We start from the raw sequence: 42,702 nt of genomic DNA, 5'->3' as shown, positions 1-42,702 counted from the left end.
TGGTACTGCAGGGGGGACCCTGTGGGAGAGTAGGACGCCGCCGAACAATCATTCACAAAGAACCCCCGTCCGGGATCCGGACGGGGGTTCTTTGCATTTCCGGGACTCGGTCGCGCGCTTTCCCCGACCGTGATATCAAATCTCCGTGCAGTCATTCATGGATGGTGATGCGGCCACGTGGGCGGACGAGGTGCTGGAAGGCCCCCAGTGGTCCGTGCCCGGGCTGGAGGTGTCGCGGCGCGGCCGCTTTCCCCTCGCCGTCGAGCGGTACACGACCAACATGGTCAGCCGACTCGTGCCCGGCGTCACGACGGTGACCCCGCACGCGCGGTACTACGCCCTGCACGCGCTGGTCGCCGATGAGATCGCCCGTCGGCGGCTGTCGGTCCGCGAGGCGCAGCAACTGCTGCGCCGCTGCGAGGTCGTCCTGGCGGCGGTCTCGTCCCGTCATCGGCACGAGACCGCCGGAATCGGGCTGGCACACGGCGAGCAGGCCCTCGGTGCCCGCGCCCTGCTGCGCGGGGGATCGGTCGACATCGCCGCCGCCGCGGAGCGCGGCGTCTACACCCCGAGTGCCTGGGGGTTCTGGGGCCCGTACTCCGGACCCGCGCGCGAGCTGGGGATCATGGCCGCCGGGTCGCGGCTGCCCTCGGTTGGGGCACGCTGCGACATGGCCGCGATCCGTGCCGGACTCGAACCCGTGCTGGAACTCGCCGGCGAGGACGAGGTCGCATGGGAGCGGCTGGAAGGACAGGCCGACGTTCTGTGCCCCTGCCGGGGCGGGCAGCAGCCGGACGGCCGGTGGCTGGCGCGTCTGCTGTGCGCCCCGACCGCGGAGGACGGGCCGGACGGGCCCGACAGCACGCGCCGCGAGACGATCCGGCTGCTCGCCCAGGTGATGACCGATCACCGGATCAAGTCCGTGGAACGGGACCTCCCGGCGGTCCTGACCTTCGGGCCGTACCTGGAGGAGCATCCCCGGCTCGCGGATCTCGGCGTCACGCCCGCCTGGCGGGGACTGGTGCTGCGCACCTACTCGGTCGGTGCGTGGCGGCGGCTGTGGTCCTGGCTGGTGGGCGAGGTCCGCGGTCTGATGCCGGAGGGTGACCTGCGCGACCGGGTCGCCGAGGCGGTCGGTGACCGGGGCGGCCTGACGGTCCGGGAGTTCCGTGCGGCGCTGCCCCCGACCCTCGACGCATCCGGGTTCCCGGCCCCGGCGGAGACGCAGTGGCGCGGCCTCGGTCTCCCGGTGCTGCTGAGGGAGCTGGGTGTCCTCGCCATCGGCGGGCGCAGGGCGGAGGAGCTCACGGGCCGCCAGGCCAGGGCGTTCCACGGGCCGGACCGGGAGAGCCGCCGCGAACTGTATCCGCTGTGGTTCGCCCGCTACCTCGACGACCGCGGCGACCAGCGGCTGGACCGCTTCGCCCCCGACCTCGCGTCCCTCCTGCTGCGGCGGGCCCGGCGGGTGGCCCTGGACAAGGCGCGGCGAGGGGAGGACGGGACGCTCTGGATCCCGTCGAAGCTGCAGGAACGGGACGGGCTCCTCTTCAAGGTCGGCGAGGAGGGCGACAGCGACGTGGGCCTGAGGCTGAACCGCCTCACCACGGTGCTCGCCGGGTGCGGGGTGCTGACGACGGACGACGCGGGCCTGTGGAGCGTCACGGACGAAGGGAAGGCGCTCTGTGCCTGACACCTCGGAACAGGGCGGGGTGATCGCTCGGACGTTCGCCTCCCCGCTCCAGCTCTTCGTGGAGGAGCTTCGGCACACGGGGCAGCAGGCCGAGGAGGCACTGCTGCTCAGCTACACCGCCGACCTCGGGTTCCTGGAGCGCTTCGCGCTGGGACCCGTCCAGGCGGCCGGAGCGCGACTCACGGTCGTCGGCGACGCCCACCAGTCGCATCCGGATCCGCGAGCCGTCCTCAGCGCGGGGATCCGGTACACCCACGGACTGGCCGCGTGCGCCGGTGCCTTCCACCCGAAGCTGGTCGTCCTGGCCGGGCCGGAGCGCGCGACGGTGGCGATCGGCTCCGGCAACGCGACGCTCGCCGGCTGGCAGTCCAACAGCGAGCTGTGGACGGTGCTGAGGGCGGACGGGACACGCACCCCCGCGCTGTTCGGCGGACTCGCGGGCTGGCTGCGCCGCCTGCCCGCGGTCGTGGGGGTCGGACGCGGCGCGGCTGACGGCCTGGAGCGCACGGCCGACCTCCTGGAACAGCACGTCCGCACGGGCGCTCCCGCCGCCGTCGACGCGACGTTCGTCTCCGGCCTGGAGACGCCGATCCTCGAACAACTGCCGCACGGTCCGGTCGACGAGCTCATCGTCTCCGCGCCGTTCCACGACGGTGGCGCCCGTGCGCTGACCCGGCTCGTGAAGCGACTCGACCCCGGGAGGCTCGTGGTCTGCTACCAGCCCGGTCACACCGTGCTGGACGGCCCCGCGGTGGAGAGCGTCCTGCGGCGCACGGGCGGCGAACTGCGCATCGACGACGAACGCGAACGCCACCGGCACGGCAAGCTCGTCGAATGGGCGGTCGACGGCCGGCGCTGGGCGCTCACCGGCAGCCCGAACCTGACGCATGCGGCCATGCTGCTCACGACCGGCGGGGGCGGCAACTGCGAGATCGGCGTCGTCGCTCCGCTCACCGGGACGCTCGCTCCCAGCGGCGTCCCGGGAGACACCGCCGTCATTCGCGACGTCCGGCCGCCACGGTCGGACAGCGGCACCCGACGGCCGGCTCCGGTGCTGCTCGGCGCGGTACTCGCACCGGAAGGGCTCGCCGTCCAGCTGAGCCGCAAGGCGGAGTCGGCCGTGACGCTGGAACTCTCGTACCGTGACAGCGACCCGGACGAGCTGAGCGCCTGGAAGCCCTTGGGGCAGGTGCCGGCCGGCGCCCAGGAGCACCTGTTCGGCGGGGACGGCACGGCGGCGGAGGGCGGCAGCCGTGTCCGTGCGGTGGGTCCTGACGGTCCGGGTGGCGTGGTGTTCGTCACGGACCCCGTCCGGACCAGGCGCAGGCCCGGCGGGTCGGTCAAGCGGGCGCCCACGACCACGCCGGACGAGCTGTTCACCGATCCGCAGCTCGCGGAGCAGTTCGCACGCTCCCTCGTCGACCTGCGGACATCGGGCGCGTCGATCCCCGCCGCGGCGACGGGCCGCGCAGGCTCGGCCGTGGTCGCCCTCGCCACCCCGGTGCACACCGGATGGCAGGCCTACCTGGACAGCGAGCAGGCCCGCCTCGGCCTGCCCCTCGTGAACTTCGCGCTGGGGCTGCCGCTTCCGGAGGCCGGGCGTGCCGACGAGTCAGCGGGGCCGGTCCCGGTCCCGGCCTGGTACGAGGACTACTCCGGCACGGAGGAGGCGGGCCTGGACGACGACACGGTGGAGGCCGTCGACGGCGGGGAGGCGCCGCCGGACTGGTCGGTGCCGGACCTCTCGGAACAGCGCCAACGCACGCGGCGGCGCTACCAGCTCTGGGCGGACCGGCTGGTGAAGGGGACTCCCCGGCCGGAGGACCCGGTCAGGCGGCTCGCCGTACTGCGCCTGGTGATCTGCGCGGTGGGCGGTCGGGCGTGGCCCGCGCGCGACCGGTCGTGGATCCCCCTGCTCGCCGGTGCCGTCGGCGAGTTCGCCGGAAAGGAGTTCCCGGAGGAGGCGTCGGCGGCGGCGGGCAGCCTGGCCGCGGTCGCGCTGTCGGTGCTCCACTCCGAGGTCGCGGGCGGCGAGCACGACGAGGAGACGCTGACCTACCGGCGGGTGAGCCGGGAGGCCAGCCACCTGCTGGTCGACGCGGAGCCCGAGCGCATCGCGGAGTACACCCGTCCGATCGCCAGGGCCTTCGCCGGGGCGGTGCACCCGGAGACGGTGCTCGACCTGTGCGACCGTCTCGTCCAGGGGGACACCGCGGCGGACGCGGTGGACCGGCTGACGGCCCGGGGACGCCAGGCCCACCGGCGTACCGCGGACCTGGTGGAGGTCCGGGGCAGGTTCGGCAACCCCTCGAACATCGCACTCGAAGCGGTGCGCCTCGCCGACACCGACGGCCCGTTCGGGGCGTGGGCGATCGACGCCGGGGGCCGGTGGGCGTTCGTCGTGTGGCACGCGCCGGACCTCGCCGAGATCTCCTGCGCGGGGGTGGACAAGCCACTGCGCTGGCGGCACTTCCGGTTGACGGGCATCGCGACACCCGGCTCGCTGCTGGCCGAGGGAGGGCTGTCGAACCGCTACCGGGTCGACCACGGGCCGCAGAACCGGCCGTTCCCGCTCGCCGGGGAGTTGCTGTCGCGGCTCGGTCTGGACGAGCCGCACCCGTAGCCGCTCCGCCGCTTCCGCCGCCGTGACCGAACCGCTCGCCCCGGCCGAACCGCTCGCCCCGGTCTCGACGGCCGCGGGCCCCGTACCGGGGGGTGGCCGGTGCGGGGCCGACGCGGCCCCCCGGGGCGCCGGGGGATCAGGCGTAGATGTGGGCGTAGAGGTCCTGGATCTGGGCGGTGGTGGGGACGGCGGGGTTGTTGGCGGGGGAGCCGGACGCCAGGGCCTGCTCGGCCATGAGGGGTGTCAGGCGGGTCCAGGCGTCCCGGTCGATGCCGTAGGTGCGGGGCGTGGGGACGTCCAGGTCGTGGCAGAGGCCGCGGAGTGCGTCGACGAGCTTGTCGGCGGCCGCGTCGTCGGGGTCCTGGTCGGTCGCGGCGCCCAGGGCGCGGGCGCAGTCGGCGTACCGGCCGGGTGCCGCGTGCACGGAGAAGGCGGTCACCGCGGGGAACAGCATCGCGTTCGACAGGCCGTGGGCGACGTGGAAGTGGGCGCCGATCGGGCGGCTCATGCCGTGCACGAGGGCGACGCTGGAGTTCGAGAAGGCGATGCCGGCCTGGGTCGCGGCGAGCATCATGGCCTCGCGGGCCGCGGTGTCGGAGCCGTCCGCGTAGGCGCGGCGCAGGTGGCGGCCGATGGTGCCGATCGCGGTGAGGGCGAGGCCGTCGGAGAAGGGGTTGGCCTTGCGGCTCACGTACGCCTCGACGGCGTGGGTGAGTGCGTCGATGCCGGTGTCGGCGGTCAGCCGGGGCGGCATCGACAGGGTCAGGTCGACGTCGACCACGGCGGCGAGCGGCAGGAACGCCGGGCCCAGGCAGAGCATCTTCTCGTCCGTGCCGCTGTCGGTGATGACGGTGAACTGGGTCGCCTCCGACCCGCTGCCGGCGGTGGTGGGGACCGCGATCACCGGCAGCGCCGGTCCGAGGTTGACCCGCGGCGCCTTGTAGTCGCGCATGTGACCGCCCTGCACGCCCAGGAGGGCGAGGGCCTTGGCGCTGTCCATCGGGCTGCCGCCGCCGAACCCGATGACCGAGTCCGCCCCGTGGTCGTGCAGCGCCCGCAGGCCCGGGGCCAGCGAGTCGGTCGTCGGGTCGGGCACGGTGTCGGAGAACAGCCGCGGGTGCAGCCCGGCCTTGAGCAGCGTCGCCGTCAGGCGTTCCGCCGCGCCGCTGCCGACCAGGTACGCGTCCGTGACGAGGAGCGGGCGGCTCAGCCCCAGCCCCTTGATGACGTCGCCCAACTCGTCGGCGGCGCCGGGGCCGACGCGCATGATCCGCGGCAGGGACAGGCTGGCAACCATGGGGGAACCTCTCGACGGTGGGAGGAACGGTGGCCAGGTGCGCCGGCCGGGAAGGTTCGACTCTGACGCCCGCGGGGGCGTGCGTTCAAGCGCCAATCGTGCAGACGGGGTGTGCGGGAATGCAGATACGCTGCTCCCGTGCGCTCCCGTTCCCGCCCGGCCGGCGACGATCCGGCTCCGGCCTCGGTTCCGGCTCGGGCTCAGGTTCCGGCTCCGGCCTCGGCTCGGGCTCAGGTGCCGGCTCCGTGGGCGGACCGCGGCGGCCTCGATCCGCGCAGGCTCCGCGCGGACGATCTGCGCTACCTGCTCGCGGTCGCCCGCACGGGGCGGCTGGTGACGGCCGCCGACGCGCTCGGCGTGGACCACACCACGGTGTCCCGCCGCATCGGCGCGCTGGAGAAGAGCCTCGGTGTGCGGCTGATGGAACGCGGCACCGAGGGCTGGGCCCTGACGGAGGCCGGGAAGGCCGTCTGCGAGAGCGCCCACGCGATCGAGGACGCGCTCGTCCGCGTCGTCGACGCGGTGTCCGGGCAGGACGCGCCGTCCCTCCACGGCACCGTCCGGGTGAGTGCTCCGGACGGGTTCGGCACCGTCTTCGCCACACCGGCGCTGGCCCGGGTGCGCCGGCGCCACCCCCGGCTGCACGTGGAACTCATCACGGCGACACGTCAGTTGAACCTGCGTCCGGCGGGCTTCGACCTCGCCCTGACCATCGGGAGGCCGCCGAGGAGCCGACTGGTGACCGAGCACCTCACCGACTACGCGCTGGGGCTGTACGCCGGCGACGAGTACCTCGCGCGGTGCGGGCCGCCCGGCACGGTCGCCGACCTGCGGGAGCATCCGCTGGTCTTCTACATCGAGTCGATGCTCCAGGTCGGCGACCTCGACATCGAGCGCCATCTGCCGGGCATCACACCCGCGTTCTCCTCCACGAACGTCTTCGCCCAGCTAGAAGCCACCCGGCTGGGGGCGGGTGTCGGCGTGCTGCCGGCCTTCCTCGCGGATCGGGCCGGGTTGCGGCGGCTGCTGGCCGAGGAGGTGGACATCCGGCTGCCGATCACGCTGGCCGTGCGGCGGGAGGCGGTGACCCATCCCGCCGTACGGGCCGTGCGCGACGCCCTGCACCACGAAGTCGCCGAGCGCACCGCCGAGCTGCTCCCGGGGGAGCGGGCGTCCGGCCTCGGCGGTGCGCGCGTGCCGCCGTCGTGAGAGGGCGCGTCTGACGGGTGGCCGGCCCGCCCCCGGGCGGCGGCGGGCCGCCCGGCTCAGGCGCCGACGGCCGCCCTGGCCACCAGCAGGTCGGCGAGGCCGCCGACGGTGGGGTGGTCGAAGAGGTCGCGGACGGTGATCCGGACCGGCGCCCCGCGGTTGATCCGGGCGACCACCCGCGCGGCGAGCAGCGAGTGGCCGCCCACGGTGAAGAAGCTCTCGTCGTCGCCGAACTCCTCGTGCCCGAGGGCCTGGCTCCAGACGCCGCGGACGTTCCCGTGCTGCTCGTGCCAGAGGGCGCCCTTCGCCGACGCGCCGTCCCCGGCGCCCTGTTCGTCCGGAACGCCCTGCTCATCCGGCTGGTGCTGGTTCATTCTCGTGTGCCCCCTGATCCTTCTGTGGTGTACGCCACAATCCCCAGAGCCACCTCAACGTGACATCTGATGTGTGACATTTTATAGCTCTGGAGGTGGCCGATGCATGCCACGCAAGGCGTCGGGATTCCCCTGACGCAACAGCAGGAGACGGTCTGGAAGGCGCAGTTGATGGCGCCCACGGGCGACTCGTACCACATCCCGCTGGCCTTCCGGCTGACCGGACCGATCGATCCCCAGGCCCTCGACCAGGCACTTCTGCACGTGGTCGGGCGCCACCCGGTCCTGCGGACCACCATCGCCGAAGGGGGCGCCGAAGGGGGTGGCGAAGGTCGGGACGATGGGCCGCTCCAGTTCGTCCAGCCGCCGCCGGCCACGGTGCTGACCGTCCATCGGACGGCCGCGGACCGGGCGCCCGGGCTGCTCGCCGAGACCGCGGCCCTGCCGTTCGACCCGGCCGCGCCGCTGCGCCTGGCCGCCCACCTGTACCGCTGGGCACCCGACGAGGCCCTGCTGCTGCTGGTCTTCGACCACGTCGCGGTGGACGCGCCCTCGGTGGCCATGCTGCTGACCGAGCTCTCCCGCTTCTGCGCCGGGCCCCCGACGGGCACCGAACAGCGGCCGGAGGAGGACTACTTCGCCTACGCGCTGGAGCAGCGCGAGCGCTTCGCCGACCCCGACGCCGAGACCGCCGCCGGGGCCGCGTTCTGGGCGTCGCGGGCCACCGGACTGGACACCGGCACCCCGCCCCGGACCGGCGCCGAGGCCGACGGACCGGCCGGCGAGCTGGCGTTCGACCTGCCCGACGACCTCGCACCGGCGCTGACGGCCACCGGCGGCTCCCTCTTCACCGTGCTGATGGCCGCCTACTGCCTGACGCTGCGCCACCTCTCCACGGACGCAGACGTGTTGGTCGCCTACCCGGCCATCGACCCGTGGCGCGAGGAGTACGAGGACGCGATCGGCCTCTTCACCGACATGCTGCTGCTGCGCGCCCCCGCCCCGGACGCGCACAGCCTCTCCGGCTACGCCGCCGAGGTCCGCGAGGAACTGCTGGCCGGCCTGGAGCACCAAGGGGCGCCGCTGGCCGGGATGCACCAGGCGCTGCGGACGGCGGGCGCCGCCGTCCGGGCGATGCTGTCCGTTCACGACGTGGGCGCCGAGCAGCTCGCCCTGCCCGGGATCGCCGTGGAACGGGTGCCGATCCACCCCCGGACGGGCAAGATCGACCTCCTGCTGGCCGTCGAGGTGGCCGGCGAGCGGGCGAGGGCCCGCCTCCAGTACCGCAGGGACCGCCACACCGACGAGCAGGCGCGGACCGTCGCGGCGGCCTTCCGGCTGGTCCTCGGGGCGCTGACCGGGATCGCGGCCGGCGTGGACCCGCCCGCCGCCGCGGTGGAACTGCTGCCGGAGGCCGAGCGGGAGCGGGTGCTCGCGCTGGCCCACGGCGCGCCGGCCGCCCCGTTCGTCCCGGTGACCAGGTCGTTCCTGGAGCACGCCCGCAACTCGCCGCTGAGCCCCGCCGTCCTGGCCGGCGGTGAACTGCTCGACTACGGGACCCTCGAACGCGCTTCGGCCGGGATCGCCGCCCGACTGCGGGCGCTCGGGCTGCCGCGCGGCAGCACCGTCGCGCTCTGCGTGCCCCGCTCCGCCGGGTACGTCACGGCCGCCCTCGGAGTGCTGCGCAGCGGGCACGCCTTCCTGCCGGTCGACCCCGAACTGCCCCGTACCAGGCTGGGGTTCGTCCTCACCGACGCCGAGGCCGTGGCCGTGGTGGTGCCGACGGCGAAGGACGCCGAGCCGGCCGGTGGGCGGCTGCCGGTGCTGGCCCTCGACGAGCCCGGCGACGGCGTGGAGCCCACCGGCGGTGCGGTGCCGACCGGCGATGCCGAACGGCCGGGCGGTGTCCGGGAGTCGGACGGCGGCGGCGAGTCGGACGGTGCCGCGGAGTGGGGCGGCACCGAGGAACCGGGCCCCGACGACGCCGCGTACGTGATCACCACCTCGGGCAGCACCGGCCTGCCCAAGTCCGTCCGGGTGCCGCACCGCGCGCTGGCCAACAACCTGCGCTGGAAGGCGGACGAGTTCGGGTTCACGGCCGCCGACCGGTTCCACTTCAAGACCCCGCCGGTCTTCGACGCCTCGGTGTGGGAGTACCTCGCCCCGCTGACCGTCGGCGCCTCGATGGTCGTCGCCCCGGCGTGGGCGCACCGCGATCCGGCCGCGCTCGCCGCCGAACTCACCGAGGAGGCCGTCACCGTCGTCCAGTTCGTCCCGACCCTGCTCAAGGCGCTGCTCGCGGAGACCGCTCCGGCGGCCGGCGAGAGCCGGGTGCGGTGGGTGTTCAGCGGCGGCGAGGCCCTGGACTCGGGGGTCGCCGAGCGGGCGGCCCGCTGGTTCGGCGCGCCGGTGGTCAACCTCTACGGGCCGGCCGAGACCGCCATCGACGTCACCTCGTACGCCGTCGCCGGCCCGCAGAACGGGGCCTCGCAGAACGCCGGCTCGCGGAACGCCGGCTCGCAGAACGCGGCTTCGCAGGACGACGGCTCGCACGCCGTCGCCGCCGACGGGCCCGCCGGACGGGTCCCGATCGGTCGGCCCGCCGCCGGCGCGCAGGTCCACGTCCTCGGCCGGGGCGGCCAGTTGCTGCCCGCCGGGGTGCCGGGGGAGCTGTGGATCGGCGGCGTGCCGCTGTCGCTCGGCTATGTGAACCGCCGCGAGCTCACCGAGGAGCGCTTCCGCCCGCACCCCTTCGACCCCGACCCGCGGGCTCGGCTCTACCGCACCGGCGACCTCGGCGTCCGGCGTCCGGACGGCACCCTGGAGTTCCTCGGCCGGGTCGACGGACAGGTCAAGCTGCGCGGCATCCGGCTGGAGCTGGACGAGATCCGCGCGGTGGCGCTCGCCCACCCGGAGGTCAGGGACGCGGTGGCCCGGCTGGTCGCGACCGGCCGGGAGGAGGTGCTGGCGCTCTACTTCCTCGGCGAGCGGCCCGACACCCGCGAGCGCCTGCGCGCCCACCTCGCCGAGCGGCTGCCCGCCGCGCTGCGCCCGGGCCCGCTGATCCCGCTGGACGCGTTCCCGCTCACCGGCAGCGGCAAGGTCGACGTCCGGGCGCTGCCCGCCCCGCCGCCGACCGCCCCGCCGGGCCCGGCCGACCTGCCGCGTTCCGAGACCGAACGCCGGATCGCCGCCCGCTGGGCCGAGGCGCTCGGCACCGGCCGGGAGCAGGTGCCCAGGGACGTCAGTCTGTTCGAGATGGGCGGCACCTCGCTCACCCTCATCCGGTTCCACCGCCTGCTCCGCACGGAGTTCGGCACCGCACTGCCGATCACCGATCTGTTCTCCTCCCCCACCGTCGCCGCCGTCGCCCAGGCGCTGAAGACCGCCGGCCAGCACGAAGGAGCGTCATGACCGAGCACGCGAACGGCCGGCCACAGCCCGGCACCGACCACGACCCCGGCCGGGGCCCCGACCAGGCGGTGGCGATCGTCGGCCTGGCCTGCCGCTTCCCCGGTGCCCGCGACCTGGAGGAGTACCGGGAGCTGCTGCTGCGCGACGCCGGCGCCGTCCGCCGGTTCGGCGGGGACGCCGAGAAGGCCCGGCAGGACGCCGACCCCCGGTACGTCCCGGTCGGCGGCGAACTCGCGGACGTCGACCTCTTCGACGCGGAGTACTTCGGCATCGCGCCCGCCGAGGCCGCCGCGCTGGACCCGCAGCAGCGGCTGCTGCTCCAGGAGTCGGTGCACGCCCTGGAGCACGCGGGGCGCGGCGGCGGTACGGGCCTCGGCCGGGTCGGCGTGTTCGCCGGCAGCGGCGACAACCGCTACGGCACGCTGCTCGACGCCGCCGGCGTGGAGCCCACCCCGGGCAGCGGCGCCGCCGCGCTGCCGCTCCGGGTCTCCTACCACCTCGGGCTGACCGGGCCCAGCGTGTTCGTCGCCAGCCTCTGCTCCACCGCGCTCACCGCCCTCCACCTGGCCCGGCGCAGCCTGCTGGCCGGCGACTGCGACGCGGCGCTGGTCGGCGCGGTCACCGTGGCGCTGCCGCACGAGCGCGGCTACCTGGCGGTCGACGGCGGGGTGCTGTCGCCCAGCGGCGCCTGCCGTCCCTTCGACCGGCGGGCCGACGGCACGGTGCCCGGGAGCGGTGTCGGCGTGGTGGTGCTCAAGCGGCTGGCCGACGCCCTGCGCGACGGCGACACCGTGCACGCCGTGCTGCGCGGCTCCGCGCTCAACAACGACGGCGCCGCCCGGCTCAGCTTCGCCGCGCCCAGCGTGGACGGGCAGCGGGACGTCCTGCTGGCCGCCTGGGCGGAGTCCGGGGTGGACCCCGCGACGATCGGCTACCTGGAGGCGCACGGCACGGGCACCCCGCTCGGCGACCCGGTCGAGCTCGCCGCCCTGCTGGCCGCGCGCCGCCGGCTCGGCGTCACCGCTCCCTGCTCGGTGGGCAGCGCCAAGGCCGCGTTCGGCCACCTGGACGCGGCGGCCGGCATGGCCGGGCTGATCCGGGCGGTCCTCGCGGTCCGTGACGCGGTGGTGCCGGGCACCGCCGGGCACGGCGAGACCACCACGGCCGTCGACCTCGCGGGCAGCGGCCTGCACGTCCCGTCCACCGCTGCGCCCTGGCCCGCCGCGGACGGGCCGCGCCGGGCCGCGGTGACCGCGCTCGGCGTGGGCGGCACCAACGCCCACGTCGTGCTGGAGCAGCCGCCCGCCGTCGCGGCCGGACCGGCCGGTGACGGGCCGCAGATCCTGCCGCTCTCCGCCCGTTCGCTCTGGTCCTTCGAGCAGTCGTACGCCGATGTGCGGGCCCTGCTCGCCGAGGGCGGCGCCGACCCGGCCGCGCTGGCCCGGTCCCTCCAGGACGGCCGGGCCCCCGGCCCGCTGCGCCGCGCCTGGACCGCAGCCGGGCCGGCAGGGCTGTCCGCGGCTCTGGCCGACGGCCCCGCCACTCCCGCCGACGGCGCCCTGGTCCTCGGCCTGGCCGACGACGCGCCGGGCGAGGACGCGCCGGGCATCGACGTGCCGGCCAAGGCCGCGCCGGCCGTCGACGTACCGGCCGAGGCCGCACCTTCCGGCAGCGCCCCGGCCGGTGCCCTGCCGGCTGCCCCGCTGTCTGCCCCGCTCGACGCCTCGCTCGACGCCCGCGCCGGTGACGACCCGGCGGCCGACGGCTTCGCCTGGCGGCTCGCCGCACTGCGGGCGCTCGCCGCCCTCGGCGTCGAGCCCGCCGCCCTGGCCGCCTCCGGCGTGGGCGAGTTCGCCGCCCTGGCCTTCGGCGGGGTGCTCGACCCGGACGTCGCCCGGCGCTGCGCCGGGCACCACGCCAGGGCGGTGGCCGCCGCCCGCCCGGGCGGCGACCTCAGCGCCTGCGAGCGGGCGATGGCCGCGCTGGAGTCGGAGCTGTCCGGCGTCGAGCCGGGCCTGCTCCGGGTCGAGGTCCGCTCGGCCCTGGGCATCGTGCTGCCGGCCGGTACGGCGCCGTCGCCGACGCACCTGCTGGAGGTCACCGCCTCGGCCGTCCTCGGCGGGGAGCCGGTCCCGTTGCCGTCCGAGGCCCGCGTGGTGGTCCCGGCCGACGCCGGGGAACCGTGGCTGCGGCTGGTCGCGGACTGCTGGGAGCGCGGCGCGGAGCTCCGCTGGGAGCTGCTGCGCGGCGCCGGCGGCGGGCGCACGGCCGCGCCGCCGTACCCGTTCCGGCCGGTGCGGCACTGGCACCCGGCGGTTCCGGACGGCCGGGTGGAGCGCCCGCCGGTGGCGGAGGCCGCCGCCGGCACCGCGGAGGCGCAGCCGGGGGTGAGCACCCTGGAGGCCGTCCGGGCCATCTGGTGCGAGGTGCTGGGCCTGCCCGAGGTCGCCCCGGAGGACGACTTCTTCGTGCTCGGCGGCCACTCCATCCTGGCCGCCCAGGTGCTGGCCCGGATCCGGCAGTCGTACGGCGTGCGGATCCCGCTGGGCGACCTGCTGGACGCGGAGACGGCCGCGGGGACGGCGGCGCTGATCGACGCCGAGCTGGCGTCCGCGCGCCTGTACCGGACGCTGGTCGGCGTCGCGTCGGACGGGGGCCCGGACGGGCGCGCCCCGGAGAACGGTTTCACGGACGAGTGGGAAGAGGTCGAGCTGTGACGGTGCAGGACGTCCTGGAGGAACTCGCCGGACGCGGGGCCAGGCTGGCCCTCGCCGAGGACCGGCTGGCGCTGTCCGCCCCGGAGGGCGCGCTGGACCCGGAGCTCACCGCCCGGGTGCGTCAGCACCGTGAGGCGATCGTGCAGTTCCTGCGCGAGCGCGCCGAGGAGGAGGCGCGCCGGCAGGTGCGGTTCGGCCGGGCGGACCGCACCGCCGAGCTGCCCGCCACCTACGCGCAGCAGCGGCTCTGGCTGGTCGAGCAGCTCGGCACCGAGGTGCCGGTCTACAACATGTACTTCGCGACGGAGCTGACCGGAACGCTCGACGAGGCGGCGCTGCGCTGGGCCGTCGACCGCCTGATGGAGCGGCACGAGGTGCTGCGCACCGCCCTGCGGGAGAGCCCGGCCGGGCTGCTGCAGGACGTCGCGGCGCAGTGCCCGACGCCGTTCACCGTCTTCGAGGCGAACGGCGCCGAGGAGGAGGAGCGGCTGATCCGGGAGGTCACCGAGACCAGGTTCGACCTGGCCGCGGCGCCCCTGATCCGCTTCGACCTGATCCGCTGCGAGGCCGGCCGGTGGATCCTGGTGATCACCCAGCACCACGTGATCTCCGACGGCTGGTCCACCGGCGTGATCCGCTCCGAGCTCTCGGAGCTGTACGCGGCCCGGATCGCCGGCCACGCCGCCGACCTGCCCGAAACCACCGTGCAGTACGCCGACTTCGCGGTCTGGGAGCGCGAGTGGCTGGGGACCGAACTGGCCGAGCGCCAGCGCCGGTTCTGGCGCGAACGGCTGGCGGACCTGCCGCCGCTGGTCGACCTCGCGCCGGCCCGCACCCGGGAGGCCGTGCAGAGCTTCCGGGGCGACTCGCTGGACTTCCGGCTGGGCCCCGAGGCGAACGCCGCGCTGGAGCTGCTCTGCTCCTCGGCCGCCGCGACGCCGTACAGCGTCTTCATGGGCGTGTTCACCGTGCTCCTGGCGCGGGTCTCCCGCTCGGGCGACATCGCGGTGGGGAGCCCGCTGGCGAACCGGCCGTACCCCGCGCTGGAGCGCACCCTCGGGCTGTTCTTCAACTCGATCACCGTCCGAACGGTGATCGACGAGACCCGGAGCGTGCGGGACTTCCTGGCCGGGGTGCGGCGTGAGGCCTTCGACGCCTTCGCCCACCAGGACCTGCCGTTCGACCAGGTCGTCCAGGCGGTGGCGCCGGAACGCAGCAGCTCGCACTCGCCGGTGTTCCAGTCGATCTTCATCTACCAGAGCTACCCGGACACCGACCTCGACCTGCCCGGCGTGCGCTCCGGCACCGCCCCCGAACCGGTGTACGCGGCCCAGTACGACCTGATGCTGAAGCTGCGCCAGGAGGGCGAGGGCTTCCTCGGCCAGCTCATCTACAGCACCACGCTGTTCGAGGAGGCCCAGGCCCGCCGGCTGGTCGTCTGGTTCGAGCGCCTGCTGGTCGCCATGGCCGGCGACCTCGACCGACCGGTCGGCGAGCTGTCGCTGGTCGGCCCGGAGGACGTCGCCCGGCAGGCCGGCCAGGACGCCGCGGCGGAGCTGCCGGTGGCGGCCGTGCCCGTGCACCGGCTGGTGCTGGAGCGGCTGGCCGAGCTGGCGGACACGCCGGTGGTGTCGTTCCGGGACGAGGCGCTCACCGGGGCCGCACTCGCCGAGCGGGCCGCCGCGGTGGCGGCCGGGCTGCGGGCGGCCGGGCTGCGGCCCGGCGACCGGGTCGGCCTGCTCGTCCCGCGTTCCCCCGCACTGGTTGCGGTGCTGCTCGGGGTGCTGTCCGAGGGCCTGGTCTACGTGCCGCTGAACGGCTCGGACCCGGGCGCCCGGCTGGAGGGCATGCTGGCCGACGCCGGCTGCGCGGCGCTGCTCACCGACGGCCCGTACACCGGGCTGTGCCCGGAGTTCACCGGACTGCGGCTGCCGCTCGCCGAGCTGACGGGCCGCACGCCGGAGCAGGCCGCGCCGGCCCGGACGTCCACGCCCGAGGACTCCGCCTACGTCATCTTCACGTCCGGTTCGACCGGCCGCCCCAAGGGCGTCGAGGTCTCCCACGGCGCCCTGGCCAACCTGTTCGCCTCGCTCGACCGGGCCGTCCCCGTCGAGCCGGGCACCCGCTGGCTGTCCGTCACCTCGGTGACCTTCGACATCGCCGTCCTGGAACTGCTGTGGACGCTCTCGCGCGGCGTCCCGGTGGTCCTGGCCGAGAACGCGGAGACGCTGGCCACGGCCCCCGGCGACGCGCGCGCCGAGACCCTGCCGGAGCTCGTCGAGCGCAGCGGCGCGACCGCCCTCCAGGCGACGCCGACCCTGCTGCGAAGCGTGCTGCGGCTGCCCGGCGGCGAGCGCGCGCTGGCCCGGCTGCGGCTGCTGCTCTGCGGCGGCGAGCCGCTGGACCGGGCGCTGGCGGCCCGGCTGAAGGAGCTGGGCATCCCCCTGGTGCTCAACATGTACGGGCCGACCGAGACCACCGTCTGGTCGACCTGCTGGGAGGTGCCGCCAGACCCGGAGGCGGTGCTGGTCGGCCGGCCGCTGGCCAACACCAGGGTGCGGATCCTGGACGCGGCGCTGCGCCCGCAGCCGGACGGCCTGTTCGGCGAGCTGGCGATCGCCGGCGCCGGCCTGGCCAAGGGGTACCTCGGCGACGCCGGGCTCACCGCGCGCCGCTTCGTCGACGGGCCGGACGGCGAGCGGCTGTACCGCACCGGGGACCTCGCCCGGCGGCTGCCGGACGGCACCCTGGAGCTGGCCGGACGGCTGGACCACCAGGTCAAGGTGAACGGCTACCGGATCGAGCTCCCCGAGGTGGAGCGGGCGATCGGCGCGCTGCCCGGCATCGCCGCCTGCGCGGTGGTGGTGCAGTACACCGGCGCCGAGGCGGCGCTGGTCGCCCACTACGTCACCCGGGACGGCCTGGACCGGACCGCGGGGGAGCTGCGCGCGGCCCTCGCCGACGCCCTCCCCGACCCGTACCTGCCCGCGGCCTTCCACCGCCTCCCGGCGCTGCCGACGACGGCGGGCGGCAAGACCGACCGGGCGGCGCTGCCGACGGTCGTCCTCGCCGGAGCCGCTCCGGCCGGGGCGGACGATCCGGCGGTGCGGCCCCGGGACGTGCTGGAGGAGCGGCTGCTGGCGGCCTGGCGCACCGTGCTGGACCGGCCGCTGGCCACCGTGGCGGACGACTTCTTCCGGCTCGGCGGCAACTCCATCCTGGTCGCCCGGCTGCTCACCGAGATCCGCGCGAACGTCAGCGCGGAGGCCCGGATCGTCGACCTCTTCCGCCACCCGACCGTCCGGGCGTACGCCGACCACCTGCGCCGTCCCGCCGCCGAGGCCGACCGGGCCGTCCCCGGGGCGCCGGCCGCCGAGCGGACGGTCGGCGACCGCCGGCGCGAGCAGGTGCTGCGCAAGCGCCGCGCACGCGCCGCCGCCGCCCCCGCCACCGCCCGACCCGCGAGCGAGGAGTGACCGCCGTGCCCGCATCTTCACCCGCGTCCCCGTCCGCCCTCCCGTCCGCCGACCCGTCCGACGACGGGCGGCTGTACGAGGACGGGCAGCAACCGTACGAGGACCAGCTCGACGACCAGCTTCCCGCGATCGCCGTGACCGGCATGGCCTGCCGCTTCCCCGGCGCCGACTCCACGGCGGCGTTCTGGTCGCTGCTGCGCGCGGGGACCGAGGTCCGCGAGGAGGTCCCGGAGCAGGAGCTGCGCCGGGCCGGGGTGGCCGCACCCGCCCCCGGCGGCCCGGTCCACGTGCCGGTCCGCCGGCCCTTCGGCGACCCCGCGCTGTTCGACGCCGCCGCGTTCGGGATGACCCCCGCCGAGGCCGCGCTCACCGACCCCCAGCAGCGGATCCTGCTGGAGCTCGCGGTGCACGCCCTGGAGGACGCGGGCATCGACCACGAGGCCTTCCCCGGTGCGATCGGCACCGTGGTCGGCCTCAACCACTCCGACTACCTGCTGCACCACGTGCTCGCCCACCCCGAGGTGGTCGGGACGCACGGCTGGCACCGGGTCCTGATGGGCAACGACCGGGGGTTCACCGCCACCCAGATCGCCTACCGGCTGGGCCTGACCGGCCCGGCCTTCGCCGTGGACTGCGGCTGCTCCGCCGCTCTGGTGGCGGTGCACCAGGCGGCCCGGATGCTGGTGGACTACGAGGCCGACGCCGTGCTGGCGGGCGGCGCCGCGATCAACCCGCAGGACGTCGGCTACGAGTACACTCCCGGCGGCATCGTCTCGCCGGACGGCCGCTGCCGGCCGTTCTCCGCCGAGGCCTCCGGCACGGCCTTCGCCAGCGGGGCCGGACTGGTGGTGCTGCGCCGGCTGGAGGACGCGCTCGCGGACGGCGACCGGGTCCTCGCGGTGATCCGGGCCGGAGCGGTGAACAACGACGGGCGCCGCAAGAGCGGGTACACCGCGCCCAGCGTGGCGGGCCAGGCCGAACTGGTGGCCCGGGTGCACCGGCTGGCCGGCGTCGGTGCGGACCGGATCGGCCACCTGGAGGCGCACGGCACCGCCACCCTGCTCGGCGACCCGATCGAGGTCGCCGCACTGACCGAGGCCTTCCGGCGGACCACCTCGGCGACCGGCCACTGCGTGCTCGGCTCGGTCAAGGCCAACGTCGGGCACCTGGACTCGGCGGCCGGCATCGCCGGGCTGATCAAGACGGTGCTGATGCTGCGGCACCGGGAGTTCGTGCCCACGCCGGGCTGCGGGTCGACGAACCCGCACATCGACTTCGCCGCCTCGCCGTTCCGGATCGCGGGGGAGCCGCAGCCCTGGGAGTCCGAGCTGCCGAGGATGGCCGGCGTGAGCGCGTTCGGCGTGGGCGGCACCAATGCGCACCTGCTGCTGGAGGAGGGGCCGGTACGGCTCCCCGAGGGCGACCCGCCGCGCCGGGAGTTCGACCGCCGCCGCCACTGGCTGGACCCGCGCCCGACCGGGGCGGCCGCCGACGGGCCCGCCCGGCCCGAGCCCCGGGCCGCGGAGCCGGGCGCCCCGGAGCCGGGAAGCCCGGAGTCGAACGCCCAGGAGTCGAACGCCCAGGCGCCGGGCGTTCCTGGACCCGAGGCCGTGGAGTCGGGCGCCCTGGAGATCTTCCGCACCGCGCTCGGGACGGACGGGATCGGCCCCGAGGACGACCTCTTCGTGCTCGACGGCGACTCGCTGACCGCCCAGCGGATCGCCGCCCTGGCCGGGGCCCGCTGGGGGGTCAGGATCCCCCTCGGGACCTTCCTGGACGAACCGACGCCCGCCCGCCTGGCCGCCCTGTCCCTCGCGGCCCTGGCCGCCCTCGCGGCCGAGACGCCCGCCCCGCCCGCCCCGGTGGCCGGGCCGCCGGCCGGAGCCGGGTCCGCCGGCCCCGCCGGGCCCGGGCTGCTGCCGGTGCCCGCCCTGCTGGAACGGTTCCTCTTCCTGGACGAAGTCCCGGGCGCGGCCGAGTCCTACCACGTGCCGGTCCTCGCCGAACTGGCCGGGCCGCTGGATCCGGCCGCCCTGGCCGGAGCGCTCCAGGACGTGGTGGACCGTCACGACGGCCTGCGGCTGCGCTTCCACCGCAGCGAGCACGGCCCGCAGTTCGAGATCCTGCCGCAGGCCGGCGTCGAACTCCCGGTGGTCGACGTCCCCGACGAGGACGCCCTCCACCGGGCCGTGAACGACCTCCTCACCACGGCGATCCCGCTGGACCCGGCCCCCGCCCTGGTCGCCCGGCTGTTCCGGCGCTCCGCCGACCGCCACGTGCTGGCCGTCGTGGTGCACCACATCTGCGCGGACGCCCACTCCACCGGGGTGCTGCTGCGCGACCTCTACGCCTGCTACGCCCGCCGCACCGGCGCCCCGACGACCCGACTGCCCGCCCTGGAGGGGCTGTTCGCCGAGTACGCCCGGGCCACCGACGACTGGGCCCGGTCGGCCGAGGCCGACCGGCAGGCCGCGTTCTGGAGCGCCGAGCTGGCGGACCCGCCCGAGCGGCTGCGGCTGCCGGGCCGCGCTCGCCCCGCCGAGCGCCGCTACCGGGGCGAGCTGCTGGAGTTCGAGCTCCCCGCGCGGGTCGCCGACCAGGTCCGGGCCCTGGCCGAACGGCGCAGGGTGACCCCGTTCACCGTGGTGCTCGCCGCCTTCGCCGTCCTGCTCGGGCGGCTCGGCACCAGCTCCGACCTCGTCGTCGGCACCCCGGTGGCCGGCCGGCAGGACCCGCGCACCCGCGACCTGATCGGCAACTTCGTCAACACCCTGCCGCTGCGCCTGCGGCTCGACCCCGCCGACGACTTCACCGCGCTGGTCGACCGGGCCGCCGGCCGGCTGCGCGCCGCGCTGGACCACCAGGAGCTGCCGTACGAGCTCCTCGTCCACCGGCTCGGGCGCACCGCGGACCAGCGCGAGGCGCCGCTCTTCGACGTGCTGTTCAACATGCTCGGCGGCGAGTCGGGCCCGCCGCCCGCGCCGCCCGGTCTGACCGCCCACCCGGTGCCGTTCGACCGGGGCGGCAGCCCGTACGAGCTATCGCTCGACTGGTGGTTCGACCCGGACGGGCAGCTGGGCGGGCGGTTCCGCTACGACGTCGACCGCTTCGACCGGGCCGGCGTCGAGCAGTGGCGGGACTGCTTCGCCCACCTCCTCGACCGGCTGACCGCCGAGCCCGGGGCGCCCGTCGCCGACTGGCCGGCCGAGCCGCCGGCGCTCGCCCGGCGGACGGCGCAGGCCCTGCGCGGGCCGGTCACCGAGGTGCCGGAGCAGCCCGTCCACGAGGTCTTCGAGGACTGGGCCCGGCGGGAGCCGCAGCGGCTCGCGCTGGCCGGCGGCGGTGCGGAGCTGACGTACGGGCGGCTCGCCGAGGTCTCGGCCGCCGTCGCCGCCCTGCTGGCCGGGCACGGGGTGCGCCCCGGCGACCGGGTCGGCCTCGCCCTCCCGAAGGGCGTGCCGGCGGTGGCCGCGCTGCTCGGCGTGGTCCGGGCCGGTGCGGTGGCCGTCCCGTTCGACCCGGGACTGCCGCCCGCCCGGCTGACCCTGATGGCCGAGGACTGCTCGCCGTCGGTGGTGCTCTGCGAGCGCCCGCAGGCGGCGGAGTTCGCGCCGCGGGCCGTCCCCGTCGTGCTGCCCCCGCTCGCCGGACTCACCGCGCCGGACGGGTGGACCGGCCCGTCCGTCGGCGGGTCCGACCTCGTCTACCTGACCTACACCAGCGGCAGCACCGGCCGGCCCAAGGGCATCGCCTTCCCGCACCGGGCGCTGACCAACCTCGTCCACTGGGAGACCGACGGGTACCGGCGGGGGCTGCGCTGGCTGCAGTTCGCGCCGCTCGGCTTCGACGCCGCCTTCCACGAGGTCTTCGGCGCGCTCTGCGGCGGCGGCTCACTGCACGTGGTCGACGAGGAGACCCGGTACGACCACGAGCTGCTCGCCGCCTTCATCGCCGGGCAGGGGGTGCAGAAGGCCATCTGGCCGGTCTCGCTGCTCAACTCGGTGGCGGCCGTGTTCGAGGACGACACCGAGCAGTTCGCCTCGCTGCGGGAGATCGCCGCGACCGGCGAGCAACTGCGCCTGGGCGCGGCCTCGCTCGCCTTCTTCGCCGCGCTGCCCGACTGCCTGCTGATCGACAACTACGGCCCCGCCGAGACCCACGTCGTGACCTCCTACCGCTTCCAGGGAGCGCCCGCCGACTGGCCGCGGTACGCGCCGATCGGCCGGCCGCTGCCCAACACGGTGCTGCGGCTGACCGACCCGGCGGGCCGGGACGTGCCGTACGGGGCGGTGGGCGAGCTGCGGATCGGCGGGGTGTGCGTGGCGGAGGGCTACCTCGGGCTGCCCGCGCAGACCGCCGAGCGCTTCGAGCGGTCCGAGGGGATCGCGTGGTACCGCACCGGCGACCGGGCCAGGCTGCTGCCCGGCGGCGAGCTGGAGTTCCTCGGCCGCGAGGACGGCCAGGTCAAGATCCGCGGCCACCGGGTGGAGCTCGCCGAGGTGGACCTGGCGATCCGCCGGGTGCCGGGCGTCCGGGACGTGGCGGTGGTGGTGGCCGGCGCGGACGGCGAACGGCGGCTGGACGCCTACCTGGTGACCGCCGTCCCGGTGGAGCGGGTGCGCGAGCGGCTGCTGGCGGAGCTGCCCCCGGCGCTGGTCCCGGCCACCTTCACGGTGCTGGACGCGCTGCCCGTCAACGTCAACGGCAAGGTCGTCCCGGCCCTGCTGCCCTCCCCGGGCCGCCCGGCGTCGGCTCAGGCACCGGCGTCGGCTCAGGCACCGGCACCGGCTCCGGCGGCAGGAGCCGCCACCGGCCAGGACGGACCGGCGGGCGAGGTGCTGGGGCTGTTCCGCCGGATCCTGGAGCGCCCCGACCTCGCGGCCGACGACGACTTCTTCGCCGTCGGCGGGCACTCCCTGCTGGCCATCCGGGTCCTGTACGGGCTGCGCGAGCGCTTCCCGGCCGCGCAAGACCTCTCCGTGGCGGAGTTCTACCGCTGCCGCACCGCCGAGCAGGTGACCCGCCGGCTGGCACCGCGCCCCGCGGGCCCGGCCGCCGCACCCGGCGGGCCCCGGCCGCAGACCCTCCTGCCGGACACCGGCCCGCCCGCCGCGCTGCCCGCCGGACTGCGCGCGGCGGCGCGCCCCGAGGCCGCCGCCGACGGCAAGAGCTTCGTCCTGGAGCTCGGCCCGCGACCGGACCCGCAGGCGCTGCGCCTGGCCTACCGGGCGCTGCTGCGGCGCCACCCCGCCCTGCGGCTCACGGTCGAGCCGGACGGCGGCGGGCTGAGGGTCCGTCCGGTCGAGGACCTGGACGACACCGTGCCGGTGCTGGAGCCGGATCCCGCCGCCGACCTGCCCGGCCAGGTGTACCGGGCCGCCCGGGCCGGCGCCCCCGACCCGCGCCGGGACCCCCTGCTGCGGCTGCTGCTCGCCACCCCGCCCGACGGGCCGGCACTGCTCGGCCTGAGCCTGCACCCGCTGGCCCTCGACGGGCTCGGCCTGCTCACCCTGGTCGGGGAGCTGGCCACCGCGTACCGGGATCCGGCGGCGCTGGGCCCCGAGGACCGCGGCTTCCTGCGCCAGCTGGCCTGGCGGGAGCAGCTGGCGGACGGCCGGGAGGCGAAGGACGCCGCCGGGCTCTGGCACGAGCTGCTCGCCGGGCACGCCGCCCAGGGCGGGCACGCCGCCCAGGGCGGGCACGGCGGCGCGGACGACACCTCCGACACCTGGGCCGACCCGGAGACCGAGGCCGACTGGGTGCCGCAGGCCGGCCTGCACACGGCCGTCCGGGACGCCGGCGCCCGCCTCGGCCTGTCGCCGTACACCCTCCAGCTCACCGCCTTCGCCCTCGCCGCCGCGCGCACCCTCGGCACCGGCACGCCCCGGATCGCCCTGCCCTGGGACGGCCGGGCCGCCGCCGGACTGGAGGACAGCGTCGGCGCCTTCGCCGAGGTCGTCCCGCTGCCGGTGACGATCCGCCCGGACGCACCGGTCGCGGACGCGCTGGCGTCCGTCCGGGCGCTGCTGGCCCGGATCGAGGAGGCCCGGCCGGTGCCGTTCGCGGACCTCGCGGCCACCGACCCGGTGCTCGCCGCCGCAGGCGCCGCCGACCTCGTGTTCAACTACGCCTGGGACGACGGCGGCGAACAGCCGTTCGCCGGCCGCGCCCTGCGCTGGGTCGGCCCCGAGCCGGTCCAGCCGGGCCGGCGGGCGCACTTCGCGGTGGTGGACGGCCCCGACGGCTTCCGGGTGCGGGCGCTCTCCCGGGCCGGCGGCCCGGACGCCGGGGAGCTCGCGGCCGCGTACCGGGAGGCGCTCTACGCACTGCTCTTCGACCCGTCGGCCCGCCCGGACGGGCGTCCGGCCGCGACCGCCCAGGAAGGGGAGTCATGAAGTTCGGCCTGTTCTTCTTCGCCAACGGGGACGACCCCGACGAGCAGTACCGGCTGCTGCTGGAGGCCGCCGCCTTCGCCGACGCCGAGGGCTTCTCGGCGGTCTGGACGCCGGAGCGGCACTTCCACCCCTTCGGCGCGCCCTTCCCCAACCCGTCCGTCACCGGTGCGGCCGTCGCCGCAGTGACCCGTCGGATCTCGGTCCGGGCGGGCAGCGTGGTGCTGCCGCTGCACGACCCGCTGCGGGTCGCCGAGGAATGGGCGGTGGTGGACCGGATCTCCGGGGGCCGGGCCGAGATCGCCCTCGCCTCCGGCTGGAACCCGCAGGACTTCGTGCTCGCCCCCGAGCGGTTCGCGGCGGCCAAGGCCGAGCTGCGCAAGGGCCTCGACGAGGTGCGCCGGCTCTGGGCCGGCGAGGCGGTCGACCGTCCGGGGCCCGGCGGCAGCACCCACCGGGTCCGCACGTACCCGACGCCCGCCGCGGGCGGCCTGCCCCTGTGGATCACGGCGGCGGGCTCGCCGGAGACCTACGCCTTCGCCGGCGAGAGCGGCGCCGGGGTACTGACCCATCTGCTCGGCCAGTCCCTGGAACAACTGGAGGAGAACCTCGCCGGATACGCCGACGCGCTCGCCGTCCACGGTCACGAACCGGAGCGCGAGCGGGTCGCCGTCATGCTGCACACCCACGTGGGGCCCGACCGCGAGCAGGCGCTGGCCCGGGCCCGCGAGCCGCTGCTGGCGTACATGCGCTCCTCGCTCAGCCTGTTCGGGCTGAACACCGCGCCGGGCGGCGCCGACGCCTCGCCGGAGGCGATGGAAGAACTGCTGGAGCTGGCCTACCGGGACTTCTCCAGGGAGCGCTGCCTGCTCGGATCGGTCGAGGACGCCCTGCCGCTGGTCGAATCGCTGGCCGAGATCGGGGTCGACGAGATCGCCTGCCTCATCGACTTCGGCGTCGGCACCGACGAGGTGCTGGAATGCCTGCGCACCCTGGCCGAGCTCCGCCGACGCTGCGAGCACCTGTGAGCTCCCGGGGCGTGTCCGCAACTGCCCGCCCACTCCTTCCCCTCCGTCTCCCTCCCTTCCGCCTCTCCTCCTCCCTCCCGCCTCCCTCCCACCACCGACCGACAGGAGCAACCCGGTGACAACGAACGACGGACCGCCCACGGCCGGGGCCGCCATCAGGAGGATCGCCGGCGCGGCCCTGCCGCTCTACCTCTCGATGATCGCGGCCTCGGCCGGCGCCCTGGTGGACACCGCCGTCCTCGGCCACCACGGCACCGCCTCGCTGGCGGCCCTCGGCGTGACCATGGCCGTCTTCGGTCCGGCCACCGCCGCGATCGCGGGCGCCCAGCGCGGGGTGATGCCCTTCGTGACGGAGCATCAGGACAGCCCCCGGGAGCTGCTGACCGTCCTGCGCAACGGCATGTGGCTGGCCGTCGCCACCGGCGGCCTGGGCGCGCTCGCGGTCGCCTGCGTGCCGCTGATCGCCCGGCTCGGCGGGGTGCCGGAGGAGACCCTCGACCAACTCGGCTTCTTCCCGCTCCTGCTGGCCCTCGACACCCTGACGGTCGCGCTGTCCACCACCGCGGCCTCGGCGCTGATCGGTCTGGGCCGCGGCCGGCTGGTGATGCGGGCCGGGCTCGCCGGTACCGGCACCGCCGTGGTGCTGTCGCTGCTGCTGGTGGGCGGGCCCGGACCGCTGCCCGCGCTCGGCCTGAACGGCGCCGGGATCGCGATGCTCGCCTCCGGCCTGATCAGCGCGGTGGTCGCGCAGACGGGGCTGCGCCGGGTCCCGCAGCTGGCGGGCGAACCGCTGCGGCTGGGACGGCCGCAGCCCGCCGAGGTGTTCGCGCTGGCCAAGGTCGGGATCCCGCTGGCCGCGACCGTGCTGATCAAGTTCGCGGTGCTGGGCGTGCTGGCCTTCTCGGCCGCCCGGATCGGCACCCAGGACGCCGCCGTGCACAGCGTGGCGGTCTCGCTGGTCAACCTGGTCTTCACCGCCGCCGTCGCGGTGGGGCAGGCGGTCGTGCCGGTGGTGGCCGACCGGCTGAAGGAGGAGGACCTGCCGGGGGTGCGGTCGGGGGTGGGCTCCGGCCTCGTCGTCGCGGCCGGCGCGGTGCTGCTGCTCGCCACCGTGCTCACGCTGCTCCGCGGCCCGGTGCTGGAGCTGTTCAGCACCGACCCGGAGGTGCGCACCGGGCTGGTGGACCTGCTGCCGCTGGTGCTGGCCGCGACCCTGGCGGACGCCCTGCAGGCACTGTTCGGCTTCGGCCTGATCGGGGTCCGGCGGACGCTGCCGAGCATGCTCTGCTTCGCCGCCGGCTACGGCGTGCTGGCCCTCGCGGCGGGCCCGGCGGCCTCGTACGGCGGGCTGACCGCGCTCTGGAGCACCCTGGCCGTGGTCAACCTGGCCCTGGTCGTGGCCCAGGGCTGGTGCTTCCGCCGCTACAGCGCGATCGCGGTGGCGACGGCCCCGGCCGCGGTGGCCGCCTGACGGACACCCAGCGCCCGGCACCACGCGGCCCGCGTCCCCTTCCGGGGCGCGGGCCGCGTGGTGCTTCTCGGCGCGCTGTCGCCCGGCGCGCCGTTGTCCGGTGCGCCGCCGCTGGTCAGTGCGCCGGGTCGACCGGCGGCAGCGGGGCGTCGGGGCGGTCGACGGCGGCCCGCAGCAGGGTGAGCAGTCCGTCGGCCAGCCGCCGGGCGGTGGCCGGCTCGAAGAGGGCGCTCGCGTACTCCAGCTCGCCGGCGATGCCGGCCGGCCGCCCCGTCACCGGGTCGGTGTGCTCGGTCAGGGTGAAGAGCAGGTCCACCTTGGCGGTGCCGGTGCCCAGTTCACGCGCCCGGACGCTCAGGCCGGGGCAGCCGGGCAGCGGCGCCGGTGCGACCTGGAACGCCAGCAGGACCTGGAACAAGGGGTGGTGGCCGGCCGCCCGGGGCGGCGCGGTGAGCGCCACCACCCGGTCGAACGGCGTGTCCTGGCGGGCCAGGAACTCCAGGTCCGCCTCCCGTACCCGGGTCAGCAGTTCGGTCGCCGAGGGGTCGCCGGAGAGGTCGGTGCGCAGCACCAGGGTCTCGGCGAAGAAGCCGACCAGGTCCGCCAGGTCGCGCTCCGGGCGGCCGGCCACGACCGTGCCGAGGACCACGTCCGGGCCGGCGCCGATCCGGTCGAGCAGTCCGGCCAGGGCGGCGTGCACCGCCATGAAGACCGTGCAGCCGTGCCGTCGGGCGAGGTCGGCCAGCCCGGCATGCAGGTCGGCGGGGACGTCCAGCGGGATCCGTTCGGCGCTGCCGTCGTCCTCGGCCCGGGGCCGGTCGGTGGGCAGGACGGGTTCGGTGGGCGCCCCCGCCAGGGCGGTGCGCCAGAACGCGTCGTGCCGTCCCGCCTCGGCCCGGGCCCTGCGGTGGCGGCGCCGGGCGTGGTCGGCGAACCGGACCGGCAGCGGCGGGAGTTCGGGGGCCCGGCCGTCGAGCCTGGCCCGGTAGGCGGTGATCAGGTCGTGCAGCAGCGGCCCGACCGACCAGCCGTCGGCCGCGGTGTGGTGCAGCAGGAGCAGCAGGGTGGCCCGGTCGGGTCCGGTGTGCCAGAGCGAGGCCCGCAGCGGCAGGTCGACGGCGACGTCGAAGACGTCCTGGACCGCTCGGCGCAGTCGGCCGTCCAGCTCCGCCGGGGCGAGGTGGTGCTCGACCAGGTCGGGGCGGGCCTGTCCGGCGGGCACGACCAGCTGGTACGGGTCCCCGTCGTCGTCCGGGAGGAGGGTGCGCAGGGGCTCGTGGCGGTCGGTGAGGTCGCCCAGGGCGGCCCGGAGCGCGGCGGTGTCCAGGGACCCGCTCAGCTCGACGGCCAGCGGCAGGTTGTAGCGGGGCCCGGGGCCTTCCAGCAGGTCGATGAACCAGAGGCGGCGCTGGTTGGCGGTCAGCGGGGGCTGCCCGTTCTCCGGCTCGTCCGCTGTCGTACCCTCCGCCTCCTCCGCCCCGCCTGCCCCGACTGCCCCGCCTGCCCTGACTGCCCTGACTGCCCCGCCCGCCCCGTCTGCCCGGTCCGGCCCGCCCGCCGCTCCGGTCTCCGGCCCGTCCGCCGCCCCGGTTCCCGCTCCGTCCGGCTGGGCCGGTCGCGACGCGGCCCCGGGCGCGGCCGGGCGCGTGGGTGGCAGCTCGGCGATCTCGGCCAGCCGCCCGGCGAGGCCCGCCACGGTGGGTGCGGCGAGCACGTCGCGCAGGGTGGGTTCGAGCGAGAGCCGTTCGTCGAGCCGGGCGATCAGGCGTGCGGCGAGCAGCGAGTTGCCGCCCAGCGCGAAGAAGTCGTCCTCGGCGCCGAGCCGGCCGCCGCCGAGCACCTCGGCGAACAGCTCGGCCACGGCCTCTTCGAGCGGGCCCTCGGCCGGCCGGCCCTCGGCGCGCGCGGCGAGGCGCGGGGCGTAGGCCGGGCCCGCCAGGGCCTTGCGGTCCAGCTTGCCGCCGGGTGTGACGGGCAGGCGGTCCAGCCAGACGTACGCGGCGGGGACCATGTAGCCGGGCAGTGCGCGCCGGGCCCGTTCGTGCAGCCGTTCGGTGGCGGACTCCTGTCCGGTGGCGGGCTGCGGAGCGAGGTAGGCGACCAGGCCGAGGTGTTCCGGGTCGGCGCCGCGGGCGACGACGGCCGCCTGGCGGACCGCGGGGTCGGCGAGCAGCACGGCGGCGATCTCGCCGGGTTCGATCCGGTGGCCGCGGATCTTGACCTGGTCGTCGGCGCGCCCCCGGTACTCGGCGCTGCCGTCGGGGCGCAGCGCGACGCGGTCGCCGGTGCGGTACATCCGGCCGCCGGGTGCTCCGGCCGGGTCGGCGACGAAGCGGGTGGCGCTGAGCCCCCGGCGGCCGAGGTAGCCCTGGGCGAGGGTGGGCCCGGTGAGGTAGAGCTCGCCCTCGGCGCCGGCCGGGACGGGCCGCAGGTCGGCGCCGAGCACCCGTACGCCGGTGCCGGGCAGGGGAGTGCCGATGGCGGGCGCGGTGGTGCCGGCCTCGACCGGGGCGGTCAGCGACCAGATGGTGGTCTCGGTCGGCCCGTACAGGTTGGTCACGTCCACCGCCACCGCCAGCAGCCGGTCGGCGAGGGCCCGGGTGAGCGCCTCTCCGCCGACCAGGGCCCGGACGCCGCGCAGCCGTTCGGGCCGGCCGGCCAGCAGGCCCTGCCAGAGCGAGGGGGTCGCCTGGACGACGCCCACGCCGGTGGCGGCGACGAGTTCGGCGAGCGCCACCGGGTCGCCGCTCTGCCCGGAGTCGGCGAGGACGACGGTGGCGCCGGCCAGCAGGGTGCCGAGGAGTTCCAGGCCGGCGATGTCGAAGGCGACGGTGGTCGCGGCGAGCACGCGCTGTCCGGGGCCGATGCCCAGGCGCCCGGTCAGCGTGCCGAGGGCGTGCGCGTAGGCGCCCCGGCCGATCACCACGCCCTTGGGGCGGCCGGTGGAGCCCGAGGTGTGCAGGACGTAGGCGGGCAGCGCGGGGTCGGGGGCCGGCGGCTCCCACGGGGCGGCCGACGGCGCCGCGACGGTGTCGTCGTCGGCGCCGGACAGCAGGACGGGCAGGCCGTCGGGGGCCAGTGAGCGTCCGGCGGGGTCGGTGAGGAGGAGCCGGGGGGCGGCGTCCTGCAGGGTGAGGGCGATCCGGTCGGGCGGGAAGCCGGGGTCGAGCGGCAGGTAGGCGGCGCCGGCCCGGAGGACGGCGAGCAGGGCGATCACCAGCTCGGGGCTCCGGGGCAGTGCGACGGCCACCCGGTCGCGCGGCGCCACGCCGTGGTCGGCCAGCCGCCGGGCCAGGGCGCCGACCCGGCGGTCCAGCTGCCGGTACGTCAGTCGGCCGACGGTGCCCGCGCGGTCGCGGGTCAGCACGGCGACGCTCTGCGGACGGGTGACGGCGTGCCGGGCGAGCGCTTCGACGGGGTCGAGCACCCAGGTGGTGGCGGCCGAGCCGGCCAGGCCGTGCGGCGGGGGCGGGAAGGCGTCGACGGCGGCGGTCGCCTCGTCCCGGCCGAGGTCGGTCAGCACGGTGTGCCAGCCGTGGGGGATCGTCAGTTCCCGGGGCCACAGCGAGTACTCGGCGGCGTCGTTGCACAGGACGTGGTAGCGCCCCTGCGGGTCGTCGAATGGATCGTGCACTGTTCCTGCCTCCTGGCCGACCGATCGTCCCGTCATCTGTGACATGTGAAATGTTACCGACAGCTCGGGGTCGGCGTCAGCCGGATCCCGCGGCCGGCCGGTCGCCGCGCCACGGGGCCGAACGCCGGCGGCGGCCTCCCCGGGCGGCCCGGAGGAGGCCCTCACCCCCGCCGGCGCCGCACGAGCGCGCAGGTCAGGGGCAGGGGTGGTGACGTCCGGGGGGACCGGTGGCCGGGAGAATGGTGCGGACAGTCCCCCGGAAGTACAGAGAAAGCGAACCCCCACATGGATCTCGGCGTGCGCTGGAAGCTGCACGGTGACGGGCGTACGCCCGCACCGGGAGCGGTCGTCCGCCCCGACGAACGACTCTCCTGGCCCCGGACGGCAGGGCTCGGCGCCCAGCACGTGGTGGCCATGTTCGGCGCGAGCTTCGTGGCGCCCGTGCTGATGGGGCTCGACCCCAACCTGGCGATCATGATGTCCGGCGTCGCGACCGTCATCTTCCTGCTGGCGACCCGCGGCCGGGTGCCCAGCTACCTCGGCTGCTCGCTGTCCTTCGTCGGCGTGGCCGCGGTGATCCGGGCGCAGGGCGGCACCAGTGCGACGGTCACCGGCGCCGTGTTCGTGGTCGCCGTGGTGCTGTTCCTGGTCGGCAAGGCGGTCCAGCACTTCGGGGCGCGGATCATCCACGCCGCGATGCCGCCGATCGTCACCGGCGCCGTCGTCATGCTGATCGGCTTCAACCTCGCGCCCGTCACCGCCTCGACCTACTGGCCGCAGGACCAGTGGACGGCGCTGCTGGTGATGCTGTTCACCGGGCTGGCCGTGGTGTGCCTGCGCGGCTTCTGGTCGCGGGTGGCGATCTTCCTCGGACTGCTCTTCGGCTACGGGATCTCCTGGCTGTTCGACCGGGTCTTCGGGAAGATCCACTCGGTGGACGCGAGCGGACAGCTCACCGACCACTGGCGCCTGGACCTGTCGGGCGTCGGTTCGGCGGACTGGGTCGGCCTGCCCGCCTTCCACGGCCCGTCCTTCCAGTGGTCCGCGATCCTGGTGGCCCTGCCCGTGGTGATCGCGCTCGTCGCGGAGAACGCCGGGCACGTCAAGGCCGTGGGTGAGATGACCGGCCGGAACCTGGACGACAAGCTCGGCACCGCGATCGCGGCGGACGGCGTCGGCTCGATGCTCTCGACCGCGCTCGGCGGCCCGCCGAACACCACGTACTCCGAGAACATCGGCGTCATGGCCGCCACCCGCGTGTACTCCACCGCCGCCTACTGGGCCGCGGCCGGCTTCGCGCTGCTGTTCGGCGTCTGCCCGAAGTTCGGCGCCGTCGTGGCCGCGATCCCCGGCGGGGTGCTCGGCGGCATCACCGTCATCCTGTACGGCATGATCGGCCTGCTCGGTGCGCAGATCTGGATCAAGTCCGAGGTGGACCTGCGCAACCCGCTGAACCTGGTGCCGGCCGCCGCGGGCATCATCATCGGCATCGGCAACGTCACGCTGAAGTTCACCGACACCTTCAGCCTCAGCGGCATCGCGCTGGGCACGCTGGTCGTCATCACCGGCTACCACGTGCTGCGGGCGCTGGCCCCCGCGCACCTCAAGACGCAGGAGCCGCTGCTGGACTCGGGCACCTCCTCCTACGACGAGGGCACCGCGGGCACCGAGCACACCGAGGGCTCCGCGGACAGCTCGGGCAGCGCGGATCCCGGGCGCTCCGGGCACTCCGGGGAACCGGGCGGCGCGCAGCGGCACACCCGGTAGCCGTCCGCCCCCGCGGCGGCGGTGCCCGCGGCCGACCGGTGGAGTTGCCCGAAAGTGCCTCTGCCGGTCGGCCTGCTTGGCCCGCCGGGCCGGAGGTGGTCGAATCGCTCCGTGCGTCCGGGCCGACCGGCCCGGACGGCGTCCGTTCCGGCCACTCGACCACCCGGGAGAGGCATGTCCCTACTGTCGCACCGCCGCAGGACCGCCGTCGGCGTCGTGGCCCTCACCACGTTCGCGATCACCTGCGGCTCGGCCGCCGCCGGCAGCTCCGCCACGGCGGGCAAGGTCCTGTGGACCCCGAGCACCGGCAAGGGCCCGTCCTCCTTCGCCGCCGTCCAGTGCGCGCCGGGCGGCTTCGGCGTCGTCGAGGACTCCGCCAAGGGCGGTGTGTGGCGGGCGTTCCAGGCCGCGGGCGAGGAGCGCTGCGAGACGCTCGGCCCCGACCTGAAGGAGGGTGACACCTTCTACCTCGGCTGGTCGTCCAAGGTGGACATCAAGGACTCGAACAGCCGCTACGTCTTCCAGCTCAAGTGCTCGCCGAGCACCGGCACGGCGAACCACCCGATCGAGATCGACGCGACGACGGGGCGCATCCGCCTCCAGGAGTGGGACACCGACCACGTCGCGCACACGCTGTGGACCGCGCCGACGGCCAACGACCAGTGGCACTCCTATGCGCTGAAGATCCGCCTGGGCCGCACCGACGGCACCGTCGACTTCTGGTTCGACGGCGTGAAGCAGACCTTCACCACCGGCTCGGGCACCTTCGAGGGCACCACCTGGGACGGCACCCGCAACTACCTCAAGTGGGGCTCCTACCACCGGTCCCCGGGTGACGCGACGAACACCTTCACCAGCCCGGTGATGGCGACCACCCTGGAGGCGGCCACCGCCGGCTCGTGAGCGCCCGGCGGCGGACCGGAACTGCACCGGCTCGGCCTCACCGACGGCGTCCCGCGGCTGTTCAGCTGCGAGCCGGCCGCCGGCGGCCCGGCGCCCGCCGACCCGGCCTGGGACGCCGTGCGCGGGCGCCTGCGCGCCGCCGGCTTCAGGAGCTGCGGCCGGCAGGGCGCGGAGGCCAACACCGAGCTGGAGGGCGGCTGGTGGCAGACCCTCCCCCCGAAGAAGAAGCTGGACGAGCAGGACCTCCTCGACGCGTCGGAGCGGTTCCGCGCCGACACCTCGGCGAGGTGAGCGCCGCGGCGCCGCGCGGCCCGTCCGCCTCGTAGCATGGCCGGGCCCGCGCGGGTGCGGTGTTCCGGCCTCCGTACCGGAACGCCCGTGCGGGCCCGTACTGTGGTGCCGGCGGGAGGCCGGTCGCCGAGGGAGGGGAGCCGTTGCGCAGGGTGCCGCCGGAGATGTTCCGGTTCACGACGGGGGACAGGGCCGAGCTCTACGGCGCGATCCTCCAGGCCTTCGGCGCGGCCAACGAGCGGCTGGAGACAGCGCTCGGGCTGGACGGGGTCCGCGCCCGGCTGCGGACGGTGGGCTGGCTCGACGCGATCCACGACGACGACCTGCAGGACGCCCTGCAGAAGCTCAGGGAGTGGCAGCTGCTCGACGTCGTCCAGAACCACGCCGAGAACTACCGCACCGCGGAGGAGTACGAGCGCCGGAACCTCCAGTACTCCCTGACCCGGCGCGGCGAGGCCGCGTACGCCGGGGTCGAGCACGCCCTGTCGGTGCTCGCCTCGACGGGCGCGCTCCAGACGGCGGTGCTGGAGGCGATCACGGACCGCCTCGACGAGCTGTACGTCCTGCTGGGCGATCCGGTCTCCTCGGACCGCCGGGTCTTCACCACGCTGCAGGAGCTGGAAGGGCACCTGGAGGCGTTGCTGGCCAACACCAAGGCGTTCAACGGCGAGTTGCAGCGGCTGCTGCGCGCCGAGGGCGCGGACCTGGCGACCTTCCGCGAAGTGAAGGCCGCGACGGTGGCCTACCTGCAGGAGTTCCTGGTCGACCTCGACCAGCGGGGGCGGACGGTGGCCTCCGCCGTGGAGCGGGTCGAGCGGCACGGGGTGGGCCTGCTGCACGAACGGGCCCTGCGGGGCGCCGAGTTGCCGCCGGTGGCCGGGGGAGACCCGGCACCGCCGTGGCTGGAGCGGCGCCGCGCCCGGTGGGAGGGACTGCGCGCCTGGTTCCGGCCGGCGGACGGCTCCCGGCCGCGCGTCGAGCAGCTGCACGACGTGGCGCGCCGGGCGATCGTGACGCTGCTCCAGGTCCTCGACCGGATCACCGAGTCGCGGCGCCGCTCCTCCAGCGCCGTGCAGGACTTCCGCGAGCTGGCCCGCTGGTTCGCCGCCGCGCCCGCCGAGGAGGACCTGCACCGGCTCTGGTCGGCGGCCTTCGGACTCGGCCCGGCCCGGCACGCCCACCTCGCCCACCCCGATCCGGAACTGGTGCCGTCCTCCCGCACCTGGGCCGAGGCCCCGCCGGTGGAGGTGTCCGCCCTGCTGCGCACCAGCGGCCGCACCGAGCGGTTCACCCGGACCGGCCGGGTGCGCGACATCGGCGGCATCAAGGCGGCCCGGGCCGAGCGGGCCCGGAAGGAGCGCGCCGAACTCGACGCGGCCTGGGACATGCTGGTCACGGACGGCCCGGTGCGGCTCTCCGCGTTCGGCGAGCTGGACCACGCCGTCTTCGAGCGGCTGCTCGACCTGCTCGGCCGGGCGCTGGCGCACCGCCCGGACACCACCGGCGCCCGCCGGGCGGTCACCTCCGACGGGCGCGTCGAAGTCGTCCTCCGACCGGCTCCGGACGGCGGACGGGCGGTGCTGCGGACCGCCCGCGGGCGACTGGAGGGGCCCGACTGCCTGGTGGAGATCCGTGGCCAGGGCGGCGCGCCGGTGCCGCGCCGGGCGGGAGCGGCCGGATGAGCACCCTCGCCAACCAGCTCGTGACGGCAGAACGGGAGGACGTGGCCCGGGGGATCAGACTGCTGCTCGGCCGGCCGCTCGTCACCGAACGCGGGGATCCCGCCGCGTTCGGCCTGGTCCGCCGCAGACAGGACCCGCTGACGAAGTGGTTCGACTACCACTGCGGCTGGCAGCTGGTGGTGGAGCCGCGGCTGGGGTACGCCCGCCTGCTCAAGACCGGGACGGCGCCGGACGCCTCGCGCCCGGCCCGCCGGCTCCGCACCGGCAGGGCGCCGTTCGACCGCCGCCGCTACACCCTGCTGTGCGTCGCGGCGGCCGAGCTGCTGCCCGTGCCGGTCACCACCGTCGGCCTGCTCGCCGACCGCGTCGTCCGGGCCTGCGCCGCCGACGACGCGGTGCCGTCCTTCGACACCGCGAGCAGGGCCGAGCGGATGGCCTTCGTGGACGTCCTGCGGCTGCTGGAGTCGTACGGCGCCCTGCTCACCGTGGACGGCGCGACGGAGAGCTACGTCGACTCCGCGAAGGCGAAGGTGCTCTACCGGGTGGACGCCACGGTCCTGATGCGCCTGCCGGCCGCACCCGTCGGGGCGTCCAGGCTCGCCGTACCGGCCGACGAGGTGCCGCTGCGCTTCGAGGAGCTCCTGCGCGAGACGCGGCGCGAACTCCGGTACGGCGGCGCCGAGGCGTCCGAGGCGCAGCGCAACCTGCGGCTGCGGCACTCGGTGCTGCGCAGGCTCTTCGACGACCCGGTGCTCCACCACGACGAGCTGTCCGACGACGAACTGGCCTACCTCTCCTCGCCGACGGGCCGGCAGATCGTCCGGCGGGCGGCCGAACAGGGCGGCTTCCTCCTGGAGGAGCGGGCCGACGGACTGCTGCTCGTCGACCCGGACGGCATCGCCACGGACAGCCGGTTCCCCGACGACTCGGCCACCTCCCGCGTCGCGGCCCTGCTGCTGCTCGAACCGCTGACGGCCGCGCCCGGTGGGCTGACCCCGGAACAGCTCACCGCCGAGGCACAGGACCTGCTCCGCCGCTTCCCGCGGTGGGCGAAGAACTACCAGTCGCCCGACGGTGCCCAGTGGATGGCGGCGGACGCCGTGCGGGTCCTGACCGGCTTCGGCCTGGCCCGCCGGACCGGTGACCGCACGGTCGCCCGGCCCGCCGCGTTCCGCTACCGGGCCACCGCCACCGCTGCCGCCCCCGCCACCGTCAGCGCCCCCGCCACCGCTCCCGTCAGCGCCGCCGACCGTGCAGCCGCCGACGACCGCCCCGCCCCGTGACCCCGGAAGGCCCCCGCCGATGACCGTGACGCAGCTACCGCACCAGGCCGGGACCCCGGCGGCGGAAACCGTCCCGGCCGGAGCCGCGCGCTGGCAGCCCGCCCGGGCCGGCATCCTCAACGTCTGGCGCTACTACGACGAGACCTTCACCTTCCACCAGGGCCGGCTGCTGCTGCGGGGCCAGAACGGCACCGGCAAGTCCAAGGCCCTGGAAGTGCTGCTGCCGTTCCTGCTCGACGCGAGCCTGCGCCCCAACCGGCTGTCGACCTTCGGCGGTTCGGAACGCACCATGCACTGGAACCTGATGGGCGAGGGAGCGTCCGGCAAGACCCGGGTCGGCTACGTCTGGCTGGAGTTCGTCCGCACCCGCGACGGCCGCCCCGCCTGGTTCGGCTGCGGCGCCCGCCTCCAGGCCAGCGTGCACACCAGCGGAGTCACCGCCGACTTCTTCACCACCACCGGGCGCGTCGACCGGCCCGGCGGGCTCGCCCTGACCGACGACTCCGGTCGGCCCCTCACCCGCGCCGCCCTGGCCGAGGCCCTCCAGGGCCGGGGCGAACTCCACGCCTCCGCGAGCGACTACCGGGCCGCCGTCCGCACCACGCTCTTCCCCGGACTGAACGAGCAGCGCTACGACGCCCTGATCACCGCCCTGCTCCAGCTCCGCACACCCAAGCTCTCCGAGCGGCTGGACCCGTCCCTGCTCTCCTCCCTGCTCTCCCGGGCCCTGCCCCCGCTCGGCCAGGGGGAGATCACCGAACTCGCCGAAGGCTTCGAGCGCCTCGACCGCCAGCGCGAGCACCTGCGGACCCTCGACGAGGAGGTCGCGGCGGCCACCGCCGTCGCGGCCCAGCAGCGCGGCTACGCCCAGCGCGTCCTGCGCGCCGGGGCGGCCGCGCTGATCTCCGCGACCACCGAGATGGACAACCTCGGCCGGATCGCCAGGGAGAGCGAGGAGGAGCACGCCGCCGCTCTGGACGAGCGCGCGCGGACCGCGCACGGCCGGACGCAACTCGCCCACGCCGCCCAGGAGATCGAGGGCGGCATCGAAGGACTGCTCGACTCGGAGGCCTACCGGCAGGGCCAGGAGCTCGACCGGCTCCGCCGCCGGGCCGAGCACGCCGCCGACAACGCCGCCCGGCTGCGGTCCGGCGCCGACCGCCGCGTCCGGGCCGCCGCCGAGGACGCGGACCGGGGCGAGGAGGCCCGGATCCGGGCCGACCGGCGCGCCGAACACGCACGCGCGGCACAGGAGGACGCCCACGGCGCGGCCCGGCGCGCCGGCATGGAGTCCGTCTGCACCGAGGTGCGGACCATGCTCCGGGCCGAGGCGGAGGCCTCCGCCGACGCGGGCGGGCAGGGCCGGGACGCCCGCCGCCTGCTGCGCGGCGCGGTCGCGGCACGGCACGGCCAGCTCGCCGAGGTCCGCGCCGCCGTCGAACGGTACGAGCGGTCCGCGGCGGACCGCGCGGTCGCGGAGGAACACCTGGACGCGGCCGGCGGCCGGCTGGCCGAGGCGGCGTCACGGCGCGACGGGCACGTCCTCGGCTACCACCGGGCACTCGACGCCCACGCCGACCGGCTCCGCGGGTGGGCGGCGGCCGACTGCACCGAACTGCGCATCGACGACGTCGAGGAGCTCGTCTCCCGCGCCGCCGTCGAGACGGACGTGCTGGCCCTGGTCGAGACGGCGGCCCGGGCGGCCGAGAGCGACATCACCGCCCGGGAGACCACCGCCCGCGCCGCCCGCGCCTCCGCCGCCGGGCTGCGCGACCGGCTCGCCGACGAGCTGGAGCGGACCGTCCGGCAGACCGAGGTTCCACCCGCCGCGCCGCCCACCCGCACCACCGACCGGTCGGCCCTGGCCGGCGCACCGCTGTGGCGCCTGGTCGCCTTCCACGACGACGTGCCGCCCGCCGACCAGGCCGGCATCGAAGCGGCGCTGGAAGCGGCGGGCCTGCTGGACGCGTGGACGACCCCCGACGGAACCGTCGCCGTCCCCGGCCACGACACCCGCGCCGACCCGGCGGCGGCCGACCCCGCACCCGGCCCCTCGCTCCTCGACGTCCTGCGCCCCGAGCCCGGGGCCCCCGTGCCGGACGACCGGGTGCGGCGGCTGCTCGCCGGCATCGCCTACGGCCCCACCCTGCCGCCCGGCCACCCCGCGGCGATCGGAGCGGACGGCAGCTGGCGGCTGGCCACCGCGACCGGCAGCTGGGCGAAGGACGAGTCCTGCCTCATCGGCGCCGCGGCCCGGGAACGCGCCAGACAGCGCCGGATCGGGGAACTCACGGCCCGGCTGGCCGAGGCCGACGGCGCCGTCGTCGCGCTCGACGGCGAGCTGCTCGACCTCGCCGGACGCCGCGCGCTGCTCGGAGCCGACCTCCGCTCCCGTCCGCGCCACCACGAGGTGGACCGGGCCAGGCGCGACCGGGAGCGCGCGGAGTCCGAGACCGCCGTCCGCGAGGACGCCGTGCGGGAGGCCGCCGACCGCCTCGCCGGACAGGAGGAGGCCGTCGCCGCGGCCCTGCGCGCCCTCGCCGTCTCCTCGGCCGAACACGCCCTGCCGGCCGAGCGCGCCGCCCTGGACGCGCTGGCCGCCGCCGTCGACACGCTGCGCGAGCAGGCCGACGCCTGGCTGGACTCCCACCTCGCGTGGGCCGCGGCCCGGCAGGCCTGGCAGACCGCCCGCGCCCACGCCGAGGGCTCCCGGACCGCGGCGGAGGAGAGCGCGGCCGAGGCCGAGGAGGCCGAGGCCGACGCCCGGGGGCTCGGCGCCGTGCTCGAGGCCGTCGAGAGCACGGTCGGCGCGGGCTACCGCCAGGTGGCGGCCCGGATCGGCGACCTGCGGGCCGCCCTCGCCGGCACCAGACGGGAGATCGACACCCGCACCCGCACGCTCATCGCCCTGGAGGGCCGGATCGGCTCGCTCGACGCCACCATGGCGCAGGACGCCGCCAACCGGGACCGGGCCGTGGCCGCCCGCAACTCCGCCGCACTCCACTTCCGGCGCCTGTCCGTCCGCGGCTTCCCCGAGGACGCCGGCCTCGGCCTCGCGCTCACCGCCGAGGACGGCACCCGGGCCACCCTGGAGGCGGCCCGGGAGGTCGCCGCCCGGTGGCCGAACCTGCCGCACAGCCCCCGGAACCTCGGCGACGCCCTCAACCGCCTCTCCGAAGCCGTCCACCGCGCCCGCCAGAGCCTCAGCAACCGCGCCGACCTGGAGCTGGAGACGGACGAGGACGTCCACGTCCTGACCGCCTCCGTCGACGGCCTGCGGACCGGCGCGGCAGGGCTGCTCGCCACCCTCACCGCCGAACGCGACCGCAGCCAGGACGACATCACCGCCGGCGAGCGCAAGCTCTTCGACCGGACCCTCACCGGCGACACCCGCCGCCACCTCGCCTCCCGGATCCGCCAGGCGGGCGAACTGGTCGACCGGATGAACGGGCACCTCGAACGCGTCCGCACGGCCTCCCGGGTCGCCGTGCGCCTGCTCTGGCAGATCCACCCCGACCTCCCCGCCGGCACCAGGACGGCCCGCGAACTCCTGCTCAAGGACCCCGCCCGGATCACCGAGGCGGACCGCGACGCCCTGCACGCCTTCTTCCGCGGCCGCATCGAGGAGGCCAAGTCCCGCAACACCGCGGCCACCTGGGAGGAGCAGCTCGCCCAGGTCCTCGACTACACGGCCTGGCACCAGTTCGTCGTCCGGCTCGACCGCGCCAACGGTGCGGGCTGGCAACTGCTCACCAAGAAGCTGCACGGCGCCCTCTCCGGCGGCGAGAAGGCGATCGCCCTCCACCTGCCGCTCTTCGCCGCGGTGGCCGCCCACTACGAGGCGGTGCCGGAGGCGCCGCGGCTGATCCTCCTCGACGAGGTCTTCGTCGGGGTCGACACCGTCAACCGGGGCCAGGTCTTCGGGCTGCTCGCGGCGCTCGACCTCGACCTGCTGCTCACCTCCGACCACGAGTGGTGCACCTACCGCGAGCTCTCGGGCATCGCCGTCCACCAGCTGATCACCGGCGGGGACGGGGACGACGCCGTCACCAGCGCCCGCTTCACCTGGACGGGCGCCGAGTTGCAGGCCGACGACGGCACCGAGCCGCAGCCCGAGGGCGGTGGCGACGGCACGGCCCCGGACGCCGGGCCGCAGCCCGACGACGTCGCCGTGCCCGCGCCCGGGCCCGGTGACCGCCTCGCCGCGCCGCGGCCCGCCGCCGGCGTCGGCACCGGTGCCGGGACACCGGAATGACGGCACACCACCGGCTGGACCGCCCGGAGCTCAGGCCGCTCTGGCGAGCCGTCCACGACCGCCTCTCCGCCGGGCGGGCGGTCAGCCGGGTGCGCGTCGGCCCGCTGGACGCCGCGGCCCAGGAGGCCGTCGCCGACCTCCTCGGCCTCGACCGACTCCCCGGCCCCCGGCCGGTGATACCGCTCGCCCGGCTGGAGGAGGCCGTCGCCGACACCGGCGGCGACAGCGTGCGGACGGTCGTGACCGGCATCATCGGCCCCCTCCACGACCGCGCCGCCGAGCGGGACCGGGCCAGGAGCGAACGCGCCGGGCTGTGGGAGTGGCTGTCGCGGCACGAGACGGTCACCGCGGAGCCCGCCCTGGCCGACTGGGTCACCCAGCTACGGGCCAACGGCCTCGTCGACGGCTCGCCGGAGCGGACCAGGAGCCTCGCGGAGTCCGCCCTGACCGTCCTGGCCGCCCTCCCCGCCGGCGGAGAACCCCTTCCGGTCCTCTCCGCCCGCCTCCTCGACGGCGATTCGCACGCCCTCGACGACGGGACCCGCCTGTCCGCCCTCGTCCTGCGGGCCCTGGCGGCACGGTACGGCACCGACCCGCCCGACGGCGCCGACGGGCGGCGGGCGCTGTGGGGCCGGGCCGGAGTGGCCGACGACGAGCTCTCCAGCACGGTGCTCGCCGCCGGCCTCCGCCCCCTCGGGGACGGCCCGGCCGCCCGGATCGCCCGGATCTGCGCCGGAGCCGGGCAGGCCGCCAGCCTCACGCTCGCCCAACTGCGCGCGTCCGAATGGTCGTTCGGGATCGCCGGGCCGGTCCGCATCACCGAGAACCCCAGTGTGCTGGCCCTCGCGCTGCGCCGCTTCGGCCCCGACTGCCCACCCCTCGTCTGCACCTCGGGCTGGCCCAACACCGCGGTGCTCCACCTGCTGCGCCGCCTCGCCGCGGACGGCGCCTCGCTGCACCACCACGGCGACTTCGACGGCGAGGGGATCCGCATCACCGCCCACGTGCTGGCCAGGACCGGTGCCGCACCGTGGCGGATGGCCGCCGGGGACTACCGGTCCGCCGCGGCCCGGGTGCCGGACGGCCCGGACCCGGGGCGGCTCACCCCCGCGCCCTGGGACGCGGCACTCGTCGACGCGATGGCCGAACTGCGCACCACCGTGGTCGAGGAGGTGGTCGCCGACCTCCTCCTCGACGACCTGGCCGGACAGCGGCGGGGGAGCAGGTAGCAGCCGGGGCGGCCTGCTGCTCCCGCCGGCCCCGGCCCCACCCCGCCGGCCCCGGCCCCACCCCGCCCCCGGCCCGGCGGCGGCGCTCAGCGGCGCGCGCGGCGCGCCCGGAGGTACTCGGCGCCGAGCAGGCGGAGCGCGGCGAGCTTGGGCGGGCCGGCCGAGCGGCGCAGCAGCGCGGGGACGTCGGCGCGGGCGGCGGCGCCGGTCAGGCGGTCCAGCCCGATCATGCAGCGGACCATCGGCCGGTGGGCGGGCGGGACGAGGCCGACCACGGCGCGGCCCTCGGCGAGGGTGCGCTCGACCAGGTCGAGCTGGTCGGTGACCAGCGCCCGGACGGCCGGGAGGTTGCGGGCCTGTTCCAGATCGGTGCGGGTGATCCCGTACCGGCCGAGGGTCTGCCGGGGGATCGTCAGGCGGCCGTCGGCCAGGTCCTCGGCGAGGTCGGCGACGAAGTCGAGCCGCTGGCTGGCGTCGATGAAGGTGCGGCAGGCGGCGCGGTAGGCCGTCTGGTCGCCTTCCGGGCCGAGCAGGGTCGCGACGACCATGAACGCGGGCAGCGAGTAGGCGTCCACGTAGTGCTGGTAGTCGGCCTCGGTGGCGAAGCCGGCGAAGTCGAGGTCGGCGACGGCCCCGGTGAGGTGCTCCGGCACGCGGTCGCGCAGGGCGGGGTGCGCGGCGACGGTGTTCAGCAGCGGGCGCAGTTCGGGGTGGTCGGTCCGACCGGTGGCGAGGCCGTCGGCGACCTCCTGCTCCCAGCGCGCGTACGCCGCCTTCCGGTCGTCGAGCGGGCCGCTGTCGAGCAGGCTGTCGGTGCGGTGCATGTAGGCGGTGGCCGCGATCACGTGCGGCACGAGCCCGGCCGGCAGCAGGAGCTTCGCGGCCAGCACGGCCTCGGGCTTGTACCGGGTCACCTGTCGGCGCTGTCGGCCGTAGTCCTCGCGCAGCGCGGGGTCGTCGATCCCGGCCGCGTCCAGCGCCTTGTCCCAGCTGCCCACTCGCGTTCGTCCTCTCCCCGGCTGCCGATCCCTCCCGAGCGTAGACGGTGGCCGGAATCGTTCGAACGCGAGGCTGTGCGGGTCGAGCTGTTTCCCGGCCCCCGCCGCCGGCGTCCCGAGGACGTCCGGCCGGGGCCGCCGGGGCCGGGGCCGACGACGCGGTCGGGCCACCCGACAGGTCCATGGTGATCGTTATCTGAATGATTGATTCCGCTCGCTACCCTTCCTCCAGCACCATCGGGGGAGGGGTACGGGCGCGTGTACAGCATCATCGTGGTTCCGGGACCGGGCATGGAACCGGCCGCTCAGCAGCGGCTCGCCCCCGGGCAGACCCTGCGCTTCGGCCGGGAGGGCCGCGCCGGCGACCTGCTCGTCCCGCACGGCGGCATCTCCAGGACCGCCGGCGAGATCACCGCCGACGGCACGCACTGGCTGCTCAGCAACCTCAGCCTCACGGCCACCTACGTGGTGGAGAACCCGGAGGGCGCCGGCGAGCACGTCAAGATCGCACCCGGACGGCTCGGCGCCCCGGTGCCCTTCGAGTTCTCCCGGCTCGTCCTGCCGGCCGGCTCCGACCTGATCACCCTGGACGTCTGGGCACCCCGCCACGACTACGCCGACCGCGACCTGCCGACCGCACCCGGCGCCGAGCCCACCCTGCCGGCGTTCCCGCTCGACCGCTCCAAGCGCTACTTCCTGGTGCTCGCCGCCCTCTGCGAACCGCGGCTGCGGATCGCCCCGCACGCCCCCACCCCCACCGTCGACCAGGTGGTCGAACGCCTGCGCCCGCTCTGGCCGGCCGTCAACCGCGCCGCCGTGCAGTGGAGCATCGACTATCTCGCGGTGAAGCTGCGGATCAAGCCCGGCCCGGACTGCGCCGACCCCGGCCCCCGGCTGGCCGGCAAGAAGGACTCGCTCGTATCGCTGGCGCTGCGCTTCGACCTCGTCCGCGAGGACGACCTCGGCGCC

The 42,702-nt window shown here is 76.1% G+C and carries 20 protein-coding genes and 1 pseudogene (1 of these 21 cut by a window edge); 17 read left to right on the top strand and 4 right to left on the bottom strand.

Going from position 1 to position 42,702, the window contains the following annotated elements; all coding sequences use genetic code 11:
* Positions 1-145 precede the first annotated feature (145 nt).
* Positions 146-1,690: a hypothetical protein gene (locus tag AC067J_RS38545; RefSeq protein ID WP_478307430.1), complete on the top strand. Its 1,545-nt coding sequence runs from the start codon at positions 146-148 to the stop codon at positions 1,688-1,690.
* Positions 1,683-4,313, top strand: a complete 2,631-nt coding sequence (locus AC067J_RS38540) for a hypothetical protein (protein ID WP_478307428.1) — start codon at positions 1,683-1,685, stop codon at positions 4,311-4,313. Before AC067J_RS38545 ends, AC067J_RS38540 begins: the two co-directional genes overlap by 8 nt.
* A 136-nt stretch (positions 4,314-4,449) precedes the next feature.
* Here AC067J_RS38540 and AC067J_RS38535 read toward each other — a convergent pair whose 3' ends face one another.
* Positions 4,450-5,610, bottom strand: coding sequence for an iron-containing alcohol dehydrogenase (locus tag AC067J_RS38535; RefSeq protein WP_478307426.1), 1,161 nt, complete (start codon positions 5,608-5,610; stop codon positions 4,450-4,452).
* A gap of 234 nt (positions 5,611-5,844) precedes the next feature.
* Between AC067J_RS38535 and AC067J_RS38530 the strand changes: the two genes are divergently transcribed.
* Positions 5,845-6,819: a LysR family transcriptional regulator gene (locus tag AC067J_RS38530; RefSeq protein WP_478307424.1), complete on the top strand. Its 975-nt coding sequence runs from the start codon at positions 5,845-5,847 to the stop codon at positions 6,817-6,819.
* A gap of 56 nt (positions 6,820-6,875) precedes the next feature.
* Here the strand turns inward: AC067J_RS38530 and AC067J_RS38525 are convergent, their stop codons facing one another.
* Entirely contained in the window at positions 6,876-7,193 is a 318-nt protein-coding gene (locus AC067J_RS38525) for an acyl carrier protein (protein WP_478307423.1), read from the bottom strand.
* Between the two features lie 102 nt (positions 7,194-7,295).
* Between AC067J_RS38525 and AC067J_RS38520 the strand changes: the two genes are divergently transcribed.
* The 6 genes from AC067J_RS38520 (at position 7,296) to AC067J_RS38495 (ending at position 25,691) form a co-directional block, all read left to right on the top strand.
* A complete protein-coding gene (locus AC067J_RS38520) occupies positions 7,296-10,607 on the top strand; it encodes a non-ribosomal peptide synthetase (RefSeq protein ID WP_478307422.1) in 3,312 nt (1,103 codons plus the stop codon).
* The gene (locus tag AC067J_RS38515; RefSeq protein WP_478307420.1) at positions 10,604-13,324 is read left to right on the top strand and encodes a beta-ketoacyl synthase N-terminal-like domain-containing protein; all 2,721 of its coding nucleotides are present in this window, start codon (positions 10,604-10,606) and stop codon (positions 13,322-13,324) included. The genes AC067J_RS38520 and AC067J_RS38515 overlap by 4 nt, the downstream gene beginning before the upstream one ends.
* Positions 13,321-16,800, top strand: a complete 3,480-nt coding sequence (locus AC067J_RS38510; RefSeq protein WP_478307418.1) for a non-ribosomal peptide synthetase — start codon at positions 13,321-13,323, stop codon at positions 16,798-16,800. Before AC067J_RS38515 ends, AC067J_RS38510 begins: the two co-directional genes overlap by 4 nt.
* Before the next feature lie 5 nt (positions 16,801-16,805).
* Positions 16,806-23,195 (top strand): amino acid adenylation domain-containing protein, encoded by a 6,390-nt coding sequence (locus AC067J_RS38505; protein ID WP_478307416.1) that lies wholly within the window; start codon positions 16,806-16,808, stop codon positions 23,193-23,195.
* Entirely contained in the window at positions 23,192-24,220 is a 1,029-nt protein-coding gene (locus AC067J_RS38500; RefSeq protein ID WP_478307414.1) for a MupA/Atu3671 family FMN-dependent luciferase-like monooxygenase, read from the top strand. The genes AC067J_RS38505 and AC067J_RS38500 overlap by 4 nt, the downstream gene beginning before the upstream one ends.
* 115 nt (positions 24,221-24,335) lie before the next feature.
* On the top strand, positions 24,336-25,691 hold the full coding sequence (locus AC067J_RS38495) for an MATE family efflux transporter (RefSeq protein WP_478307412.1): 1,356 nt from the start codon (positions 24,336-24,338) through the stop codon (positions 25,689-25,691).
* Between the two features lie 115 nt (positions 25,692-25,806).
* Here AC067J_RS38495 and AC067J_RS38490 read toward each other — a convergent pair whose 3' ends face one another.
* Positions 25,807-29,325: an amino acid adenylation domain-containing protein gene (locus tag AC067J_RS38490; protein WP_478307411.1), complete on the bottom strand. Its 3,519-nt coding sequence runs from the start codon at positions 29,323-29,325 to the stop codon at positions 25,807-25,809.
* Between the two features lie 285 nt (positions 29,326-29,610).
* Between AC067J_RS38490 and AC067J_RS38485 the strand changes: the two genes are divergently transcribed.
* The 7 genes from AC067J_RS38485 to AC067J_RS38455 all read left to right on the top strand — a co-directional run bounded on the left by AC067J_RS38485 (position 29,611) and on the right by AC067J_RS38455 (position 40,735).
* Positions 29,611-31,092 carry a uracil-xanthine permease family protein gene (locus AC067J_RS38485; protein ID WP_478307409.1) on the top strand — a complete coding sequence of 494 codons (1,482 nt, stop codon included), beginning with the start codon at positions 29,611-29,613 and terminating at the stop codon, positions 31,090-31,092.
* 174 nt (positions 31,093-31,266) lie between these two features.
* On the top strand, positions 31,267-31,995 hold the full coding sequence (locus tag AC067J_RS38480; protein ID WP_478307407.1) for a polysaccharide lyase family protein: 729 nt from the start codon (positions 31,267-31,269) through the stop codon (positions 31,993-31,995).
* Positions 31,996-32,112: 117 nt separating this feature from the next.
* A complete protein-coding gene (locus AC067J_RS38475; RefSeq protein ID WP_478307405.1) occupies positions 32,113-32,286 on the top strand; it encodes a hypothetical protein in 174 nt (57 codons plus the stop codon).
* A gap of 164 nt (positions 32,287-32,450) precedes the next feature.
* Positions 32,451-33,968, top strand: coding sequence for a TIGR02677 family protein (locus AC067J_RS38470; protein WP_478307437.1), 1,518 nt, complete (start codon positions 32,451-32,453; stop codon positions 33,966-33,968).
* The gene (locus tag AC067J_RS38465; protein WP_478307403.1) at positions 33,965-35,251 is read left to right on the top strand and encodes a TIGR02678 family protein; all 1,287 of its coding nucleotides are present in this window, start codon (positions 33,965-33,967) and stop codon (positions 35,249-35,251) included. The genes AC067J_RS38470 and AC067J_RS38465 overlap by 4 nt, the downstream gene beginning before the upstream one ends.
* Before the next feature lie 19 nt (positions 35,252-35,270).
* Positions 35,271-39,506, top strand: coding sequence for a TIGR02680 family protein (locus AC067J_RS38460; protein ID WP_478307401.1), 4,236 nt, complete (start codon positions 35,271-35,273; stop codon positions 39,504-39,506).
* Complete coding sequence (locus tag AC067J_RS38455; protein ID WP_478307399.1) at positions 39,503-40,735, top strand: TIGR02679 family protein; 1,233 nt, start codon at positions 39,503-39,505, stop codon at positions 40,733-40,735. Before AC067J_RS38460 ends, AC067J_RS38455 begins: the two co-directional genes overlap by 4 nt.
* An 86-nt stretch (positions 40,736-40,821) precedes the next feature.
* On the opposite strand, the gene AC067J_RS38450 is transcribed toward AC067J_RS38455, so the two are convergent.
* Positions 40,822-41,733: a phytoene/squalene synthase family protein gene (locus AC067J_RS38450; protein WP_478307398.1), complete on the bottom strand. Its 912-nt coding sequence runs from the start codon at positions 41,731-41,733 to the stop codon at positions 40,822-40,824.
* A gap of 258 nt (positions 41,734-41,991) precedes the next feature.
* On the opposite strand from AC067J_RS38450, the pseudogene AC067J_RS38445 reads away from it, so the two are divergent.
* Positions 41,992-42,702, top strand: a pseudogene (locus AC067J_RS38445) (FHA domain-containing protein) (its annotated part continues 24 nt past the right edge of the window); the annotation flags it as partial.

The organism is Kitasatospora sp. NPDC042419, from assembly GCF_056437345.1.
This window is presented reverse-complemented; position numbering and strand designations above follow the sequence as displayed.

Bases quoted from the DNA above. Each gene is read 5' to 3' on its own strand.
- AC067J_RS38470 (WP_478307437.1), top strand. From the start codon at position 32,451: ATGTTCCGGTTCACGACGGGGGACAGGGCCGAGCTCTACGGCGCGATC.
- AC067J_RS38480 (WP_478307407.1), top strand. From the start codon at position 31,267: ATGTCCCTACTGTCGCACCGCCGCAGGACCGCCGTCGGCGTCGTGGCC.
- AC067J_RS38500 (WP_478307414.1), top strand. From the start codon at position 23,192: ATGAAGTTCGGCCTGTTCTTCTTCGCCAACGGGGACGACCCCGACGAG.
- AC067J_RS38485 (WP_478307409.1), top strand. From the start codon at position 29,611: ATGGATCTCGGCGTGCGCTGGAAGCTGCACGGTGACGGGCGTACGCCC.
- AC067J_RS38455 (WP_478307399.1), top strand. From the start codon at position 39,503: ATGACGGCACACCACCGGCTGGACCGCCCGGAGCTCAGGCCGCTCTGG.
- AC067J_RS38515 (WP_478307420.1), top strand. From the start codon at position 10,604: ATGACCGAGCACGCGAACGGCCGGCCACAGCCCGGCACCGACCACGAC.
- AC067J_RS38535 (WP_478307426.1), bottom strand. From the start codon at position 5,610: ATGGTTGCCAGCCTGTCCCTGCCGCGGATCATGCGCGTCGGCCCCGGC.
- AC067J_RS38465 (WP_478307403.1), top strand. From the start codon at position 33,965: ATGAGCACCCTCGCCAACCAGCTCGTGACGGCAGAACGGGAGGACGTG.
- AC067J_RS38520 (WP_478307422.1), top strand. From the start codon at position 7,296: ATGCATGCCACGCAAGGCGTCGGGATTCCCCTGACGCAACAGCAGGAG.
- AC067J_RS38460 (WP_478307401.1), top strand. From the start codon at position 35,271: ATGACCGTGACGCAGCTACCGCACCAGGCCGGGACCCCGGCGGCGGAA.
- AC067J_RS38525 (WP_478307423.1), bottom strand. From the start codon at position 7,193: ATGAACCAGCACCAGCCGGATGAGCAGGGCGTTCCGGACGAACAGGGC.